Genomic DNA, 57,671 nt, shown 5'->3' with positions numbered 1-57,671 from the left:
TGGAATAATTTGTCGTTTCCTATTACAGAAAAAATTCATAGAGAAGTTTTGAGTTTGCCCATAAGTCCAGTTTTGACTGACTTGGAAGTCGATTTTATTATTGAAATTTTAAATCAATACTAATTGAATTTCTATAGAAAAATAATTCAAACGAGTTTGTTTAAGATCACTTCTTTAAACAGTTTAAGTGTTGCTTTAAAAATTGGAATCGGATTAATTACTTCAAAAATATTAGCGGTTTTTGTTGGTCCCAGCGGAATGGCTTTGGTTGGAAACCTTCGGAATTTCTTGACTTCATTAGAGAATATTTCTTCTTTAGGTTTTCAAAACGGAATTGTAAAATATACAGCTGAAAATGAAAAAAATAAAATTGAAATTCAAAAAATAGTTTCTACTGTTTTTATCAGTTTATTGTTTGTTGCGTTTCTGCTAAGCGGAATTTTATTCTTTACAGCTTCTTACTGGAATCAGAAAATCTTTGGAAATAACATCGAATATTTAATTTTTTTTAAAGTTCTAGCATTGGTTTTACCAACTTACGGACTTTCTATTTTTTTAATTGCTGTAATTAATGGTTTAGGCAAATTTCAAAAAGTAATTCGGATCAATATTATTGGAAATATAATCGGATTAATGACTTCCATTTTTCTGATTCTACAATTCAAAACCTCTGGAGCTTTATTTGCAATTGTAATTGCACCAGCGTTGCTATTTTTTGCTACTTTTTATTTGGTTCAGCGAGAGATTCAGTTTCTTCAAATTATAAAATTAGATTCTTTCGATATTAAAATTTTAAAGAGCCTTTCTTCTTATTCTTTAATGGCGCTTGTTTCGTCTGTTTTTGGACCTTTTGTATTTCTTGCAATTCGAAATCATATTATTCAGCACTTAGGAATTGAGCAAGCAGGATATTGGGAATCAATGACGAGAATTTCGTCCTATTATCTAATGTTTGTAAGTACTATTGTGAGCGTTTATTTTCTGCCGAAATTATCAAAAGCAAAAAATAATTCCGAAACTAAAAGTATATTTTGGCAGTATTATAAATTTATACTCCCCGTATTTGTTTTCGGATTGACTGTAATTTACTTTACCAGATTTTTTATCGTTCAGTTGCTTTTTACAAAAGAATTTTTGCCAGTTACCAATTTGTTTTTCTGGCAGCTTTTGGGAGATATTTTTAAAGTTTGTGCTCTTATTTTAGGATATCAGTTTTTTGCGAAAAAAAAGACTTCTGCATTTATTTTAACCGAATTATTTTCGTTTGCAGTTCTGTATTTTTTCAGTTTGTATTTTATTAAAATTTATGGAATTGAAGGTGTTGTAATTGGATATGCGCTAGAAAATTTTATTTATTTGTTTGTGTTGTGTGTTTATTTTAAGAAGAGTTTGTTTTAATTGACCAGTTAGTTATGCTTTTTTCTTTTTAGATTCTCGTTTTTATAATGATGATTTTTACGATGCAGATCATTTACATAATTTGGGCGCAGAGAAATGTTCAATGATTGTAAGCGATTTTTTAAAACAGAAATTAGCTAAAACGTAATTTTAATTCCAAAGGAATATATTTTATAAAAAGCAAGATATCTAAAGTTCTATACGCTTTTTCCATTTCAAAATGCAGTCTTTTTAAAAGTGCTTTATTTTCTTCTTTAGTTTTGTTTAATGCAATTGCCTTTTTTATAATTAAATAAGTCGATCGATTTATCTTTTTTGTTCTTGAATTAAATCTTTTATAAAACATATTTCCTAAAGAGTTGGGAAGTTCTCTTTTCTGAACTAAAATAGAATCTATAAATTCGAAGTTGTAATTTCTTGAAGTTCTAATCCAGATGTCTAAATCTTCATAAGATAAATTTTCATCGTAACCGTTTAGCTCTAATAATACTTCTTTTTTTATCATTGAACTGATAGAACATATCATACTGCTTTGGCTTAAAATCGCTTTGTAAATATCTCCAGAAGCAGGTTTTAGTATTGCTTTTTTATCAGCACCAACTTTGTAATAATAGTTGAGGTGTGCTTTGTCTTCAGAAATAATTTCAGCATTTCCATAAACTATAGCCAAACGCTCAGTTTTAGATTTGAAAAAAGTGGAAATCTGTTCTTCGACACAGTTTGGTAATAAAATATCATCTGCAGCTAAATCAATAATATAATCTCCATTTGATAATTTTAGAGCTTTGTTAAAGGTTTTGGTATTGCCTAAATTACTGTCATTAATTACAAGTTTAGCGTGAGAATACTTCTTTTGCCATTCTTTAATTTCTTTTACAGAAGAATCATTACTAAAGTCATCAGCAACTATAATTTCAATATTTTTGTAAGTTTGATTTACAATAGAATTTAAAGCCTCAATTACAAACTTATCATGATTGTAGCACAAACAAATGACAGTTACTAAAGGAAGATTGTGCATATTGAAATTGAGTTGTTAAAATAAATTTACAAAATTCAAAAATAAGAATATTATAGTGTTTATGGTTGTTTAATAGAATTGAAAAATGAATATTTTGTTTGAAGAAAAAGACTTAGAGATATTAATTTCGACAATGAACAGAGATTCGTTGGAGTTTTTAGTTCCTATGTTTTCATCTTTAGACTATTCGAAAATTTCAATATTAATTATCAATCAGGTTCAAAATGAAATAAATCTTAGTTCGAATTGTCCAAACATAAGAGTTATAAACTCATTTGAAAAAGGGCTTTCTAAAAGTCGCAACTTAGCTTTAGAGAATGCAATTGGAAAAATTCTTTTAATTTCGGATGATGATGTGGTGTTTGAGAAAGAATTTATTGCAAAAATAATCGACGCTTATCATAAATATCCGAATGCGGCGGTTATAAAGTTTAGTGCTCTAAAATCAGATAAAAAACCTCTGAATAAATATTCAGCCAATTCTAAAAGCCATTTAAATGCTTTTGATATCTTGAATACAAGTTCTATCGAATTAACATTAAATAAATTTCAAATTGATTTTAGAAAATATAGATTTGATGAAAATTTCGGATTGGGAGGAATTTTTGAGATGGGAGAAGAAGCTGTTTTTTTATCAGATTTAAAGAAAGATAACAAACAGCTCGTTTTTGAGCCGCAAATAATTGTTGAACATAAAAACTCAACTTCTTCAGAGAAAAGAGATATATTAGACAGGTATTTTATTAGCGGCGCATTGTTTATTAGAATCTTTAAAGAAAAGTATCTTTTTTGGATTTTTGTAAAGATGTTTTTTGATTTAAAACACAAGAAAATAAAAATGAATAATCTGAATGCTATTTTCAGAAGTGCAATAAAAGGGCATAAAACGTTTCAACAAAACAAGTAAAATGATAATGAATGATAAAGCACAAATAATACCTATTCCTAAAATAGAAGAGCGAAGAGGCAATCTTTCAGTTATTGAAAATGGCACTGTTCCTTTTGATATAAAAAGGGTGTATTATTTGTATGATGTTCCGGCTGGAGCCGAACGAGGAGGACATGCTCATAAAAAGCTTCGACAATTTTTGGTTGCCTTAAGCGGTAGTTTTGATGTGGTTTTGAAAGATGGAGAAAAAGAGCAAATCATTACCTTAAATCGACCTTATGAAGGATTATTGATTAATCCTGGAATTTGGAGGGAATTGCAAAATTTCTCTTCAGGATCTCTTTGTCTTGTAATAGCTTCAGAAGTTTATATAGAAGAAGATTATATTAGAAATTTTGACGATTTTATTAAATATGCTACTTGTAAATAGAAAAATCAATTCCGCCTTGTTTTAATTTTCTTTTTAATTTTAGAAGAAGCTGCAAAAAGGAAGACGGAACTTTTAATAAAAATTGAACTTTAAAGGGGATATTTTCCTTATCAACATCTTTTAAATAAAAATTGAATTTGGTTTTATTCCCAAAAATATAGTAGTGTAATCCATATTCAATTCGATATAAATCGAGAAACTTTTTAAGAGATCGATTATCTTTTTCGAAGGTTTTGAATTGTTCAAAATCCATTAAACTCATCGAATTTATTTCGCGTTTACTCAAACTTTTTCCAATATCATAATTATAAACTGCAGTAGTTTTATTGGTAATTGCTACAGAGAAATTAATCCCAATTTTTGTCCATAACTCTAAATCTTGACCATTTGTTACGCCAGGAGTAAAACCTCCTGTGTTTTCTAGAATTTCTTTTGAAATAGCTAGACATGAAGTCCAAGTAATGCGGGATGGTTGATTAGAATAAAAATAATCATTGATAATTCCGCTAAAAGAATTTGTTATTCCTTGAAATACTGGGATTTTAAAATGATTTGTACTGATTTTAGTTTTGTATCTAGAACAATAAATACCGCAATTTGGAAAATCAAGAATTAATTTGTTCAATTCTTCTAAATGATTTGGAAACCAATAATCATCAGCATCAAGAAAGGCTATAAATTTTCCAGAAGACTTCCCTATTCCAAAATTTCTTGCAACAGAAACTCCTTGATTTTTTTGATTAAAGATTTTAATTCTTTTATCATTAAAATTTCTAACAATAATTTCACTTGCGTCGGTAGATCCATCATTTATTATAATGATTTCGTAATCAATAAAAGTTTGACCGAGAATACTTTTGACAGTGTTTTCGATATGATCAACTTTATTGTATAACGGAATAACTACCGAAAAAAAGACCATAGCTGATTATTTTTTTAAATCGCAATAAAAACCTAATTTATAAAAATCTAAAAGATATAAATTTGGTTTTTCTGAAGTTAAGTTGGCTAATATTCTCTTTTTTGTTATGCTATAAATAGCTTTTGTAATTCCAGTTAAATATAGCCTATTTAAAAGTGAATGAAACTTTGTTAATCTAGTGCTTTCAGGATCAATTTTATGAAATTGGACTAAGTTGTGTAAGTTTTGAACAGCTTTTTCAGCTTTTTCAATAAAATCGATACTGTTTTCATTGTTGTAATGAATCAGCAGATTTTCGGTATGTGAAACAGGAATCGAATTTAAGCGCAGATTATTTATAAAAATCAGGTCTTCATATCCATAATCTTTTATGAATTCTGGAAATGGAAATTGTAAGATAATTTCTTTTTTTAAAATTAAATTCCACGTAAATACAAAATCATAATTATTTTGAAGTCGTTGATTTAAAGATTTACTTTCTCTTTTTAAGCCATATTTCCATCGAAGTATTTTTTCTTTAGAAGGAACAATATCGGGGTATTTTACACCGCCAAAAATTACTGATGTTGAATTTGAAAGTAATTCAATATAATTTTTAAGATAAAATTCATTCTCTGGCAAAGCATCTGCCTCCATAATCAAGATAAAATTATACTTTGATTTGGAACACAATAAATTAATATTTCTTCCTCTGCCTAAGTTTCCAGTATTGATCGAAAAAGAACAATTTTCGAGTGTATTTATCTGCGTGTTTTCATTTGCGAAATTTTGGCTGAAATCATCTTGTGCCAAAATCTCATATTCAATTCCTAAATTATCGGCTTGTCGCTTAAGTTCTAAAACCAGCGGTAAAACATTATAATTATAAACCGGAATTAAAATGGAAAGCATTACACGCTTCTTTGCACCACTTCGAAGATTCTTTCATCTTCGCATTTTAAGGTTTTAGAAGGGAATTTCATTAATAAAGCATAATCGTGCGTTGCCATAATAACGGTTTTACCTGCGGCATTAATTGCTTTTAAAACTTCTAAAACTTCAGAACTTGTTTGTGGATCAAGATTTCCTGTAGGTTCGTCAGCAAGGATAAATTCTGGGTCGTTCAATAGCGCTCTAGCGATTGCAACACGCTGCTGTTCTCCTCCAGAAAGCTGATGCGGCATTTTGTTTACAAAGTCTTTCATTCCAACTTTGTCCAAAACTTCATCAATTTTATGTTGCATGGCTTCTTTTTCAACCCACCCCGTAGCTCTTAAAACAAAAAGCATATTGTCTTTTATAGAACGGTCTGGAAGTAATTTAAAGTCTTGAAACACGATTCCGATTTTACGTCTTAAATACGGAATTTCACTTTCTTTTAAAGTTGCCAAATCAAATTCAACAATATGTCCTTCACCTTCAACTAACGGTAAATCAGCATATAAAGTTTTTAGAAAACTACTTTTTCCAGAACCAGTTTTCCCGATAATGTAGATGAACTCACCATGGTTAACATCTAAGTTAATGTGAGAGATAATTTTTCTTCCTTCTTGATATATAGTGACTTCTTTAAGAGACAGTACGGTTTGTGACATAATAAAATTGGTTTGAATGGTAAAAGTAATAAGATAACGCTTGGATTCAAAATAAATTTAAATGAATTCTTATGAAAAAGTTTAAATGTAATTAAACCATATAAGCCATATAAGTTCATTTAATAAAATTGGAGCAAATTTATTTTTGGAATGGCTTAAATTAAACCATATAAAGGATAAAAGCTTATTTTATAAAACGCAGAAAAGTTTTAGAATATTATATTTACTTATATCGCTTATGTGGTTTTAAAAATGCTTTGAGAACCAATAATTTGAGATTGAATTGTTAAAAAAAATGCGGAAGTTTAATTTTTTAGAGATAATAAAAGCTTGAAACGTTTCGTTATAAACCGTATAAAAATGATACATTTGAATACTAAATATTATTAAAATGCGTAAACTTTCCAGGTTCTTTTTATTCCAAATTTTCCTTGCTTCGACTATAGCTTCCGCACAAAAATCAGCTATTTACACTTACGAATTAAAGGATTTTGACAAAGCACTGGCTTTATATAACGACAAACAATATGCCTCGGCTCAACTTATTTTTGAGCACGTAAAGAACAATGAAAACACAGCTATTACCGAGGAAGTGAAATCGGATTGTGCTTTTTATATCGCTAATTGCGCTATAAGAACGAATAAGGCAAATGCTGATGCTTTGGTAGAACAGTTTGTTAATGATTATCCAACAAGCACTAAGCAAAATCAGGCTTATATAGAAGCGGCGCAATTTTTCTTCGAACAGGGAAATTACCCAAAAGCTTTAATGTGGTTTGATAAAGTTGATGAAAGCTACATGAGTAAAACTGAGTCTGATAAGTTTAATTTTATGAAAGGCTACAGCTATTTTAGTGCTAAAAAGAAAAAAGAAGCGACGAACTATTTTAATAAAGTAGTGAATTCTAAAGAATACGGTTCTCAAGCCAAATATTACTTAGGTTTTATGGCGTATGAAGGAGATGATTATAAAGAAGCTACAAAATATTTTGATGAGGTTTCCGGAGAAGAAAAATACAAAGAAAAGCTGTCGTACTATCAGGCTGATATGAATTTCAAACTTGGAAATTTCCAAAAAGCAATTGATTTAGGTCAGCAAGCGATGGGGAAATCTAATGAAATTGAAAAATCGGAACTGAATAAAATTATTGGAGAAAGTTATTTTAATTTGAAACAATACGGAAAAGCAATTCCATATTTAGAGCAATATGCTGGTAAAAAAGGGAAGTGGAATAATACCGATTTTTATCAGTTAGGTTATGCGTATTACGAGCAGAAAAACTACGAAAAAGCAATTTCTCAATTTAATAAAATTATTGAAGGAAAAGATTTTGTGGCTCAAAATGCGTACTATCATTTAGGTTTAAGCTATTTGAATATTGGTAAAAAGCAAGAAGCTTTAAATGCTTTTAAAAATGCTTCAGAAATGGATTTTAATGCACAGATTCAAGAAGATGCAGCTTTGAATTACGCTAAATTAAGTTACGATATTGGAAACGCATATCAGGCTGTCCCTGGAATTTTATTAGATTTCCTTAAAAAATATCCGAATAATTCAAGCCGTGCTGAGGTAGAGAAATTATTGGTCGATTCTTATATTTCTTCTAAAAACTACAAAGAAGCACTGGCTTTATTAGAAAAAAATAGAAGTGCTGAAAATAAAGCAGCATATCAAAAAGTGCTTTTTTATAGAGGTTTAGAATTGTACAACGAGAATAATTATCAGGAAGCGGGTAAATTGTTCAAAAGCGCTATAAGCGAACAAAAAACTCCTGAATTTACAGCACGTGCCACTTTCTGGAAAGCAGAAACCGAATACTTGAACGATGATATGCAAAACGCATTATTAACGTACAAACAATTTGCCGGAATGGCAGCGGCAAAGTCGACTGACGAATATAAAAATATCAACTACAATATTGGTTACACGTACTTCAAACTGAAAGAATACGATCAGGCTGCGAATTCTTTTCAAGCTCAAATTGATCAATCGCCTTCAGATAAAGTTCGTTTAAACGATTCTTATTTACGTTTGGGAGATTGCCGATTTGTAACGTCTAAATACAGCGCTGCAAACGAAGCTTACGCAAAAGCAATCGCTGCAAAAGGTGTAGATGCCGATTATGCGCAGTTTCAAAAAGCACTTTCTTATGGATTTATGTCAAATAACGCTAAGAAAGTTGACGAGCTGAATAATTTCCTTCAGATGTACAAAAAATCATCGTACAGAGATGATGCTTTGTTTGAGCTTGGAAATACATACGTGGCTGAAAAGAAAAACGATCAGGCAATTAAAACGTACGATCAGTTGATTTCTGAATTTGGTAACGGAACATTTACTTCAAAAGCCATTTTGAAACAAGGTTTGATTTATTACAACTCTGATCGTGATACACAAGCTTTAACGAAATTTAAAAAAGTAGCAGCAGAATTCCCAAAAACTCCAGAAGCTCTAGAAGCAGTTTCGACAGCAAGATTAATTTATGTTGATTCTGGAAAAGTAGACGAATATGCAACTTGGGTTCGTACTTTAGACTTTGTGGAGGTTACAGATGCGGAATTGGATAATGATACTTATGATGCGGCTTTCAAACAATACAGTCAAAACAATGCGAAACAAGCGATGCCTGGTTTTGCTGGATATATTGCAAAATTCCCGAACGGAATGCATGCGCTTGAAGCTAATTTCTATTTGGCGCAATTGACTTATGCAGAAGGTTCTGAAACAAAATCTATTGCCAATTATCAATATGTAATTGATCAGCCGAGAAACGAATTTACAGAGCAGGCTTTAAACAGATTGGCTCAGATTTATCTAAAAGCAAAAGATTGCGACAAAGCGATTCCGGTTTTAGTTCGTTTAGAAAAAGAAGCTGATTATCCGCAGAATAAAACTTTTGCGCAAGCCAATTTGATGAAATGCTATTACGACAAAAAAGATTATGACAATTCGGTTGTTGCGGCAGATAAAGTTTTAGAAAATCCAAAATCTGACGCAGGCGTAAAAGCCGATGCGCAAATTATCGTGGCACGTGCCGCAATGCAAACTGGAAATGAAGACAAAGCAAAAGTGGCTTATGCAAAACTGGCTACGACTTCTAAAGGAGAATTGGCTGCTGAAGCTTTGTATTATGATGCTTATTTTAAAACGAAAGAAGGAAAATTTGAAGCTTCAAATACTGCGGTTCAGAAACTGGCAAAAAGTTATTCGGCTTACAAATATTACGGAGCTAAAGGTTTGGTCTTAATGGCAAAAAATTTCTACGGATTGAAAGACAGTTATCAGGCGACTTATATTCTAGATAACGTAATCAACAATTTTACTGATTATCCAGATGTGGTGGAAGAAGCAAAAAGAGAATTAAGCGCTATTAAATCAGAAGAGTCAAAAACGAATTCTTCAATTAATAAATAGTTTTTAGTCCTTAGTCTTTTAGCCCCTAGTCCTTAATAATAGGAAAAACGCTAAGGACTAAAAACTAAGGACTAAAAACAAAATACAAGAAAAACAATGGGTTTACCTTTTTATATAGTTGATGTTTTTACAGATAAAAAATATGCTGGAAATCAGCTGGCGGTTTTTTTAGATGCTGGAAATTTAAGTTCGAAAGAAATGCAGCAGATTGCATGCGAAATTAATTTTGCAGAAAGCACTTTTGTTACCAAACTGGATATTGCTAACAATAAAGCAGAGATTAGAATTTTTACTCCGTCTCAAGAAATGCAGTTTGCAGGTCATCCAATTATTGGGACTTCATGGGTTTTGATGAACAAAGTTTTTGAAAATTCGCCTGAAAATATAACAGTAGAAGTTCCGATTGGGCCAATTCAAATTAAGCAATCAGAAGATTTGATTTGGCTAAAAGCAGCACAGCCAAAATTCTGGGATGTTTTCGGGAAAGAAGATTTTCCGTCTTTCAGCAATTTGACAATTGATGATTTTGACAATCAATATTTGATTCAGGAAGTGACAACAGGAAGTGCTTTTGTAATTGTGCCTTTAAATAGTAAAAGAGCTTTAGAAAATCTGACTTTAGATAAAGATAAAACAGATAAATGGCTGAAACAGCATTGCAAAACCGATCACCAAGGATTGTATTTCTATAGTTTTGAAGATGGTAAACTGGCAAGCAGACTTTTATATATTGAACACAATCAGCTGAAAGAGGATGCAGCGACAGGAAGCGCAAGTACTTGTCTGCAAGCGTATCTTTTAAAATACCATTCGCCAGAAATTGAAGTGACCAATTATCAAGGAGATTATATGGGGCGTCCTTCTCAAATTCATTTTAAAGGAAAATTAGCCAACGATCAATACGATATTACAATAGGAGGAAAAACTCAGTTTGTGGCTAAGGGGGAGTGGGAAGCTTAGATTTTGAAAGAAGCAAGAGCCAAGAAGCAAGAGCTAGGCTAGGAATAAAGAATTTAGATTTTAGAAAAGAAAAGAAAATATAGAGAAGTGAATAAAGAGTTTGCGGAGAAGAAATTAAGATAGAGTATATGTCTTTTTTCTTGCGTCTTTTTTCTACCACTCTAAAAAGAAAGAAATATGAAATTAAACTGCCGACATAAAATTATCATTTTGTTAGTGTTATTTGCTGCTCAGTTTTCGTTTGCACAGAAGAAAAACGAAAGTATCGGAACCGAGACAGTAAATGTTGTAAAACCGTATTCGCCAACTATTTCAGATGCTTTTAAAGTAAAAGAAACACCTTCGCTTGACGACAGCGGAAATCAGCCAAAAGAAGTTATTAAGTACAGTATTTTGTCTGTTCCCGTGGCATCAACTTTTACTCCTTCTAAAGGAAAAGCTGAAGGTGTGGAGAAAGCAAAAAAAGAAAGATTGTTTAATAATTATGCTACTTTAGGTTTGGGTAATTATAGTACTTTAAACGCTGAATTGTTTGTAAATCAGGATTTAGGGAATAATGATTATGTGGCAGGAATGTTTCGTCATCATTCGTCTCAAGGCGGAATTAAAGATGTGGAATTGAACGATGAATTTTACGATACGGCAATTAATGTAGGTTACGGACAGAATAATAGAGATGTAACTTGGGGCGTTGATTTAGGCTACCAAAACCAGATTTATAACTGGTACGGACTTCCTTCAGATTTTGGTTCTACAATTCCAGATCAGCGTTATGATTTGGTAAACAGCATTAATCCGGATCATTCTTATAATACCATTTCGCTTGGCGGAAATGCAGAATTTAACGAAAGTATTTTTAGTAAGCTTTCAGCAAGATTTACACATTTTTCAGACAGTTATTCTTCATCAGAAAATCGTTTTTATGTAAAGCCAACTTTTACAGTTGATGTAATGGATCAGGCGATTAAAACAAACGTTATTGTAGATCACGTAAGCGGTTCTTTTAAGAATAATTATTTCCAAGACAATACAGAAGCATTAGAATATAGTTTTACAAATGTTGGAATCGAACCAAGTTTTGTAATCAATGAAAATGAATGGACTCTTGAATTAGGTGCGGGAGTTTATTATAGCGCAGATTCTGAAAACAGCGGAAATAAATTTTATTTCTATCCAAAAGTAAACGCTTCTTACAGACTGGTTGGCGATTTGATGATTTTCTACACAGGGGTAAATGGAGCTTTGAACCAGAATTCTTATGCAGATTTTGTAACTGATAATCCGTTTTTGTCTCCAACTTTAAATATGCGTCCGTCAAGCACGCAGTATAATGTATTTGCTGGATTAAAAGGAAAATTGGCTAATAATGTTAATTATAACTTGACTGCTTCTTATTTAAATGAAAAAGATAAAGCCTTATTTAAAGCCAATGATTATACTGAAGTTATTACAAACGAAGATTACGCTTTCGGAAACTCATTTGGGGTAGTTTATGAAGATATTAGAACTTTTCGTTTCTACGGAGAATTAAAAGCCGATTTTTCTCAGAATGTAACTTTCGGAATCAACGGAACTTTTAATAGTTATAGTACAGATAATAATGTCGAAGCATGGAATTTGCCGTCAATGAAATTAAGTTCAACTTTAGACGTTAGTATTACTAAGCAATGGTACGCAGGATTGAATGTGTTTTATGTGGGCGAAAGAAAAGATATGCAATCGAATTTAAATTTAACAGTTGATCCAGTCATTACAACGCTTAAAAGCTACTTTGATGCGAATGCTCATGTTGGTTATAAATTCAGCGAGCGTTTAACGTTTTTCTTGAAAGCAAATAATATTGGAAATCAAGCTTATCAAAAATGGTTAAATTATCCGGTGCAAGGATTCCAGATTCTTGGAGGAGCTAATTATAAATTTGATTTTTAAGAACGTTGAGCCACAAAGACACTAAGGCACAAAGAGTATATTAATATAGAAGTGCCTTTTTTTTAAGCCACGGATTCATGGATTTTTTGGAGTAAATTCGTGAATTTGTGGCTTTTTAAATTTTTGTAATTGTAAAAATAGAAATTCTTTAGGCAGTAAGATATTTAAATGCTTTTTAACGATCTTTGTGTCTTAGCACCTTCGTGGCAAAATTAACTATGGACTTCAAAGAAAAAATATACTCTCATTATACTCAAATGGTTCAAGATAGAATCGATGTTTTTAAAGACATGATTTCGAACTTAACCGAAGATTCTAAAAACGATGCCAAAGGTTCTGCCGGCGATAAGCACGAAACGGCTTTGTCGATGATGCATATCGAACAGGAAAAGCTTACGAATAAATTGAAGGAAGCAATTGCTCAAATCTCAATCTTAGAAAAAATTGACCCTTCAAAAATTACAGAAAATATCAGTTTAGGGAGTTTGGTAAAAGCCAACGGCATTTATTTATATGTAAGTGTTGCACTTCCAAAAATCGCTATTGACGGAATTAATGTTATTGCGCTGTCTCCGCAATCTCCGCTTGGAGCACATTTGATGGGGAATAAAGCTGGTTTTCAATTTGAAATTAATAAGACGCATTATACTATAGAAAGTGTAGAGTAAGTTTCACTTCGTCATCACCTTTGTCAAAGTTTCAAACTTTGACAAAGGTTACGTAATTTAAATCCGACCATTCCTTCAATTAAGAAACTTTGCGTCTTAGCGACTTTGCGAGATTATTACTTTAGATCTTCACTCGGAATTAGGAAATGACAAATACTATGTTCTTGCATAAACTATAATTCCAAAACAACTTTTCTTCTTCTCTTTACGAATCTTTCATTCATAAAGAAATAACTCAAAAATTAATTTAAAAATTTGATTAAAACTTTCAGTTTTAAAGCAATTTTCTGTTCGAAATTGAAATTTTCAAGTTTCAAGCTTTTTTTGATATCAAAATTTTACATTTTATATGTAAATGCTTAATTATGGTTTTAAATTGAAATTAAAATCAAGGTTTGTGTTTTTCAATTGTAACTAATACTCCATCTTTGCCCTATCAAATTAAAATTTAAAAAATAAAAATATAGAATTATGTGTGGAATTGTATGTGCCTTTGATCTTAAACAAAAAGCCGAAGCGTTAAGACCTCAAGTATTAGAAATGTCAAAAATCATTCGTCACCGCGGACCAGACTGGAGCGGAATTTACAGCAATGATAAAGCAATTCTTTCTCACGAGCGTTTGGCTATTGTAGATCCAGCGTCTGGAAAACAACCTTTATTTACAGAAGATAAAAAATTGGTTTTGGCAGCAAATGGGGAAATCTACAACCACAGAGAGCTGCGTAAACAATTTGCAGGCAAATACAACTTTCAAACAGAAAGTGACTGTGAAGTTATTTTGGCTTTATACAAAGAAAAAGGAGTAAGCTTCGTTGATGAATTAAACGGAATCTTCGGATTCGCAATCTACGATGTTGATAAAGATGAATATTTTGTGGCTCGTGACCATATGGGAATCATTCCATTGTATATTGGATGGGATCAGCACGGAACTTTTTATGTAGCTTCTGAATTAAAAGCTTTAGAAGGATATTGTACAAAAATCGAATTATTCCCTCCAGGACACTACTTGTCAAGCAAAGACGGAGAATTTGTACAATGGTACAAAAGAGACTGGACAGAATATGATGCAGTAAAAGACAACGAAACAAGCATTCCTGCAATTAAAGAAGCGCTAGAAGCTGCGGTTCACAGACAATTAATGAGTGATGTTCCTTACGGGGTTTTACTTTCTGGAGGTTTAGATTCTTCTATTACTTCAGCTGTAGCTAAAAAATTCGCTCAAAAAAGAATTGAGTCAGATGATACTACAGATGCTTGGTATCCGCAATTGCACTCTTTCTCAGTTGGATTAGAAGGTTCGCCAGATTTAGCGGCAGCGAGAAAAGTAGCAGATCATATTGGAACTATTCACCACGAAATTAAATTTACAATCCAAGAAGGTTTAGATGCAGTTCGTGATGTAATTTACAACTTAGAAACGTATGACGTAACTACGGTTAGAGCTTCGACTCCAATGTGGTTAATGGCGAGAGTTATTAAATCTATGGGAATCAAAATGGTTCTTTCAGGAGAAGGGGCAGATGAGCTTTTCGGAGGATATTTATATTTCCACAAAGCGCCAAACGCAAGAGAATTCCACGAAGAAAACGTTCGTAAATTAGGAAAACTTCACATGTACGACTGTTTACGTGCAAACAAAAGTTTAGCAGCTTGGGGAATTGAAGGTCGTGTTCCATTCTTAGATAAAGAATTTATGGATGTTGCCATGCGCATCAACCCACAAGATAAAATGATCAACAAAGAGCACCCAATGGAAAAATGGGTTGTTCGTAAAGCTTTTGAAGATATGCTTCCAGAAAGTGTGGCTTGGAGACAAAAAGAGCAATTTTCTGATGGAGTAGGGTACAGCTGGATTGATACTTTGAAAGAAGTAGTGGCAAGAGAAGTTTCAGACGAGCAATTGGCAAACGCAAGATTCAAATTCCCATTGCAGACACCAACTTCAAAAGAAGAGTATTATTACCGTTCTATTTTCACAGAACATTTCCCAAGCGATGCAGCAGCATTATGCGTTCCTCAAGAAGCAAGTGTGGCTTGTAGTACAAAAATTGCTTTGGAGTGGGATGAAGCTTTCAAAAACCTAAACGATCCATCAGGAAGAGCAGTTGCCAATGTTCACGATGATGCTTACGTTAAAGCATAAAAAAGAGTTTAATTTTTAGAATTAGTATATATTTTTTAGGAAAAACGTTCTCTAGCCGAGAGCGTTTTTCTTGTCTAAAGATGTTAAATAATAGGATTTGAAAAAGTTTGCACACTTTCAAATACAGTTGTTTGACTTTCTTTTAATATATTTGAAATCTGCTGAATTGATACTGAATTCTAAATATTTTAATCAATTTAATAGCTGAAAGCAAAAATTAATACATAGTTTTGCTTTCGCTGAAAAATTTTAATGATTTTTTAATGTTCAATTTATATTTTGAACACTAGAGGAAATAGAATAATAAAATAAAAGATTATGTCTGGATTATTAGCTGTAATTGGTAAAGGAAAAGACCCCAAACTAGTAAAAGAACTTTCTGAAAGAATGTCGCACCGCGGCCCTGATGAAAGCGATATTCACATTATGGAAAATGGCAGTATATTATGCCATGAAAGTTTGTCGATTATTGATCTTACTTCTGGGAAACAGCCAATTCAAGGTACTGATAAAGCTTGGATGATTCATGATGGTGAAATTTATAACTATCAGGAACTTAAAAATACGGTTTTAAAAAATCATACTTTCAGAACTGAATCAGATTCGGAAGTGATTGTTCATCTTTATGAAGAATTCGGATACGATTTCTGTAATAAATTAGACGGAGATTTTGCTTTTGTGGTTGTTGACGGTGATAAATATATTGCAGGTCGCGATCCGATTGGAGTGAAACCTTTATATTATGGTTTAGACGAAAGAGGAAGAATTTATTTTTCTTCAGAAATGAAATCTATTGCCGACCAGTGCAAATCGTTTTCTACTTTTCCTCCAGGACATTATTATACTGCAAAAACAGGTTTTGTAAAATATTATCATCCAGAATACGAAGATCATAAAAAAGCAACTCAAGCGTTAGATTTAGAATTGATTCGCGAAAGTCTGATTCAGGCTACTCGCAAACGTCTATTGGCAGAAGTGCCTCTAGGAGTTGTGCTGTCAGGAGGTTTGGATACATCTTTGATTTCGGCAATCACTTCGAGATTGCTAAAAGAAAAGGGAGAAAAACTGCATTCTTTTTCTATCGGATTAGATGCTGACGCGCCAGACAATATTTCGGCCAGAAAGGCGGCAGCATTTTTAGGAACAGAACATCACGAAATTCATTTCTCTGTTGAAGAAGGAGTTAAAGTTTTGGAGAACGTCATTTATCATATTGAAACATACGATATCATTTCTGTGCGTTCAGGTGTTCCAATGTATTTGCTTTCTAAAGCAATTGCAGATCAAGGCATAAAAGTAATCTTGTCGGGCGAAGGGGCAGATGAAGTTTTTGGAGGGCATTTATATTTTAGAAATGCGCCTTCTGAAGAAGAATTTCAAGATGAAACTATCGAAAGAGTGCAGAAGCTGTTTACAGCCGATTTACTGCGTGCAGATAAAACGACAATGGCAAATGGATTAGAAGTTCGTATTCCGTTTTTGGATACCGAATTTTTAGATGTGGCCATTCGAATTAAAACAGAAGAAAAACAGCCAAAAAATTATGATGGAGTTGAAAAATATATTTTAAGAAAAGCTTTCGATACTCCAGAAGATCCTTATTTGCCTTCAGAAGTTTTATGGCGCCAGAAAGAACAGTTTTCTGATGGGGTAGGATACAATTGGGTTGATGAATTGATTAAATACTGTTCTTCGCAAGTTACAGATGAGCAATTGGCGGGAGCAAGTGCGGAATTTCCATATAACTCTCCAACGACTAAAGAAGCGTATCTGTACAGATCGATTTTTCATAAATTCTATCCGCAGGTCAGTGCGGCGCAAACTGTTCGTAAATGGATTCCGAAATGGCAAGAAAACCTTGATCCAAGCGGAAGAGCAAATGCAGCGCACTTAAAAGGGAATTTTGAAGGTGTGAAGGCTAATGTTATTGCTTAAAATGAAATTCCAATAAAATAAATTCCAAATTCCAATTGTGTTGAAATCTCAATAATAATTCCAAAGTCCAATTTGGGAAATAGTATAAAATCCGAAACAGTTTCTGTTTCGGATTTTTAGTTTTTTTACAGTATCTTTATTATTTAAGCGTTGGAATTTGGAATTTTTAGCGCAAAAGTTTGAGATTGGAATTTAAATTGAAGTTTCTGTTGATAACTTGCATGCTTTAACGTTTAATTTACTGGTTATATAGCCTGCATTTTTATATATTTGCGTGTTAGACATAAATACATTTATTAGAATAAATTATATGAGCGAAGAAATCAAGAAGAACAATTATTCAGCAGATAGTATTCAGGCATTAGAAGGGATGGAGCACGTAAGAATGCGTCCGTCGATGTATATTGGTGATGTAGGGGTTCGAGGACTACACCATTTAGTTTACGAGGTTGTTGATAACTCTATTGATGAGGCGATGGGAGGGCATTGTGATACTATTAGTGTCTCAATAAACGAGGATGGTTCTGTTACTGTTGAAGATAATGGTCGTGGTATTCCAGTTGACTTGCATAAAAAAGAAGGAGTTTCTGCACTTGAGGTTGTAATGACTAAAATTGGTGCGGGAGGTAAATTCGACAAAGATTCATATAAAGTTTCTGGAGGTCTTCACGGAGTTGGGGTTTCTGTAGTAAACGCCCTTTCTGTTCACATGAAATCTACTGTATTTAGAGAAGGTAAGATTTATGAGCAGGAATACGAAAGAGGAAAATCTTTATATCCAGTAAAACAAATTGGAGAAACGGATAAAAGAGGTACTCGTCAGACTTTCTTTCCAGATGATACAATCTTTACTCAGACAACTGAGTTTTCTTATGATACACTTTCTGCACGTATGCGTGAGCTTTCTTTCCTTAATAAAGGAATCACAATTACGTTTACAGATAAAAGAGAAGTTGATGAAAAAGGCGAATTCAGAAGCGAAGTATTTCATTCTGATGAAGGTCTAAAAGAATATATTCGTTATTTAGATGGTAACCGTGAGCCAATTGTTTCGCACGTTATTAGTATGGATAATGATAAAGGCGAAATTCCAGTTGAGGTTGCCTTAATCTACAATACAAGCTATACAGAGAATATTTTCTCTTACGTAAATAATATCAATACACACGAAGGAGGTACGCACTTGCAAGGTTTTAGAAGTGGTTTGACAAGAACGCTTAAAAAATATGCAGATGCTTCTGGTTTATTAGATAAATTAAAATTCGAAATTGCTGGAGATGACTTCCGTGAAGGATTAACAGCGATTATTTCGGTTAAAGTTTCAGAACCTCAATTTGAAGGGCAAACAAAAACCAAGCTTGGAAACAGAGAGGTTGTTTCTCCAGTTTCTCAGGCGGTTGGAGAAATGTTAGAGAATTATTTGGAAGAAAATCCAAATGATGCAAAATTGATTATCCAAAAAGTAATCTTAGCAGCTCAGGCACGTCACGCAGCGAAAAAAGCGCGTGAGATGGTACAGCGTAAAACTGTTATGGGCGGTGGAGGATTGCCAGGGAAATTATCTGATTGTTCTGAGCAAGATCCTGCAAGATGTGAGGTTTACCTTGTCGAGGGAGATTCGGCTGGTGGAACAGCAAAACAAGGGCGTGATCGTAACTTTCAAGCAATTTTGCCATTACGTGGTAAGATTTTGAATGTTGAAAAAGCGATGCATCATAAAGTATTCGAAAATGAAGAGATTAGAAATATCTTTACCGCTTTAGGAGTTACAGTAGGAACTGCAGAAGACAGTAAAGCGCTTAATCTTGAAAAACTAAGATATCACAAGGTAATCATCATGTGTGATGCCGATGTCGATGGTAGCCACATTTCTACCTTAATATTAACGTTCTTCTTCCGTTTCATGAAAGAACTAATCGAAGAAGGTCACGTATATATAGCAGCACCACCTTTATACTTAGTTAAAAAAGGAAATAAAAAAGAATATGCTTGGAATGATGTTCAGCGTGATCAGGCTAACGAAAGAATGGGTGGAAGTGCCAATATTCAACGTTATAAAGGTCTTGGAGAGATGAACGCAGAGCAATTGTGGGAAACTACAATGGATCCAAACTTTAGAACTTTACGTCAGGTAAATATCGACAGCCTTGCAGAAGCAGATCAAGTTTTCTCTATGCTAATGGGTGATGAAGTACCGCCACGTAGAGAGTTTATCGAGAAAAATGCAGTTTATGCAAATATTGACGCATAAAATGAAAAATTAATAATTTCAATTCGTTTAATTGTTTAAATTTACTAGACAATTAAACGAATTGTCTTTTTAAGGAAGAGACAAAAAATAAATTAATAACCGATAAAGTAAAAAATATGAAAGTTACCATTGTAGGAGCAGGAAATGTTGGAGCTACATGTGCAGATGTTATTTCTTATAGAGGAATTGCAAGTGAAGTAGTATTGTTGGATATTAAAGAAGGTTTTGCCGAAGGTAAAGCGTTGGATATTACCCAGTGTGCTACAAACACAGGTTTTAATACCAAAGTTTCTGGAGTTACCAATGATTATTCTAAAACTGCTGGAAGTGATGTAGTTGTAATTACATCAGGAATTCCGAGAAAACCAGGAATGACAAGAGAAGAATTAATCGGCATCAATGCAGGAATTGTAAAAACAGTTGCTGAGAATGTGTTGAAGTATTCTCCAGATACCATTATTGTTGTAGTTTCCAATCCAATGGATACTATGACTTATTTGGCTTTAAAAGCTACAGGTCTTCCAAAAAATAGAATTATAGGTATGGGTGGTGCTTTGGATAGTTCTCGTTTTAGAACGTATCTTTCATTGGCATTAGATAAACCTGCAAATGATATTTCGGCAATGGTAATAGGAGGTCATGGTGATACAACTATGATTCCGTTAACGCGTCTGGCATCTTACAACGGGATTCCAGTAACAGAATTTCTTTCAGAAGAAGTCTTGCAAAAAGTTGCAGCAGATACGATGGTAGGAGGAGCAACTCTTACTGGTCTTTTAGGAACTTCGGCATGGTATGCTCCTGGAGCTTCTGTGGCGTATCTAGTTGATAGTATTTTAAACGATCAAAAGAAAATGATTGCTTGTTCTGTTTTTGTTGAAGGTGAATATGGACAGAATGATATTTGCATAGGTGTACCGTGTATAATTGGTAAAAATGGAGTCGAAGAAATTTTAGATATAAATTTAAATGATCAGGAAAAAGCATTATTTGCCAAAAGTGCAGATGCAGTTCGAAGTATGAATGATGCCTTGAAATCCATATTAGTATAATAAAAACCGCAAAAAAGAAAAGAAGCTGCACTTTTGCAGCTTTTTTTTTGAGATTAATTAATAAATAAATTGGTTAATATTTTCGTAAATAATATATTTGCTCGGTTTAAAAAAAAATTGGTAATTCGTGATCTCGTATTTTTGTTTTAAAAAATCATGTCAGGGCTTATTTTATGGGACTTTAAAACAAAAACAAAAATAAAACATAATTAATTTTTAGTAATAATGCAGAATAAAGGACTTATTAAATTTTTCGCAATTCTATTTGCATTGGTAAGTATTTACCAACTATCATTCACTTTTGTGGCAAATAGTGTCAAAAGTGAAGCTAAAGCTTTTGCAGGAGATAATCCTGATAAAGAGCTGAAATACTTAGATTCTATTGGTAAAGAAAAAGTATTAAATCTTGGTTTTACTGATTTCACTTATAACGAAGTGAAAAACAAACAGCTAAACAAAGGTCTTGACTTAGAAGGAGGAATCAACGTGATTCTTCAAATTTCTATTAAAGATGTTTTAAAAGGTTTAGCTAACAACTCTAAAAACCCAGTATTTAATAAATCGTTAGCTGATGCTTCTGCAAATTTAGAAGGAAACAAAACGTATTTAAATAAGTTTTTTGAAGCTTTTGAAGCAAACTCAAAAGGTTCTGTAAAATTAGCATCTCCAGATATCTTCGCAAACAGAAGTCTTCAAGGAGAAGGTGGTGTAGATTTTCAAATGTCTGACGCGCAGGTTCAAAAAGTTATCAAAAGAAAAGTTGATGAGTCTGTAGAAAGTGCTTTTAAAGTATTAAGAGAGCGTATCGACAAATTTGGTGTTACACAGCCAAACATTCAAAAATTAGGAGAAACAGGAAGAATCTTAGTAGAGCTTCCAGGTGCTAAAGATGTTGATAGAATTAAAAAATTATTAGGTGGAAAAGCTCAATTAGAGTTCTGGGAAACTTATAAAGTTGAAGAAATTGGTAATTTCTTAGTATCAGCAAACGAAGCTTTAAAGAAAACTGAAGTTAAAAAGACTGAAACTAAAACAGTTGCTAAAGATTCATTGAATGCATTATTAACTGATGCTAAAGATTCTTCAGAAGTTAAAAAAGGAAACAATCCTTTATTTGATAAAATGATCGTTCAAGGTGGCGGACCAGTTTTAGGTTACTTCGCTCCTAAAGATACTGCTGCTATCAATGATTATTTCAAAAGACCAGAAATTAGAGTTTTATTAGCTGCTGACCAACACTATGCAAAATTTGTATGGAGTAAGCCAACAACTATTAAAGATCCTAAAGCAAAAGATATTAAAAACGCAGCAGATATCGAAGCTGTTGAATTATACGCTTTAAAAGGTAACAGAGACAATAACCCAGCAATGAGCGGTGGTGTTGTAACTGATGCAAAAGATACTTTTGACCAAATGGGTAAACCTGCAGTTTCTATGCAAATGAACAGCCAAGGTGCTAAAGTTTGGGAAGAACTTACAGGAAGAGCATTCGCTCAAAAAAGCTACATTGCTATTGTATTAGATGATATCGTATATTCTGCTCCAGGTGTTACAAGCGGTCCTATTGCTGGAGGAAGATCTGAGATTACAGGTTCATTTGATGTAGCTGAAACTAAAGATTTAGCTAACGTATTAAATGCAGGTAAATTACCAGCTTCTGCAGATATTATCCAATCAACTGTTGTTGGTCCATCTTTAGGACAAGCAGCTATTGATGCAGGTACAATTTCTTCTGTATTAGGTTTCTTATTAGTTTGTGTTTGGATGGTATTCTATTATGGTAAAGCTGGTTGGTATGCTAACCTTGCATTATTATTAAACTTACTATTCTTATTCGGAATTATGGCAAGTTTTGGTTTTGTATTAACATTACCAGGTATTGCAGGTATCGTATTAACATTGGGTACTGCGGTAGATGCGAACATTATTATCTACGAAAGAGCAAAAGAAGAATTGCGTGAAGGTAAATCACTTTCAGAAGCAGTTCAAGCTTCTTACGGATGGCATGGTGCAATGCGTTCTATTATTGATGCTAACGTTACTCACGTTTTAACTGGAGCGATCTTATTTATTTTCGGTACAGGTCCAATTAAAGGTTTCGCATTAACATTATTAATTGGTATCGTAACTTCATTGTTTACATCAATCTTTATTGCTAGAATCTTTATTGACAGAAACATTGCAGGAAAAGCAGATTTAACTTTCTCTACAAATATTACTAAAAACTGGTTTACAAACTTCCACTTTGACTTTATTAAAGTTAAAAAATTCACTTATATCTTCTCTACTATTGTAACAGTAGTAAGTTTAGTTTCTATCTTCTTCGTTAACGGATTAGATGAAGGTGTTGATTTTGTTGGAGGAAGAACATTTCAAGTTAAATTTGAAAAACCAGTTGATGCAACTGCAGTTTCAGATGAATTGTCTGCTGCTTTTGGTACTCCGGTTGAAGCTAAAATTTTAGGTGATGATGATCAGTTGAAAATCACAACCAAATATAAAATTAAAGAAGATGGTGTAGCTATCGATGAGGAAGTGAACCAAAAATTATATGCTGCTTTACAGAAATATTTCCCAAATACTTCTTACGATAAATTTACCAACTCTTATAATGGTAAAACAGTAGGTGTATTACAAGCGTCTAAAGTTGGAGCTTCTATTTCTGAAGATATCAAAACTAACTCTTACTGGGCAGTTCTTGGTGCGATGGCGGTTATTTTCTTATACTTAATGGTATCTTTCCGTAAATGGCAATATTCATTAGGTGCGATTGCAGCTGTTGCTCACGACGTTATCTTTGTATTAGGAATCTACTCTTTATGCTACAAATTCATGCCATTCCACATGGAAATGGATCAGCACTTTATCGCTGCGATCTTAACTGTAATTGGTTATTCTATGAACGATACGGTAATTGTATTTGACAGGGTGAGAGAGTTTATCATCGGAAACCGTAAAGGTAGCTTCGAAGATATCGTAAACGCTTCTATTAATACTACATTATCAAGAACATTGAATACTTCATTAATGATGATCATCGTATTATTAACGATGTTTATCTTCGGTGGAGAGTCTATCAGAGGATTTATCTTCGCAATGTTAATTGGTATTATCGTTGGTACTTATTCTTCATTATTCATCGCAACTCCAGTATTGGTTGATACGATTTCTAATGATGAGAAACATACAATCGAAGACAAACACAATAAAGCATAATTACTGTTTTGATTATATAAAAAGATCCAGCGCGAGCTGGATCTTTTTTTTGTGCTATATTTAAATAGAATTTCAAAACAATTTATGACAAGAAAATTACTTTTAAGCTTACTGTTTCTTCTTGCTTTAAAAATGACGGCACAGCAGAATAATTCGCATTTCTCCCTCGGATTTAATTATGGCTTTGGAAGTGAATTTAACAATAGAAACTATACGTTTACAAATCACTTTTATAAACTTCAGATATGTTATAATTTAAAAGAAACAAAACATTTTCAGTATCAAATATTGGTTCAGCCTGAGATTAACTTTGGGAAGCATCAATTGTTGAATTTCTATTTTGTTAAACCTGAAACGCCAAATTATCAGCAAAAAAGAGATGAGTATGCGCAATTAAAAGACGTTCGAGAATATGTGCTTAATTGTGGTTTTTTAATTCGTAAACCTATGGGTAAAGTATGCTCGTTTTATGCTTTAGGAAGTATTGGGCCGATGATTACAGATACAGAAACAGAACGAATGTCTAAAGGTTTTGCTTTTGCAGATGTTTTTGCATTAGGTTTTACAGCAAATTATCAGAAATTGCAATTTGATGTTCGCCCGAGCGTAAGGCATGTTTCTAATGCAGGTTTAGGAAGCAGTAATGCAGGTTATAATACAAAGAATATTGAATTTGGTATTGCGTATCAATTGTAAATAGAAAATGTCTAATGCGTGAGATATTGGATATTTTCTTTGTTGAATGTTTTTTTGCATCAGAATCCGATGGATTCAAATGTTTGTAGATATCGTTTGTTAAGGTAGCATACGACCCCTTCGGGGTCGTAAAACAATCCACGATTAATTCGCTATAAACATTTGAACCTTTCAGGTTCGATTACAAGCATCAGAATCCGAAGGATTCAAATGTTTATAGATATCGTTTGTTAAGGTAGCATTCGACCCTGAAGGGGTCGAATAGAATGCTGTGTAATTACTAGCTATAAATATTTGAACTTTCCAAGTTCAATAAAATACTTTATAAAAAAAATCCTAAATTCTATTTTGAATAAATTAGAATTTAGGATTTTTGTGTTTTATTTTTTTAAATAATTTATGCTTCTGCCAATGGATTTCTCTGTGCTCTTATTATAAAGAAAAGTCCAATAATAATAAATGGAATACTTAACCATTGACCTGTTGAGAATAAGCCTAATTCGTTTTCAAAACCGCCCTGGCTTTCTTTTACAAATTCTACAATAAAACGAACAACAAATAAAAGCACTAAAAATAATCCGAATAGAAGTCCAGATTTAAGTCTTGCATTTGTTCTCCAGTATAAAAAGAATAAGATAGCGAAAACAAAAACATAACAAATTGCTTCGTACAATTGAGTAGGATGTCTCGATGGCACTTCTGCAAGTAGAGTTGCAAATTTCGGATCTGTTGCTATTGCATTATATGCTTGTTTTGGATCCGCAATTCCTGTTTTTTGAACTGCTTCGGCTTTGCTGAATGTATCGTGTAAAAATCGTATTCCGAATGCAGATGAAGTCTCGTGACCAATAATTTCAGAATTAAAGAAATTCCCCAAACGAACAAAAATAGCACCGCTTGCAACTGGAATAACCACACGATCTAAAATCCATAATAATGAACGTTTTAAGATTCTTTTGCTGTAATAATACATGGCAATAATAATTGCAATGGCAGCTCCGTGACTTGCTAATCCTTGGAAACCTGTAAATTGGAATTCTGGTTCAAATTTAAAAGGAAGGAAAATCTCTAATAAATGATTTCTGAAATATTCCCAATCGTAAAAGAAAACATGACCTAAACGTGCTCCAATTAAAGTTGCTAGAACCGTCCAAACAAATAAAGAATCTAGTTTTTCAATCGACTCGTTTTCTCTTTCGAAAATCTTTTTCATTAGGAACCATCCTAAACCAAAAGCAATTACAAACATTAAGCTGTAATAGCGAATCATAAAAAATCCTAAGTTGATTCCCTCAGAAGGATTCCAAACTAAATTTAAGGCGTGTGTCATGTATGAATGTTTTTGTATCTGTAAAAATAAATATTTAATGTAAAGTTCCGTTTTCTAAAAAGTTAATGTTTGTGACTGCATTTCTTTTCTGGCACAGGATCGTATCCGCTTCTTCCCCAAGGATGACAACTTAAAATACGTTTAATGCCTAGATATCCGCCATAAAACAATCCGTGAATTTGCAGCGCCTGAATCATATAAGTCGAACATGTCGGCTCAAATCTGCAGGAAGCAGGTGTAAACGGTGAAATGGCAGTTTGATAAAAACGAACCAGCAGTACAAACGGATAGATTAGAAATTTCATAATTTAGTGTTCAGTGTTCAGTTTTTTTAGTGTTCAGTAAAAAAATATAAAATGATAAATCATTTAGATAATCAATTCTTAGTATCTTCTGTTTTAGTTGTTAATCTATAGCTGATCACTAAAAAAAAACTGAACACTGAATACTTTTTTTACTGAATACTAAACGTAGTTCCTTCTTTTCCGTCTTTCAGCTGAATTCCTAATGCAATTAACTGATCGCGAATTTGGTCAGAAAGAGCAAAGTTTTTATCGGCTCTAGCTTGATTTCTCATTCCGATAAGCATATTTACTACACCGTCTAGTTTATCGCTATCTGCATCAGCGGCTTTATCGTCATTAAGACCTAAAACATCAAATACAAAAGCATTTACTGCTGTTTGGAAATCAGCTAAATCAGTAGCAGAAATAGTTTCTTTGCCATCTTTTAATAAATTGATATAACGAACCGCTTCAAACAACTGCGCAATTAAAATTGGCGTATTGAAATCGTCATTCATTGCATCGTAGCAAAGCTGTTTCCATGCAGCAAAATCTATAGAACTAGAAGCTCCTGCAGTAAGATTTGGTAAAGCATCAAGTGCTTCCATTAATCTTTTGTATCCTTTTTCAGCGGCAACAATTGCATCATCAGAAAAATCTAAAATACTTCTGTAATGTGCTTGAAGCATGAAAAAACGAGTTACCGAAGCAGAAAAGGGTTTGCTTAGAATAGTGTTGTCACCACTAAGAATTTCACCTGGAAGAATATTATTTCCAGTCGATTTTGCCATTTTTTTTCCGTTTAAAGTAAGCATATTAGCATGCATCCAGTAATTTACCGGAGCCTGACCCGTGCAAGCTTCATTTTGAGCGATTTCGCATTCGTGGTGAGGGAATTTTAAATCCATTCCGCCTCCGTGAATATCAAAATGATTTCCAAGATATTTAGTACTCATTGCAGTACATTCTAAGTGCCATCCTGGGAAACCATCGCTCCAAGGAGAAGGCCATCTCATGATATGTTCTGGCTCAGCTTTTTTCCAAAGCGCAAAATCCTGCGGATTTCTTTTATCGGACTGTCCGTCAAGATCACGAGTATTTGCCAGCATATCGTCGATATTTCTACCGCTTAAGATACCGTAATTATTGGTTTCGTTATATTTTACAACGTCAAAATATACAGATCCGTTGGCAACATAAGCAATACCTTTATCGATAATTTTTTTGATAATTTCAATCTGCTCAATAATATGTCCAGTTGCTGTAGGTTCGATACTTGGAGGCAAAAAATTGAATGCTTTTAGAATATTATGAAAATCTACAGTATAGCGCTGTACCACTTCCATTGGTTCCAATTGCTCCAAACGTGCTTTTTTAGCAATTTTATCTTCACCTTCATCCACATCATCTACGATATGTCCAACATCGGTAATATTTCTAACATAACGAACTTTATAATCCAAATGCAGAAAATATCTGAAGATTACATCAAAAGACATAAAAGTTCTCACGTTACCTAAGTGAACATTGCTATATACCGTAGGTCCACAAACATACATTCCAACGTTTCCATCATGGATGGGTTTGAAATCTTCTTTTTCACCCGAAAGCGAATTGTATATTTTTAAAGGCTGACTTGTATATAGAGGCATAGTTTTGCTTGTTGTAATTTGTTTAAATTTTGATTTTAAAAAACATTAATCTATTTAATGATTAATCAAATTTTAAAATTGAGTATCTAATTTTATGTAGTCAAGAAATTCTCTTTTCGTTTGTGCGTCTTTGAATTTTCCTCCGAATTCAGAAGTTACAGTGCTGCTTTCGATATCTTTAATTCCGCGAGAATTTACGCAAAGGTGTTTCGCATCGATAACGCAGGCAACATCTTCTGTTCCTAAAGCTTTTTGCAGTTCTTGAACAATCTGCATAGTAAGACGCTCTTGAACTTGAGGTCTTTTTGCATAATATTCAACGATACGATTCATTTTTGATAAACCGATAACGCGTCCGCTTGAGATATACGCTACGTGAGCACGTCCGATAATTGGCAGTAAATGGTGTTCGCAAGTAGAATAAACCGTAATGTTTTTTTCTACAAGCATTTCGCCATATTTATAATTATTGTCAAAAGTAGAAGCTTTTGGCTGTTTTGCTGGGTTAAGACCACCAAAAATTTCCTTTACAAACATCTTAGCAACTCGGTTTGGAGTTCCTTTAATGCTGTCATCAGTCAAATCCATTCCTAAAGTTTGCAGAATGCTTTCAACATCTTTTTTAATTTTTTCTATTTTTTCTTCGTCAGTTATATCAAAAGCATCTTCTCTTAGAGGATTTTTTGCATTACTGCTAAAGTGATTGTCTCCTATTTCGTCTAAAAATTCTTCGTTGTTTATCATTAAAAACTACTATTAGTATGTGTATTCCTTTTTTAAGGCGGTAAAGATAATTAATAAATGGGAAACCTTTTCTATGGTTTTTAGGATTTAATTGATCGTTTTTGATTATAATTCAATTTACATTTTAAATAACAGGATTTAAAACACAAAAGACAATAACGAAATGGCTATTGTCTTTTGAAAATTTTATTATAACGAACTGATTATCTGTTGTTGTAAACCTGTAAAGCTTCCTTTAAAATATTTACGGCCGTAACCAAATCTTTTTTATTTAAAACATAAGCAATACGAACCTGATTAAGTCCCATTCCTGGTGTAGAATAAAAACCTTTGGCAGGCGCAATCATTACCGTTTCGCCATTTAAATCATAACTTTCTAAAAGCCATTGTGCAAAATCGTCTGAATTTGCTATCGGAAGTTCTGCAATACAATAAAAAGCACCTTTTGGTTTTGTTACGATAACACCGTCAATCTTGTTTAATTCGGCAATTAAAGTGTCGCGGCGTTCTTTGTATTCACCAATAACTTCGTCAAAATAACTCTGAGGCGTGTCAATTGCAGCTTCGCAAGCAATCTGTTCAATAGTTGGCGGACTCAAACGTGCTTGGGCAAACTTCATTACTGTTGCCAAAACATCTTTATTTTTAGTTACCAAACAGCCAATTCTTGCTCCGCACATGCTGTAACGTTTCGAAACAGAGTCGACCATGATTACATTTTGCTGTACATCTTCTAGATTCATTACAGAAAAATGCACATCGTCTCCGTCGTATAAAAATTCACGATATACTTCATCGGCGATTAAATATAAATCGTGTTTTTTAATTAAACCGGCAAGCTGTTTAATTTCGGCTTCAGAATATAAATATCCAGTCGGATTTCCAGGATTGCAAATCAGAATGGCTTTTGTTTTAGGTGTTATTAGCTTTTCGACTTCATCAATGCTTGGCAAAGCAAATGCCGTTTCAATAGTAGAAACAAGAGGCACTACAGTTGCGCTTGTAGAAGAAGCAAACGCGTGATAATTAGCATAAAAAGGTTCTGGAATAATAATTTCGTCTCCAGGATCTGTAATTGTGGCCAGTGCAAAAAGTAAGGCTTCAGAACCACCAGTTGTAACAATGATGTCTTCTGTGTTAACGTTTACATTTTGGCGCTGGTAAAATTGAGCTAATTTTTTTCTATAGCTTTCATATCCGGCAGACGGACTGTATTCTATAAGAGTCAAATCAATACTTTTTACCGCCTCGATGGCCACTTCCGGTGTCTTGATATCCGGTTGACCAATGTTTAAGTGATACACCTTGTGTCCTTTTTTCTTTGCTAAATCTGCAAAAGGAGCCAGCTTGCGTATCGGAGATTCGGGCATGTTTTTTCCCTTGTGTGAAATTGTCGGCATGAGTATAAATTATTGAAGTGCAAATTTGCATTTTTTTTTCGAATTTAACGTAAACAATAAGGGTACTTCCAAAAATGTAACAATAATAAATATATTTACTAATTTTATAATAAAATATTGTCAATGAAAAAATATAAAGTATTGTTTTTTGGGTTATTCTTACCTTTTTTGCTTTTTGGACAAGGCGATTTTTTATTGGAAAACAATGCGACTAGGGCTACAATTCCTTTTAAATTGATTAATAACCTTGTTTTTATTCCTATAAAAGTAAATGGAGTAGAGCTGAATTTCCTTCTGGATTCTGGTGTCGAAGAAACCATTCTATTTAGTATGGAAGAAAAACAGGAGGTCAGCTTTAATAATGTGGCCAAAATAAAACTCCGCGGATTGGGAAGCGAGGAAGAAATTGAAGGTTTAAAATCGACGAAAAACATTTTAGAAACACATGGTCTGAAATCCGATGACCATATGGTTTTTATTATTCTGGATCAAAGTTTCAACCTTTCGTCTCATATCGGAATTCCGGTCAACGGAATTATTGGGCATAAATTCTTTCGAAATAATTTTGTCGAAGTGAATTATCAGAAAAAGAAAATCATAGTTCATGCTAAGAGCAATAAGTTTCAGGAAAAACTAGACAAAAAGTTTAAAATGGTTCCGATAACTGTAGAAAGGGCAAAACCTTATATTATGACAACCGCTACAGTTAATAATGAAGAGATTCCAGCAAAACTTTTAATTGATATTGGAAATAGTGATGCCTTCTGGATTTTTGAAAACGATAAAATAAAACTCCCAAATAAAAATTTTCCTGATTTCTTAGGAAAAGGATTTAGCGGCGACATTGAAGGGCATCGCGCAAAAATTGATAAAATTTCGATCGATGAATTTGATTTTAAAAAACCAATTGTCTCTTTTCCTGATTCTATTTCGGTTCGAAACGTTAAGATGGTTCCAGGACGTATTGGTTCTGTTGGAGGTGAAGTGTTGAAACGATTTACCTTGGTTTTGGATTATAAAGGGAAAAAACTGTACTTAAAAAGAAACAGCAAGTTTGGAGAGCCATTTACCTATAATAAAAGCGGAATTACAGTTCAGCATAACGGACTGCAATGGGTGCAGGAAACGGTGCATTTAGAAACCGTTCAAGTTGCTTCGACGATGGATGAGCTGCAGGAAAAAAATAAGAACGACAATAATTTTAAATATAAATTTGCTCTTAAACCGGTTTACGAAATTGTAAATGTGCGCAAGAATTCGGCAGCTGAGAAATGCGGTTTGCGTAAAGGAGATGTTATTGTCAGCATTAATAGTACCCAGCCTTATAGATATAGTTTGCAGCAAATAAATAATCTCCTAAAATCAGAAGATGATATTTGGATTAATATGGAGGTAGAGCGAAATAGTCTGGTAATTAAATTTAGATTTAAGCTTGAAGATGAATTGTAAAAAGTAGTAAATCACATTTTTTTAAATTTATCGTAAAAGCGTGTTTTATAATGCTGTAATGTAGATTTGTGCTCTTTTTGTGAAAATAAGTTTGTTAAAAATTAGTTTTTTAGTTAAATATTTTCTTATGTTTAGCAAAAATTTAATCTATGGCAAAAAACTACATTAGCTACCTACATTTTGTATTGTTTTTTATTTTTTTTACTGTATTTCCTTCAAAACTAACCGCACAATGCGCTGGTGATGACAACGTAAACGAATTAATTTGCGATGTCACCAATCCGATTTATCAGGCGGTAAACTTATTTTCTTTATTAGGAGGTTCGCCAGTTCCAGGTGGGACATGGACAGATAATAATAATTTGAAAGGACTTAATCCTGCTACTGGTATTTTGAATGCGCAGTATATCCTTGGAGGCGGAACTTATCGTTATACATACACCGCTCCGGCAACTTCGGGTTGTACAGATAACAAAGCTGTAGTTACAATTACAATTGGTGCATACGTTGGAGTAGGATCTGAAGCAACGATTTGCAACGAAGACAAAAAATTTAATCTTTTTACCGCTTTTGACAGTAAAGTAATGCCGCCGCACGTAAATGGATGGTGGACAACCGACACGGGCGCACCTGTAAATGCGATAATAGATGTTGAAAATATAGACGAAAAAACCACGCTTCACTTTATCTACACCGTACCAGCTGTATTGGCATGTTCTCCAGATGAAAAATCGACTAATGTACAAGTGACCATTTTGAGAGGTCCAAAAGCAGGAGAACCATCGCATTTAGAATTATGCGGAACTACCGATTTGGCTGGATATACCGATTTGGATTTGTTTGACCAATTGGAAAAAGAGGACAAAGGAGGTACTTGGGAAGGTATAGGATTAACTTCTCCAACAGATCATAATATTAATCTTCAAGAAGTGTTTGATAATTATGGGCCGGGAGAATATAGTTATAAATATACCGTTTTGGCTCAGCCTAACAGTAATATATGCGAAAACAAAGATGCTACTGTAAAAATTTTGCTTGAAAAAAGACTTGATTTCACGGGATCAAAAATTGTGGTTAGTAAAGATATCTGCGAATCTGAAATTGCAACAGCAACTTATTCGGCACAAATTACGCAAGGATCCGATCCTATTCCGAATGGAGAATATAATGTTAGTTTTACTGTTGTTGGGCCAGGAGCATCAGGATCTGAAATTGCAAAGGCTAATTTTGTAAATGGAGTATTCAACTTTCCCATACGATCGTCTTATTTTAAACAAGTTGGAGAATATACTATTACTGTTACCCGCATAGTTTCTACAACAAGCAAAGGATTATGTGCAGATATTTTTAGTCCGTTTTCAGCAATTTTAACCATTTATCCATTGCCGCGTTTAACTAATGCTACATTGGCATCGCTTCCAGTTTGTCAAAATGATGATGCGACAATTCAAGTTACAGCGCCTCAGCTACTTGACGGTCGTTATCGTATTTCTTATAATATAAATGGAGACAATCTGGCTCTAGGTGAAACAGCAGAAATGCAGTCGGTTGGCGGAAAAGCTTCTTTCGTAGTTCCAGGAATCCTCAATGCAAGAAGCGGATTATCAGTAATTACCATTTATAGTATAACCAATATTACAAATCCTGCGCCTCAGTGTACCAATACGGCCAATGTTGCTGGGAATCTAAATATAAATCCGTTGCCAAATGCAGTAACGGTAACAGCTGCGGTTAAAGATTTCTGTTTGAATGCTCCAGTTACGGTAGCAGTTTCTGGTTTAGGAAATTTAACCGATGCCAGTATTTCGTATATATTGTCAGAAAGTAATTCTTCTGCTGTTCAAACTGTCAGCAAGGCTGTGACAAATGGAAAGTTAGATTTTGTTATTCCAGCAGAATTACTTTTAAATACAGGTTCAACAAAAATTACATTATTGAATTTAACCAACACAGTTACCAATTGTGATGTCAATTTAATTAATGTTACAGACGATTTTTTAATAAATCCAATTCCGCCTGCACCAATTGTTATAGATCAGCAGTTTTGTAAAGTTGATGGAGCCGTAATTGCCAACTTAGAACCAAAAGGCACTCAATACAAATGGTATAATGCAGCCATGGCAACAACGCCGCTTGCCGCTGATTATGTTTTAAAAACAGAAGATTATTACGTAAGAGAAACCTCTGCAGAAGGCTGTACTTCAGAACCAGCAAAAGTTACCGTACTTATAAATGATACGCCAGCGCCAGAAATGAACGAAACATCAGATTTTTGCGGATTGGCAAATCCGAGAATAAGTGATCTGTCTGCTAAAACAAATGTTCCTTCAACGGTTGCCTGGTACGATGCTGTAGATGGAAATTTATTGCCTTCAGCTACATTACTAGTTCATAATGCAACGTATTATGGTTACGATTTAAATGAAACCACAAGATGTCTTTCAGAAAATTATAAAGAAGTAAAAGTTTCACTGCAGGATTGCGAGGTCGAGCAGTATGATTTCTTTGTTCCAGACGGATTTTCGCCAAACGGAGACGGTGTAAATGATTCGTTTGTGATAAAAGATATTGAATTTTTATATCCAAATTATACACTAGAAATATATAACAGATATGGAAATGGAATGTATAAAGGAGATAATAATAAACCAGCTTGGGACGGCAAAAATTACGAAAAGAGCGGTATCGCTGGAGGTATCGCGCCCAACGGAGTTTATTTTTATGTGCTGCATTTCAATAAAGAAAATAAACCGCCCAAACAAGGCCGTCTTTATTTGAATCGATAAATCTCTTTTTTACATTTTTAATATAGTTTTCGAATGAAAAAAATAATACTCCTTATAAATTTCCTTTTCTGTTTATCCGTTTCGGCGCAGCAAGATCCAGAATATACGCACTATATGTACAATATGAGCGTCATCAATCCTGCGTATGCCACTGGAGTTCCCGCCATGATGAATTTTGGAGGATTGTACAGAACACAATGGGTTGGTGCTTATGGCGCTCCAAAAACATTTACTTTTTTTGGTCACACTGCCATTACAGACAAAATAGAAGCCGGAATCTCATTTGTTTCAGATGATATCGGAGACGGCGCTAAAAAAGAAAATAATGTCTATGCCGATTTTGCGTATGTTTTAAAATTAAGCAAAAAGGATAAATTGTCTTTGGGTGTAAAAGCAGGATTTTCATCCATGCAAAGCAATTTTAACGGTTTTCGATTTACAGATCCTGATACAGATTTTGCTTTTGCACAAAATATAAATGCAACAAAACCCAATATTGGAGTGGGAGCTTACTACTTCAGAGATAATCTCTATGTGGGATTATCTGTTCCGAATTTGCTGAAATCAGATTATATAGAAGAAAAATCAGGAGTTAACGCTTTTGGATCTGAAGAAATGCACACTTTTTTGACGGCTGGATATGTTTTTCAGCTGAATGATAAGCTGAAATTGAAACCAGCATTTTTGTCCAAATTTGTAAAAGGAGCGCCTATAACTTTAGATGTTACTGCGAATGTTTTGTATAACGAAAAATTTGAATTTGGAGCGGCCTACAGAATTGATGATTCAGTAAGTGCGCTATTCAATATCAATGTCACGCCGACACTGCGAGTAGGTTATGCCTATGATTATACGCTTACAAACTTTGGCCAGTTTAATTCGGGAACGCACGAAATTATGCTGTTGTTTGATTTGGACTTGTTAGGAAAAGGATTTGATAAATCTCCAAGATTCTTTTAAAATGAAAAATATGAAAAAATTATTCGTTATTATATTCGTATTTTCAATACAGTTTATAAGTGCCCAAGATCAGGAATTGGCGAGAGCAAAACGTTTTTTTGATAAAACCTATTACAGTGAAGCGATTATTTTATATCAAAAATTGGCAGACGAAAGACCTTCGCAAGAAGTCATTAAAAATCTAGCGGACTCTTATTTTTATACCAATGATTTGGTCAAAGCCCAACGTTATTATCGTCTTTTAGTCAATAATTACAATAATAATCTGGACAGGGAATATTATTTCAGATACGCGCAGACATTAAAAGCAACAAATGCTGTTGACGATGCCAATGCCAATTTAAAAGAATATTATGCTAAATCGGATAATTCAGAAGACATTCTCAATTTCGAAAGAGAGCTTAAAACCTTAGAAAATGTTACCGCAATCGGTAAGCGTTTTGAAATTAAAAACCTTGCGATCAACACACCAAATTCTGAATTTGGAGCCGTTACATACAAACAAGATCTAGTTTTTGCAGGAGTAAAATTGAAGCCCGGTTTATTTGATAAAAAATACAAATGGGACAACGAAACCTATTTAAATCTGGTTACGATTCCGCTAAAAAATATAAATTTGGCAGATTCTATCGTTCATTATTTTGCTAAAGAATTAAAAACGGGAATGCATGAATCGAATGCTGTTTTTACAAAAGATGGCAAAACCATGTATTTCACCAGAAATAATTCTAAAGGAAGCAGAAAAAAGAAAGACGATAAGAAAATCTCCAATCTTCAGATTTTTAAAGCAGAATTGGTTGAAGGAAAATGGACAAATGTAACATCGCTTCCATTCAATAGCGCTAATTATTCTGTAGAACATCCAGCTTTGAGTGCAGATGAAAAAGTATTGTATTTTGCTTCAGACATGCCTGGAACTTTAGGCTCTTTTGATATTTATTCGGTTAATATAAATAAAGGAGCATTTGACACTCCGAAAAATTTAGGACCAGAAATTAATACCAATAAAAGAGAGCAGTTTCCTTTTGCCTCGGCAGACCATAAATTATATTTTTCATCAGACGGACATTTAGGTTACGGATCTTTAGATGTTTTTGTGTCTGAAATTAATGGAAACGAATATTCAAAACCTATAAATGTGGGGCTTCCGCTGAATTCTAATTTAGATGATTTTGCTTTCTACATAGATTCAAATACAAAGGAAGGTTTTTTTGCATCGAATAGAGAAGGAGGAAAAGGAAGCGACGATATCTATCAATTTAAAGAAATAAAAGATCTTATTGTTGAAGATTGCAAGCAGTTTATTGCAGGAACCATTACGGATATTGATACGCAATTGGCTCTAGAAAACGCTACCGTATTATTGCAGGATTCAGAAAATAAAACTTTAAATACGATTACGACTTCTGCCGATGGAAAATTCAGTTTTACAGTTGCTTGCGAGACTTCATATAAAATTAGCGCTTTCAAAGAAAATTATACCAACGCTTCAAAAACATTGACTTTAGACAAAACTCGAGACAAAGTAAATGATGGTTCGCTGGCATTGAAATCTTTAGAAGTTATTAAACAGGAAGAAAAACTAATTGCTGAAAATAAGAGAAAGCAGGAAATTATTATAGAAGAAGAAAACAAGAAAAAAGAGGCTTTGGCTGCGGTTGAATTAAAACAAAAGGAGAAAAAAGCCAAGGAAGCTGCAATCGTAGCAGCTGAAATTAGAAAGAATGAAAAAGTAAAAGAGATTTTAGAGAAGGAAAAAGATGTTGTAAAAGACAAAGACCGCTTAATCATTAAAACAGATCCGATTTACTTTGATTACGATTTGTGGTATATTCGAAAAGAATCAAAAGTAATTTTAGGAAGAGTGGTAGAACTGATGAAAAAATATCCTGGAATGGTAATCGAAATTGGCTCGCATACCGATTCACGAGGAAGCGTAAAATACAACGCTGATTTATCTCAGAAAAGAGCAGATTCAACAAGAGAATTTATCATCCAATCTGGAATTGATGCCAAAAGAGTTTCTGCAAAAGGTTATGGCGAATCGGTGCCAATTGTAAAATGCAAAACAGACGAATCGTGCTCAGAAGAAGAACACGAGTTGAACAGAAGATCTGAATTTGTAATTAAAAATTTATAAAATTATGGTAAGAAGAAAATCTTTTTTCTTTAATTTTATAAGATCAACGAAATAAAAGAAATTATGAAAAATCTAACCTTGTCTTGTTTGCTTTTATCCGTTATCGGATTGCAAAGTTGTAAAAATGAAGAAAAACAAAAAGCCGCCGAAGCTGTAAAAGCAGAAGGCGAAGCAGTAGTAAGCACTGCATGCTATAAAGCAATTTATGAAAAGGATACGATAGATTTAAAACTGAATACGCTGAAAAACGGAAAACTAGCTGGAGATATGGTGATGAAAGTCGCGCCTTCAACTGTTAGAACAGGAGAAGTTGCGGGTGAGTTTCATGGTGATACTTTATTTGTAGACTATACTTTCAAGGACAATGTGAATGGAGATAAGACTTTCAAAAATCCGATGGCGCTTTTAAAACGTGATAAGCAGCTGATTTTAGGAAATGGAGTTATGCAAACCACAATGGGAGTAACTTATTTAGTAAAAGATCAGCCAATTGATTTTGAAAGCGTGAAATATAAGTTTGACGAAACAGAGTGTAAATAAATCCTTAGTCTCTAGTCCTTAGTTTTTTAGTCTTTTTTCTAAGCGCTATTTCTAAGGACTAGGGACTAAAAAACTAAGGACTAAAAGAACAAAAAAGCCGTTTCTAAATCTAGAAACGGCTTTTGTTATTATAAAATTTTAATTCTTATAGCACTTCACCCTTAATTTTAAGAGCTACTCTTCCGTCAGGATAGTTTACTGCGTTGGTTTCAACAGTAATTGTTTTACGAATAGGTCCTGCAACCATATTATATTTTACATCGATTTTTCCTTTTTTGCCCGGCATAATTGCTGCCGCAGGTTTTGTAACAATGATTGAACTTACTGTAGATTCTGCGCCTGTAATTAATAAAGGAGCATCTCCGGTGTTGGTAAATTCAAAGGAACGAAGCCCGTTGTCACTTTTAGAAATTTTTCCATAATCAATTGTATTATCAGGGGCTGCAAATTCAATTTTTGGGCCGTTTTGTGCATAACTTATCGCGCTAAACAATAAGACTGCAATAAAAGAGGCTGCATTTTTCATATGAAATTAGTTTTTAATTGTAAGTAAATATACATTCTTTTAATTAACACACAAATTATTAATTCGCTTTTTATAGTCTACTTAATTATTTACTTTTGCTGTCAGTTATAAATACAAAAACTGAACCAAAGTTTCGTTTATTTGTTTAACTTGTCTAATCCTTATAATTACCGATTAAACAAATTACTGATAAAACGAATCAATAAAAATTAAACGATTAAACATATATAAATGACAATTCCAGCACAATTTGACGCTAAGACGATTGAGAGTAAATGGTATGATTACTGGATGAAAAATAATTATTTTCATTCAGAACCAGATCATAGAACGCCGTACACCATTGTAATCCCACCGCCAAACGTCACTGGAGTCCTTCACATGGGACATATGCTGAATAATACAATTCAAGATGTTTTAATTCGTAGAGCACGTTTGAAAGGATTCAACGCTTGTTGGGTTCCAGGAACAGATCACGCTTCTATTGCAACTGAAGCAAAAGTTGTAGCAAAATTAAAAGCAGAAGGAATCAATAAAAATGATTTGACCCGTGAAGAATTCCTAAAACATGCTTGGGAATGGACCGATAAATATGGCGGAACAATCTTAGAACAGCTTAAAAAATTAGGTGCTTCTTGCGATTGGGAACGCACTAAATTTACAATGGATCCAGATATGTCTGCTTCTGTAATTAAATCTTTTGTTGATTTATACAACAAAGGATTAATTTACCGTGGCTACCGAATGGTAAACTGGGATCCTGAAGCGAAAACTACTCTTTCTGACGAAGAAGTAATTTACGAAGAACAGCAAGGAAAATTATTTTTCTTAAAATATAAAATCGAAGGTTCAGAAGATTTCTTGACGATTGCAACAACACGTCCTGAGACTATCTTTGGAGATACTGCTATTTGTATCAATCCGAATGATGAGCGTTTTACACATTTAAAAGGTAAAAAAGCGATTGTTCCGATTTGCGGAAGAGTGATTCCGATTATCGAAGACGAATATGTTGATGTTGAATTCGGAACAGGGTGTTTGAAAGTTACGCCTGCACACGATATGAACGATAAGACTTTGGGTGAAAAACATAATCTTGAAATCGTTGATATTTTTAATGAAGATGCAACTTTAAACAGTTTTGGATTACACTATCAAGGAAAAGACCGTTTTGTAGTTCGTACTGAAATTGCAAAAGAATTAGAAGAAATTGGAGCTTTGGCAAAAACAGAAATCCACTTAAATAAAGTTGGAACTTCTGAAAGAACAAAAGCGGTAATCGAACCAAGATTATCTGACCAATGGTTCTTGAAAATGGAAGAATTGGTAAAACCTGCTATAAAATCAGTTTTAGAAACGGGGGATATTAAATTGCATCCAAAACGTTTTGAAAACACTTATGCGCATTGGTTAAACAACATCCGCGATTGGAATATTTCTCGTCAATTATGGTGGGGACAGCAAATTCCTGCTTATTATTATGGTGACGGAAAAGAAGATTTCGTAGTTGCAGAAAACATCGAAGATGCTTTAGCTTTAGCAAAAGAAAAAACTAAGAACTCAGGACTAACGACTCAGGACTTAAAACAAGATGTTGATGCCCTAGATACTTGGTTCTCATCATGGTTATGGCCAATGTCTGTTTTTGGTGGAATTATGGATCCGGAAAGTCCAGATTTTAAATACTATTATCCAACAAACGACTTGGTTACAGGTCCAGATATTTTGTTTTTCTGGGTTGCCAGAATGATTATCGCAGGTTACGAATATGCGGGTGAAAAACCATTTACCAATGTTTATTTGACCGGATTAGTTCGTGATAAACAACGTCGTAAAATGTCTAAATCATTAGGAAACTCTCCTGATCCTTTAGACTTGATCGATAAGTTTAGTGCAGACGGTGTTCGTGTTGGATTGCTTTTAAGTGCTTCTGCAGGAAACGATATCATGTTTGATGAAGAATTATGCAGCCAAGGAAAAGCGTTTTCTAACAAAATCTGGAATGCTTTCAAACTGATTAAAGGTTGGGAAGTTTCAGATTCTATTCCGCAGCCAGAATCTTCAAAAGTAGCAATCGAATGGTACGAAGCGAAATTGCAGCAGACTCTTGTTGATATTGAAGATAATTTTGAGAAATACAGAATTTCAGATTCATTAATGGCGATCTACAAATTGGTTTGGGATGATTTCTGTTCTTGGTTCCTTGAAATGATCAAACCGGCATACCAACAGCCAATTGACAGCGTAACTTTCGCGAAAGCGATCGAAATGTTAGAAAGCAATTTGAAGTTATTACATCCGTTCATGCCTTTCTTGACAGAAGAAATCTGGCAGTTAATTGCAGAAAGAACTCCAGAAGAAGCTTTAATTGTTTCAACTTGGCCTGAAGTAAAATCTTTTGATGCTAAATTGATCGCTGATTTTGAAAACTCAATTGAAGTAATTTCTGGAATTAGAACAATTCGTAAAGACAAAAATATTCCGTTTAAAGATGCAATCGAATTAAAAGGAATCAATAGCGAAAATGTTTCTACTTATTTTGATTCAATCATTACGAAATTAGGAAACGTTTCTGCTTTCGAATATGTTTCTGAAAAAGTAGACGGTGCATTGTCTTTCCGTGTAAAATCAAATGAATATTTCATTCCGATTACAGGAAACATCGACGTTGAAGCTGAAATCGCAAAACTGACAGAAGAATTAAATTATACAAAAGGTTTCTTGAAATCGGTGGAAGCAAAACTTTCTAACGAGAAATTCGTAAACGGAGCTCCAGAGAAAGTATTAAATCTTGAAAAGCAAAAACAAGCCGATGCTTTAGCAAAAATTGCTACAATTGAGCAGAGTTTGGCTGGTTTGAAGTAATACGCTTGATAGCCACGAATTCACGAATTTTTTTATTGTGAGCGTACTAAAAAAAGCGTTTGAAAAAGTTAACCCGACACGTTTTTAAAACCTGTCGGGTTTTTAGTTTTTTTTCGCCACGAATTCACGAATTTATTTTTTATAATCTTTGAGCAAAACAAATAATTTGTGATTTGCTAAACACATCGATTATAAAAAATAAATTCGTGAATTCGTGGCTATCTTTTTTTCTTCAAAACCAAAAACAAAGGATAAGAAACCACAGCAATCGCGACAATAATAAGAAAACTAATAGGATCACTGTAAATAAATCCTCCAAGTAATGCGATTGAAAATATAATAGCAAGTATGGTTGTCCACGGATACCAAAAAGAACGGTAAGGTCTTGGTAAATTAGGTTCTTTGGTTCTTAATTTTAGAAGAGAATAATAAGCCAATCCCCAAACGATTATCGAGATAAAAGCAGCGAAAGAAAATAATACTTCGAATGAGCCGATGCAAATTAAAAATAAGCTGAAAAATGAAGAAACTAACAGCGCGACAATTGGTGTTCCGCCTTTGTTAACTTTTGTTCCTTGTTTAATGAAAAATCCGTCACGACTTAATCCGTAGAGAATTCTTGGCGGAATCATCATAAAAGCATTCAGAATACTGATTAAAGAAAAAATCGAAATTACCGTTACGATTTTGGCTCCGTTTTCACCAAACAGAATTTTAGCAACATCGGCTGCAGCCAAATTGGATTTTGCTAAAGTTTCGATTGGCAGAACATGAAAAAATGCTGCATTTACCAAAATATAAATGGCCACAACCAATAAAACGCCACTGTATAAGGATTTAGGAATATTTTTGCTTGGATCATCATTTTCTTCTGCAAAAAAACAAACGGCATTCCAACCATTATAAGTTCCAATGATAAGCTGAAGTGATTTAAAAAATCCAAAAATAAGTCCGATTTGAAAGATGGAATTATCTGTTTTTATTGGCGGAACTTCAACGCCAGAATACATAAAACAAGCTACGACCAAAGCCACAAAGCAAATAACTTTCAATAAGCTGGTAATTTGCTGAATCACGCTTCCGTTTTTGACACCGCTTAAATGCAGCAATACAAATGCAACCAATAAGGAAATGGATAAAACTGTAGAATAATTGGCTAGTTGCGGAAATAGAATAATCGTGTATTCACTAATTACGATACAATAAAAAGCAGGCGGAATAGCATTTACAATATAATCGTACCAGCCAGAAAGAAATCCAGCATATTCGCCCAAAGCTCTTTTGATGTAGTTGTAAGATCCTCCGGCTTTTGGCAACATTGTAGCCAATTCAGAATAGGAATTAGCTCCCAATAAAACATACAAACCGCCAAAAAGCCAAGAAGCCAGAATAAGCCAATAGTTATTGAGCATTTCTGCAATTGTTCCAGGTGTTCTTAAAATTCCGACACCGATTGTTCCTCCAATCAAAACGGCAATATTAAAACTTAGGCCTAAACTTTTTTGCAATTGGTTTTTCTTGGAATCTGACATTTCGAGTTAGTTTTTAGGGATATAATTTCAAACAAAAATAGTGTTAATTGAATTAGTATCGGACTTAAAATAAAAATCCCAAGACTTTTCTGTTTTCAGGAAAATCTTGGGACAAAAAAATCTAATTCAATGTTTTTTAGAACTTGTAACGCAAGCTTGTCATAACCTGACGTGGAGCGATTGGGTTCACACTATAGTTCTCGTGAACCGTATAATTTAATGTGTTTGTAATGTTTGATAACTTGCACAGAATAGAGAATTTTTGCCAAGTATATCCAAGAGAGGCATCAATAGTAACATAGCCTTCTAACGGAATATCACGATCTCTAATGGTTACGGTATACGTTTTCGGATTTGTTGCAGGTTTGTTTTCTGTCCAAACATAATCATCATTCCATCCGCCTAAACGGTCTCCGACATAATTTCCAATTGCACCAAAAGAAACATTTTTAAAGAATCCCGACTGCAAAGTATAAAAGAAACTTAAGTTAGCCGTATTTAAAGGTGTTCTTGCTACGCGATCTCCTTGTACAAAACTTCCGTTTAATCCAGAAGTTTTAGTGTAGCGCATATCATTATAGCTGTATCCTGCAATAATATTTAACCCATCTGCTGGTCTTGCTGTCACATCAATTTCAACACCTTTACTTTTTGTTTCTCCACTTAGCATTTTAATGTTGGCATCTAAATTATCTGTTCCATCAGCTTTGTAAGGTGCCATTTGTGCCAAGTTGCTGTTTGTAATTTGGTAAACCGTAACATTTGTGCTTAATAAACCTTTAAAGAAATCTGTTTTTACACCAGCTTCATATTGATCGATAATGGAAGCTTCGATAGGCTGTAAATCGACAGTTGTTCCAGTATTTGGCGTAAAAGAGGTTGAGTAACTTCCGAATATCGAAACATCTTTTGTTGGCTGATACACTAATCCAGCTTTTGGAGAAAACGCATTGTCTAAACGTTTTGGCGTAATTGTCGGGACTGCATCTTGCGGATTTCCTGCGCCTGTTTTTGTTTCTTTGTAAGTACTAACTTCTGCTTCCTGCCAAGACCATCTGATACCTGCTAAGACTTTAAATTTGTCTGTAATTGAGATAAAATCCTGAAAATATATTCCAAAACGATTGGTGTCTGTTTTTGTGATTTGAGTCGCTCTATCAGTTGTCGGAATATCCATTCTTTGATTTGCTGGATCAAAAGTAAATAGATTTATAGTATCATAAAGAGTTGGTCCGTAAACTGGTTTGCCATCTTTTGTTCCAGTAATAACATATTTCTCGTCAAATGTAAAAGTATAAGCGGTCGCAAATGAGTTTTCCCAATCTACACCTGTAAAAATCTGATGTTTTACAGATCCCGTATTAAAATTTCCTTGCAAACTTAATTGGTCTCCAAAGATCTGCTCTAAGTTTTTATTCTTTGTTAAACCTCTATTCCAATCACCAGGAGTTGGATAAGTATCTAAACCTGATAATTGAGCGGTAGAATAGCTTCCTCTATCAAAATTTTGGAAAGAAGAGTTGAAGTTTAATCTCCAGTTTTTGTTGAAATCATGGTTTAATAATACCGATGCACTAGCAGATTTTGTATTACCATTTGACCAAAGAGATCCGTAGAAAGCATTGCGTGGAAGATCAAGAATTTCTTTCCCTATAATTCCAGTTCCAAAATCGGGTGTCCAGTCTGCGCTTAGATAATCTCCTTGAACCGTAATTTGAGTTTTTGGATTCACAATAAAAAGTAAAGACGGATTAATGTAGAAACGTTTATTTTTTACAACATCTCTAAAGCTTTCTGAATTTTCGTAAGAACCGTTAATTCTAAATGCAATTGATTTATTAAGACCTCCATAAAAATCAAATGCAGGTTTGTAATACTCGTAACTTCCTATTTGCATAGAGATTTCTCCACCGCTTTTAAACTGAGGAGTTTTGGTAACTAAGTTTAAAATTCCCCCTGGAGCGACATTTCCAAACAATAGGGCAGAGCTACCTTTTAAGAATTCAACTTTATCTAGACCCGAAACATCAGGAATTGATCCTGAATTGTAACGGAATCCGTTTTTAAACATATTATTGGCAGACATATCATAGCCTCTTGAGAAGAAAGATTCCTGTGCGCCACCACGTGCAGAGCCCACATAAACTCCATTGGCATTTTTAAGTACTTCGCTTAATCTAATAGCTTGTTGTTGTTCGATAATTTCAGAACCAATAACTTGTATAGATTGCGGATTGTCCATTGGTTTTAATCCAGAGCGAACTGCTGTTACTGGTTTTGGTTCTTTGGTTTTAGTAACGACTACTTCATTTAAAATTTCTCCTTTTTTATTCTTAACGGTATCGTTTACAGATGAAGCAGATTCAGAGTTTGAATAGTCTTGACCATAAGAGACAAAACTTAATAATCCTAATGCAAATAGTAAATTGTATTTCATGGTATTTATTTAGATTCAATAAAAATAGATCGCCGCAAATATACAATTGCATGAATGTGTTAAGGAAATTTAGAGGGCGTTTTCTTACTTAAACCTTGCTTATTATTGTCTTAAGATTTGCTTAAGAATTTTTCAATGTTATTTTAATTTTGTAGTTAAAGCAAAAAAAACCTTGCCGTGAAGCAAGGTTTTTTAAATTGAAAAAAAATCTAAGAATGAGTTTCTTCTAAATTATTTTACTGCAATTTGGTAAGTAGCCATTTTCCAGATTTCGTCGTATTTTTTTCCGTTGTGTTCACCAGAAGCTTTGTCTGTGTGAGCGTATTCAACCATATAATTTCCAGACCAGATCGGAGTAAAAGAGAACTCTCCTTTATCATTTGTCCATAATTCTTTTTCCCATCCGTTTGGAGCGATAACTTTGATTTTTGCCTCTTTAGCGATAGCACCATCATAAGAAGCAACTCCAGTTACTTTTGTATCTTTTTTTGCAACATCGGCATTTTCTGAGAAAACAGCAATTTTGTTTGAATTTGCTGTGATATTGTTTCCAGCATTTTTGTTTCCAACCACAACATTTGCGCTAGAATTATAATCTAATTTCATAGTTCCGTAAACATCTCCTACAGTGTGCTGCATTACAATCGTGTAAACGCCATCTTCTGTTGGAGTAAAGAATGCTTGATATTTATTTTCTAAAGCTTTTGCAGTTAGTTTCGTTTCTTTTTTTGATGGACTTACTACAATTAAGCTGAAATTTTTCAAATCAGAAAACCATTTGTCTGCTTTTGTAATGTCATTGTCAGAGAATTCTCCAAAGTAAACAGAAATTTCCTGAGCTTTACCTTTTGTTCCTGTAGCTTTAGTTTCGATCCAAAGTGCGTGTGCAAATGTTGGAGCCGATACAAGCATTAAAAAGAAAAAAGCTATGATTTTAAAAGTATTTGATTTCATACGATCAAGTTTAAATTATTAGAATGATATTTTTTACAAACATAAGTCTTATTTAGAACAATTAAAAATAAAACTTAAAAAAGTCTCAAAAATCCTGTTTTTAGGAACTTTGAGACTTTCATTATATTTTTAAATAATATTAAAATTTATAAGCAAAACTCGCGACAACATTTCTAGGTTTTTGCGGGTTTAATGTAGACCAGCCTCCATTAAAATAATCTTTATTGGCAATGTTGTTTACGTTTAAAGCAACGCGAAATTTATTCGAATTATAAAAAACAGATCCGTTGATTACAGTATATTCTGGAAGCACAAATTTTCCTGTTACCGAACTGTCTAAAATAGCATTATCACTCGCATAGTTTCCGCCAAAGCCAAGACCAAAGTTTTCTAGTGTTCCTTCTTCAAACTTATAAGTTGCCCAAAGGTTTACCAAGTTTTTTGGACCAGACCAAAAAGGTCTTTTTCCTTGTTCCAACCAAACATTTCCTTCATCGCCTTTTGTAATTTTACTGTCATTATAACTGTATCCGGCAATAATGCTTAAGCCTTTAATTGGATTTGCATTTAGGTCAAATTCAAAACCGTTGCTTCTTGCTTCTCCGCCTTGAGCGCTAAACATTGGGTTGCTCGTTACCAGATTGGCAACATTAATAGTATAGTAACTAATAGTTCCTGTCAGTTTATCCGAAAAAAGATTGGCCTTTATACCCGTTTCAAACTGATTAGCATGTTCTGGCTCAAAAGTTTGAGAGCCTATTAAGTTTCCGTCATCATCATAAGTTGCTCCTGGAGCAATATTTCTGAAACCGTTCATGTAATTGGCAAAAACAGATAATTTATCTTCAATTGGCTGATAAATCAATCCAAATTTTGGAGAAAGAGCGGTTTGCGTGTATTCGTCACCGCTTGCATTGGCATTTCCGTCATTGTCAAAATAATCGATTCTTAAACTCGCCATAGCCAATAAAGTTGGCGTAATATTTAATACGTCTGAAGCGTAAGCACTGTAAGTAGCATCTTTCGGATTATAGTTTCCTGCCGCTTCGTTTGCCAAAAGTCTATCTACAGATGTTGTAGTTAGAAAATTAGGATTGTCAGCATCAAGCTGTCTCACTTCGCCTTGAGCGGTAAGATTGTATAAATGGCCATAGCCAGAACCACCATACATTATATTTCTTTCAAAATAATCTAAACCTACAACAAGTCGATTACGCATATTGCCAATTTTAAAATCACCAATAAAATTTTGCTGAATATCTGTTGTTGCTGTCTGAGATTGTTCTTTAGTTATCCATAAGGCAAAATCTTTGTTTCCGTCTTCATTATCGTAGATATACGTGTAATATCCTTGAGATTTGGAAGAACCTCTTGATAATACCGTTTGTGAAGTCCATTGATCTGAAATTTTATACAGCATTTGTGCCTGTAAACTAAATCTCGGATTTTTCATTGACAAATCATTACTGTAAAACGATAGATTGGTATTGTAATTCAGTTCTGCTAAATTTGCCCATTGCAGTGGAGTATCTCTACCCAGAAACAACATAGAAGGCGTTGTTTTTTCTTCCTGCATAAATTCTGTATTAATTAAAAAAGACAGTTTTTCATTTACTTTAAAAGATAGAGAAGGCGCAACAAAAAGAGAAGTGCGGAATCCAGCATCCTGAAAACTATTTTCTGTCTGATAAGCTGCGTTTACTCTAAAAGCAATATTGTCATTATCGTCAAGCGGAGTATTTACATCTGCCGTCACTCTGTTAAGACCAAAACTTCCTGTAAGATAAGAGAACTCGCCGCCAAAACCGCTGTAAGGTTTTTTGGTTACGGTATTAATAAGACCGCCGTAGCTTACTAAACTGCTTCCAAACAAAGTTCCAGAAGGCCCTTTTATAACCTCAATACGCTCTACATTTGCAGGATCAAGACTTCCGTTGGTAAGGCCAGGCAAACCATTTACAATATTGGCTTGAACTTCAAAACCACGTAAAGAATAATAAGATCCTCCATCGCCGCCACGGCCTGTAGATTCCCAAAGTTTTTGAATTCCAGGTACATTTTTTAAAGCATCTTCATAATTAGTAATCGCTTGTTCTTTTAGCAATTCTGAAGAAACAATATTGTAAACCTGAGCATTTTCAAGATTTTTCAGGGGCATTTTTGAAACGTAGTTACTTTGTTTCGGGAATTTTTTTCCTCGGTTATTAGTAACAATCACCTCTTTCAATTGTTTGTCAGAAACCGTTAATTGCAGATCAAGAACAGAAGTTTCATTTGCCGTTACGGTTACTTGCTGTTCTAAAGTTTCATATGCAGTTAAGGAAACTTGCACGGTGTATGTATTTGGTTTTACTCTGTTAAATTCGAAAGTTCCGTCTTCGTTACTGATTGTTCCGTATTTTGAACTTTTAAGAATAATGTTTACTCCAACAGCAAGTTCTCCATCAGATGTTTTAATAGTTCCTTTAATTTTTCCTGAATTCTGCTGAGCGAATACATTTACACTTAGCAGAAATACTAAACAGATAATAGTCGCTATCTGCTTTAGGGGATTTAAATAATTCATGGTTTTTCTTTTTTTGGTTTAGTTTTTATTTAAAATGAAAAAATCCTTATTTACTTAGAAATAAGGATTTTTGAAATTGAAATATTATAGTCTAACGGTAAGATTTACTGCAAAATTTGAGATTGCCTGACCCATTCCGTAAGAATCCCAATATTTTTTATCTGTCAGGTTATTCCATTTAACGCCCAATCTCCACATTGGTCTGTCATAAAATACTGTTGCATTGTAAACAGAATAAGATGGGCTGTAGAATCCTTCATCTTCAAATTTATATTGTTTGTCAACGTAGTTTCCTCCAAAACCAAGTCCGAAATCTTTTAGCACATTCTGAAATTTATAAGAAACCCAGAAGTTAACCACATCTTTTGGTGCACCGCTTACTGTATTGCCTTCAATTGCAGCATTGTCTGATTTTACGATACGATTATCATTATGAGCATAACCAGCCATAATATTTAAACCTGTTAAAGGATTTGCAATTAATTCAAAATCAAAACCTTTACTTACTTGTTTACCGTCTTGATGCGCAAAACCATCAGCATCAGTTCTTAAAGCATTGTCAATTGTAATATTATAATAACTAAGAGTAGTGCTTAGTTTTTTGTCAAAAGCTTCAGCTTTTACACCACCTTCAAACTGATTGGCGTAAACTGGTTTTGCAATAAATAAAGTTCCGTCTGGCTGTTGTGGTGATTGCGTATTCTGAAAACCATTCATGTAATTTCCAAATAAAGAAACCTGATCTTTAACAACCTCATAAACCACACCTAACTTTGGAGACAAAGCCGTTTGGTTATATCCTTCTGAATCTTCCAATTTTTTCTGAACATAATTGTCTAAACGCAAACTCAACATAACCGACAAACGATCTGTAAAGTTTACAACATCTGAAGCATAAGCACTAAAAGTCTCTTCACTAGGAACTCCAAATGCCATTGGAGTCAAATTGGCATCGACTTGTGCTCTTCTGATAGGCTCAAAAGGCTGTGTAACATCGATAACATCAAGAACATTTGTAGTGGCATAATTAAAAGATGCTTTTGTAAACCTATAATTTAATCCAACTAATAGTTTGTGTTTAATGCTTCCTGTAGAAAATTCACCATTAATATTTTCCTGTATATTGGTGAATTTATTGCGGATTGGTCCAAATTTCGACACCATTCTTTCTACTTCTGTAGCAGAATTCCATTTCGTATAATATTGGTAACTATAATCTACCTGTTCGTCTACAAGAGAAAAAAGTGTAGTCGATTTCCAGTTGTCTGCCAATTTATATTCTGCCTGAGCAAAGATTTTTGGCGATGTCGTTTTAGCATCTAGATCATCCGCAAACAAACTAGTTCTGTAATCCAATTTCAAATCGTTCGGATTCGTAAGTCCTGCTGCGTAAGAGCGTCCGTAAGTTGGACGCGTATTGTTGGTGTTGTAAATTTCTGTATCTACAGTAAACGTTAATTTGTCTGTTGCTTTGTAAATAACACTTGGGGCAAATAAAAATGTTTTATTGAAACCATAATTTAGAAAACTGTTTTCTGTATTTCCAGAAGCATTAAGTCTAAACAAAACTTTATTATCTTTCGTTAAGGGCATATTAAAATCTACAGCCACACGATTTAACCCAAAGCTTCCGCCAGTATAAGAGATTTCCGTTTTTCTAGTCTCAAAAGGTTTTTTCGTAACCAGATTGACAACACCACCAAAAGAAGAAACAGAAGAGCCGAATAAAGTTCCCGATGGCCCTTTTAATACTTCAATGCGTTCCACATTGTCGACAGAAATAGAACTTCTTCCCGTAAGCGTTTCCATACCGTTTCTGGCATTTACTCCGGTACTGAAACCTCTAAAAGAAATTTCGAGTCCACCAGAAGGATAGATTTTAGTCACAATACCGGGCGCATTTTGCACCGCACTTCTAATGTCGACTGCAACTTGCTCTTTAAAAAGTTCTTTGGTTATAACGTTATAAACCTGCGGATTTTCCAGATTGCTGATAGGCATTCTTGCCACATAATCTGTTTTTTTGGTAATCATTTTATTATTGTTAATGATAACTTCCTGTAGTTCTTTATTAGAAAAATTTAATTGTAAATTAAGTGAAGTCGTCTCATTTTCTGTAACCGTAATTTCTTTTTCTAAAGTTTCATAACCTGTTAAAGAAATTTGCAAAGTGTAAGTGTTGGCTTTTACTTTACTAAATTCAAATGCGCCGTATTCATTTGCTGTGGTGCCATATTTTGAATTTTTTAGAATGACATTTACGTCAGATGCTGGTTTTCCGTCAGAAGTTGTAATAACTCCTTTTATTTTACCATTGTTTTGCTGTGCTGATAAATTAGAAATAACAAAAAACAAAAAGGCAGATAGAAATTTTAAATGCTTAAATTTTATAATATTCATGGTTTGAAATTTGGTTGGTAATTCATTTTCTTATTTAGACTGAATAAAAACAGCGCAAATGTAGCCATAAAAGTGATGTATGCAACTCTTTTGAAGGTTATTTTTTAATGTTATTTTAATGTTGGATGGATTTATAAAATGTTAAAAGAACATTTAAAAGAATCTTCTTTTAACTATTTCCATAAGTTAAAGTTTTAAATGTTTTACTTTTGCAGTCAGAAAAAACGACTTCATGATTTTACCCTTTTTTAAAAAGATTCAAAATACGCCTAGAGGATATCGTATTGCCAACACTGTCTTTTTCTTCCTTTCAGGTTTTGGCTATTCTTCTTGGGTTTCGAGAATTCCACATATACAAGCACAATTGCATTTGTCTGAAGCCGAATTTGGAGCAGTTTTATTCGCTTTTCCGATAGGTTTAATGCTAACAATGCCTTTTACAGGAAAACTGTTAAATAAATACAGCAGCCGTTATATTATGCTTCTAGGAGCAGTTATGTTTAATGTGGCGTTGTCTTTGCCTGGTTTGGCGGCATTTGTTTGGCAGCTGGTTATTATACTTTTATTCTTTGGCGCTTCTCGAAATATTTTCAATTTATCTATAAATGCGCAGTCTCTCGAAGTGCAGAAACTCTATCCAAAATCGATTATAACGCGTTTTCATGCCGTTTGGAGTATTGCCGTTTTTTCGGGAGCGGGTTTAGGCTATGTTATGGTTACGCAGAAAATTGCACCATCACATCATTTATTGGGAGTGAGTATTTTTATGCTGGCGCTAACGGCTTGTTTTTATCCGATGAGTATTCATAATGAACCTGTTCCGGTAAAAAAGAAATTCTTCTCGATGCCAGAAAAGAATCTGATAAAATTTGCTATGATTTGTTTCGTCTCTATGGCGTGCGAAAACACGATGTACGACTGGAGCGGAATTTACTTCGAAAATATTCTAAAAGCTTCTCCAAAATTGACCAGTGCCGCATTTGTCTTTTTTGCATCGGCAGTAACGTTAGGGCGTATTTTTGGTGATTATGGAGTAATGAAATTTGGAACTAAAAAAATCCTGCTTTACAGCGGAATATTAATAACAGCTGGTTTTGGCCTTTGCTTTATTTTGCCGTATGCGTATCCAACTATTTTTGGTTATGTTTTGATTGGTTTTGGAGTTTCTTGTGTTGTTCCGCTAGTATTTAGTATTGCTGGAAGATCTTCAAAATTGAGCAGTGGTTCTGCTTTGACTTCGATATCCACAATTGGTTATTTGGGGTTTTTATTGGTTCCGCCAATGGTGGGTTTTATCTCCGAATATTTAAGCATGAAATGGGCTTTCCTAATTATGGCACTTCTAGGAATCCTGATGATTTTTATGGTGAATAAGATCGGGGAGAATGAGTGATTTTTTTAAGCTTCTAAGGTGATGCTGAGGTTCTAAGGTTTTTTGTAGCGAAGACGATAAGGCAGGAAGTTTTTAATTTTTTAATCTCGCAAAGTCGCGGAGTCGCAAAGTTTAGAATTCCGTAGGAATGAACCATTTTGTAGCCACGGATTTTAATCCGTGGGGTTTATGAAACGAAACCAATTCGAAAATTCCGTAGGAATGAATTATTTTGTAGCCACGGATTTTAATCCGTGAGGATATGGAATAATACCAATCAAAAGTTCCGTAGGAACGACACATTTATTGCCGTGCTAATTTATCTTTTCTTCATTAGAAACTTTTCAGAAGCAGTTTTCCCTTTTTTCATTCCGAAAATCTCTGCGACTAGAGAATCATTTCCAACTTTATTGTACACAATTTTAGATGGATAATCGTGTTTTGGGTTTTCAAAAACAATTTGATTGTCGGTAGACGAAGTCATTTCAAAAGTTACGGGAAGTTCGTCATTTTGTCCTGGAACAGTTACGATAAAAGATAATTTACCATTTTTATCTTCAAGATTTACATGTTCTCCAAAAACGGTATCTTTTCCTCCAACAACAAAATACGATTCACCAAAATAAACCGAATCATTTACTTTTTTCCAGCGCTCTGTTAGTTCGCCTTCTTCAGATTTATTACCCCATTCGCCAATAAACCACGAAGCTTTTTCGATAGTATAAGACTTCACAGGAGTTTCTGTTTTGATTTCTTTTTTACAAGAAGTGATAGATGTTAATCCAAGTACTAAGAATAAAGAAAACGGTAGTTTCATGATGATTTTTTTTAGTTAAAATAATGTAACGATGGCTTTGTAAGTCCTTCGACTTCGCTCAGGAGGACACAAAATGTGGGCAAAATCTTCGTGCCTTCGTGGCAAAGCAAAAAAATTACTTCTTAGTCAAAACAAACTTCTCAGAAGAAGGCTTTCCATTCAGATTCCCAGAAATTTCAGCTGTTAAAGTATTATTGGCACCTTTTGTATAGGTAATCTTTTGCGGATAATCATGTTTTTGATTTTCAAAAACCAATTGATTTTCAGATTCAGTAGTAGAAGGGAAGAAAACAGGTTTGTCTTCATTCTGGCCTTTTACTGTCGCTTTGTAAGTTAGCGTTTCACCCAGTTGCGCTAGAATGATAGTTTCAAAATGCAACGTATCTTTTCCTTTAATAAAATAAGATGAAGCACTGAAAGTACTGTCGTTTAGTTTTTGCCAATTCTCAGATAGAACTCCTTCAGGAGAAGTATTTTCCCAGTTTCCGATTAACCAGTCGGCTTTTTTGATTTTATCTTTTTCGATAGTTTCTTTCTTCTGGCAAGAAACAAAAGCTATAATAAAGGCTATAAGAGTAATTTTCTGAAACATATTTACGAGATTTTGGGTTTATTATGAAGTACTAAAGTATGAATTTTTTTTCAGCCACGAATTCACGAATTTTCATTGATAAACTGAATGATTAGTTTGCTTTTAATTTTACGAATTAATTTTTTACTGTTAGCCACAGATTATAAAGATTAAAATGATTTTTTTGTTTCACGCAGATTCTGCAGATTGAGCAGATTTATTTTGATTTTAAAAATTTAAAAAATCTGCTTAAATCTTTTAAATCTGCGAGAGAAAAAAATTATGATTCTAAAAAAATAAATTCGTGAATTCGTGGCGGAAAAAAACTTTAAACGCTAGCACTCAAAATCTCGTAAACCAATTCTTTTGTTGGTTTTTGGTCGCCAAGTTTTGCTCGAACATCGTCGAAAGTCACTTTAAAATCGCAACCCGACTTATACTCAGCGCAGCCGTAAGCCGTTTTGCCTTTTAGGATAGTTCCTTTTTTACATTTCGGACAAACCAATGCGTCTGAGCTTTCTTTTGTTTCTGCTTTTTTATCTGTTTTCTTTGGCTCTAATTTCAATTTGTAATTTTCTTCAAACCGAATCAAACCTTCAACCGTTCCAGCATCGGTTTTAAAACCTTTTATGTTAACCGTCGAACCCTTCTGAACCAATCTTAAATACTGGCTTTCTGTGATTTTTTTTTCATGGAAAACAAAAGGCAAAACAAAATCGCAACCCGATTTGTATTCGCTACATCCAAAAGCCGATCTGCCTTTTAGAATATTCCCTTTCTGGCATTTCGGACACGTTTCTGCGGAAATTCCAGATGCTTTCTTTTTTTCTTTTTCTGCTTTTACAGTAGGCTTTTGAACCATTGCGGCATGCGAAATATTGGCATGTTTCGTTTCCATTCGCACCTCATAAACCAAAGCTTCAACCATGCGTTTCATGTTTCTTATGAATGCCGCAGCGGTGAAAGTACCTTTCTCGATATCTTTCAGCTGTTTTTCCCAAGTTCCCGTAAGTTCGGCCGATTTCACCAATTCATTCTGAATCGTATCAATCAGCTGAATTCCAGTTAAAGTGGGTAAAACTTGTTTTTTATTTCGAACAATATACTGGCGTTTAAAAAGCGTCTCAATGATATTCGCGCGCGTTGACGGACGGCCAATTCCGTTTTCTTTCATCAATTCGCGTAAATCTTCGTCGTCGACTTGTTTTCCAGCCGTTTCCATCGCACGTAGTAAAGTTGCTTCGGTAAACTGATTAGGCGGTTTGGTTTCTTTTTGAAGAAACGAAGGTTCATGCGGACCTTTTTCGCCAACCACAAAACTCGGCAGCAAATCAGGTTCTTTTTCCTTCGCGTTCGGATCTTCAAACACAACACGAAAACCTTTTTTGAGGATTTCTTTTCCCGTTGCCTTAAAAGTCACATCGGCAGCTTTTCCAATAACTGTCGTATTGGCGACTAAACAATCATCATAAAAAACAGCAATAAAACGTCTTGTAATAATATCATAAACCTGCTGCTGATTGAAAGGCAGATTATTTTGAACACCAGTTGGAATAATCGCGTGGTGATCGGTTACCTTTTTATCATTGAAAACCTTTGGAGATTTCTTGATTTTCTTTCCTAAAAGCGGTTGGGTCAATTCAGCATAATTGGTTAATTTTTGCAGAATTCCCGTTACTTTCGGATAAATATCTCCAGGAAGAAAAGTCGTATCAACTCTGGGATATGTGATTACTTTTTGCTCGTATAATGTCTGTGCAATTTTCAGTGTTTCTTCTGCCGAAAATCCAAATTTCTGATTGCAATAAACTTGTAAACCAGTCAAATCGAAAAGCTTTGGAGCGTATTCGTTTCCGTTCTTTTTGTCAACAGAAACAATTTCGAAATCACTTTCTTTGACTTTTTCGGCTAGAATTTCTCCGTCTTCTTTCTTCAGAAAACGTCCTTCTTCATAACTAAAAAGTGTTTCTCTGTACAAAGTCTGCAATTCCCAATACGGTTGCGGTTTAAAGTTTTCGATTTCTCTAAAACGGTCTACAACCATCGCCAGTGTTGGGGTTTGCACACGCCCGATAGACAAGACTTGTTTGTAACCGCCATGTTTTACGGTATACAAACGCGTAGCATTCATTCCTAAAAGCCAATCGCCAATGGCTCTCGAAAATCCGGCGTAGAATAAATTATCGTAGTTTGCAGATGGTTTTAAGTTTTCAAAACCTTCTTTTATCGCTTCAGTTGTAAGTGACGAAATCCATAAACGTTGAATTTCGCCTTTGTAATGCGCTTCGTTCATGACCCAGCGCTGAATCAGTTCTCCTTCTTGTCCAGCATCCCCGCAGTTTATCACCACTTCGGCTTTGTCAAAAAGACTTTTTATGATTTTAAATTGTTTCTGAATTCCAGAATTTTGAACGACTTTGGTTTCGAACTTTTCTGGAAGCATCGGCAGATTATTCAAATCCCAGCTTTTCCAGTGCGGTTTGTAATCGTTGGGCTCTTTTAAGGTGCATAAATGCCCGAAAGTGTAGGTTACCGCATAACCGTTGCCTTCATAATAACCATCGTGTTTGGTATTGGCACCCAAAACGGCTGCTATTTCTCGTGCGACACTTGGTTTCTCGGCAATACAGACCTTCATTCTTTCCTTTCTTGATTAAGGAGCGAAAATAAGGATTTTTGGAGAAAGGGACAAAGGTTCTTTTGGTTTTGCCACTAAGACGCTAAGGCACTAAGTTTTTAATTATTGAATAATTTCAATTAAAATTTGTTAGAAATTTTTGTTTAAAATTATCTTAAAATAACAGAAAAACTCTTCTGAATGTGTAATTAAATTTCCTATTTTTGACCGTAACCAAAAACAAAATAATTACCCAAATGACTAACTCTACTCCAAAAACAAGCTTGCCTAAAATTTACAGTACGACCGCATTAGTTGCTTATATTTATGCCGTTTTTACAATTGTTTTTTTAGTCTACAAAGAATTTTTCTATGTAGATCAAACTTGGTTTCATGGATTAATGGCAAATGGTTTGGCTGTTATAAGTACTTTTGTCTGGTTCGGAATATTGATCGTTTTTAAACTTTTTCTAAATCAAATACTTCATTATAAAAAAGCAGATTCTTTAATAATTGCATATTTAGTTTTCTTGGGTATATCAATTTATTCAGTTGGTAAAGTCCTGCTAGATTCTATATTACTATTTATGTCTTTAGGAAGCGGAGATGAATTAAATGCTTCAATGGCTTTCGCTGCGACATCTTTTTCTGGTGTAATCTGGCTCATACTTTCTACTGTTGTAATGATTTTGATTACTATTTTATTAGGAAACCGAATTCGAAAAATTACTATTGTCCACAAAAATCTTTTCAAAATTTTAGGTTTTTCATTGATCGTATTAGGCGTCTGTTCAGCGCTTGAGTTATTTCGTGTTGTCGAAAGCGAAATTATCGTGTTTTTGCCAAAAGCATTTGTGGTTGCTGTATTAGGTTATATTTTAAATGAGACCAGCAAAATGGAGATAGCCGATTTGCCATCTTTACCAGAACCAGTAATAAACAATGTAAATCATTCTAAAGCTAATGTTGCGCCTCAAAACGAATCTGTAAAAGCAGAGAAAGCAGCTGTTTTAAAGAAAAGCAACGAAGCTGTTCCAGAACAGATCATAATTCCAAATGTTGATCTTAACGAACTTGAAAATAAAGAAGCGGTTCTTTCGTACTTTGAAAACCTTTCAAGAGACGAAATAAACAGATTGGAGATTGTGGTTTCTAAAAAATACGATCATATTCCAACAGGCGAACAATTGAAAAATCTGATTATTTACCATATTGCCGAAAAACG

At 33.9% G+C, this 57,671-nt stretch carries 40 protein-coding genes (2 of these 40 running past the window's edge); 22 read left to right on the top strand and 18 right to left on the bottom strand.

The window, feature by feature from the left end; genetic code table 11:
• Both ACWA1F_RS09830 and ACWA1F_RS09825 read left to right on the top strand, forming a co-directional pair.
• A protein-coding gene (locus ACWA1F_RS09830) for a DegT/DnrJ/EryC1/StrS family aminotransferase (RefSeq protein ID WP_456893602.1) crosses the window boundary here: on the top strand, positions 1-123 show its 3' portion. It extends 1,029 nt beyond the left edge of the window; 123 of the gene's 1,152 nt are visible here — the last part of the coding sequence; the start codon falls outside the window, past its left edge; its stop codon occupies positions 121-123.
• On the top strand, positions 124-1,398 hold the full coding sequence (locus ACWA1F_RS09825) for an O-antigen translocase (RefSeq protein ID WP_456893601.1): 1,275 nt from the start codon (positions 124-126) through the stop codon (positions 1,396-1,398).
• Positions 1,399-1,531: 133 nt separating this feature from the next.
• On the opposite strand, the gene ACWA1F_RS09820 is transcribed toward ACWA1F_RS09825, so the two are convergent.
• The gene (locus ACWA1F_RS09820; protein ID WP_456893600.1) at positions 1,532-2,419 is read right to left on the bottom strand and encodes a glycosyltransferase family 2 protein; all 888 of its coding nucleotides are present in this window, start codon (positions 2,417-2,419) and stop codon (positions 1,532-1,534) included.
• 85 nt (positions 2,420-2,504) lie between these two features.
• Here ACWA1F_RS09820 and ACWA1F_RS09815 point away from each other — a divergent pair, with 85 nt between their 5' ends.
• Together ACWA1F_RS09815 and ACWA1F_RS09810 are read left to right on the top strand one after the other, a co-directional pair.
• The gene (locus ACWA1F_RS09815) at positions 2,505-3,326 is read left to right on the top strand and encodes a glycosyltransferase family 2 protein (protein ID WP_456893599.1); all 822 of its coding nucleotides are present in this window, start codon (positions 2,505-2,507) and stop codon (positions 3,324-3,326) included.
• Between the two features lie 7 nt (positions 3,327-3,333).
• Positions 3,334-3,738 (top strand): sugar 3,4-ketoisomerase, encoded by a 405-nt coding sequence (locus ACWA1F_RS09810; RefSeq protein WP_306156922.1) that lies wholly within the window; start codon positions 3,334-3,336, stop codon positions 3,736-3,738.
• Here ACWA1F_RS09810 and ACWA1F_RS09805 read toward each other — a convergent pair.
• The 3 genes from ACWA1F_RS09805 to ACWA1F_RS09795 are packed head-to-tail and all read right to left on the bottom strand — an operon-like array spanning position 3,725 to position 6,234.
• Positions 3,725-4,660, bottom strand: a complete 936-nt coding sequence (locus ACWA1F_RS09805; RefSeq protein WP_456893598.1) for a glycosyltransferase family 2 protein — start codon at positions 4,658-4,660, stop codon at positions 3,725-3,727. The genes ACWA1F_RS09810 and ACWA1F_RS09805 overlap by 14 nt on opposite strands.
• A gap of 6 nt (positions 4,661-4,666) precedes the next feature.
• Positions 4,667-5,551, bottom strand: a complete 885-nt coding sequence (locus ACWA1F_RS09800) for a glycosyltransferase (RefSeq protein WP_456893597.1) — start codon at positions 5,549-5,551, stop codon at positions 4,667-4,669.
• Positions 5,551-6,234 (bottom strand): cell division ATP-binding protein FtsE, encoded by a 684-nt coding sequence (locus tag ACWA1F_RS09795; protein ID WP_306156918.1) that lies wholly within the window; start codon positions 6,232-6,234, stop codon positions 5,551-5,553. The genes ACWA1F_RS09800 and ACWA1F_RS09795 overlap by 1 nt, the downstream gene beginning before the upstream one ends.
• Positions 6,235-6,625: 391 nt before the next feature.
• Between ACWA1F_RS09795 and ACWA1F_RS09790 the strand changes: the two genes are divergently transcribed.
• The 10 genes from ACWA1F_RS09790 to ACWA1F_RS09745 all read left to right on the top strand — a co-directional run bounded on the left by ACWA1F_RS09790 (position 6,626) and on the right by ACWA1F_RS09745 (position 24,504).
• Positions 6,626-9,649 carry a tetratricopeptide repeat protein gene (locus tag ACWA1F_RS09790; protein WP_456893596.1) on the top strand — a complete coding sequence of 1,008 codons (3,024 nt, stop codon included), beginning with the start codon at positions 6,626-6,628 and terminating at the stop codon, positions 9,647-9,649.
• A gap of 96 nt (positions 9,650-9,745) precedes the next feature.
• The gene (locus ACWA1F_RS09785; RefSeq protein WP_456893595.1) at positions 9,746-10,609 is read left to right on the top strand and encodes a PhzF family phenazine biosynthesis protein; all 864 of its coding nucleotides are present in this window, start codon (positions 9,746-9,748) and stop codon (positions 10,607-10,609) included.
• A gap of 177 nt (positions 10,610-10,786) precedes the next feature.
• Positions 10,787-12,538, top strand: coding sequence for a TonB-dependent receptor (locus ACWA1F_RS09780; RefSeq protein WP_456893594.1), 1,752 nt, complete (start codon positions 10,787-10,789; stop codon positions 12,536-12,538).
• 218 nt (positions 12,539-12,756) lie between these two features.
• Positions 12,757-13,206, top strand: a complete 450-nt coding sequence (locus tag ACWA1F_RS09775; protein WP_456893593.1) for a hypothetical protein — start codon at positions 12,757-12,759, stop codon at positions 13,204-13,206.
• Between the two features lie 471 nt (positions 13,207-13,677).
• The gene (asnB, locus tag ACWA1F_RS09770) at positions 13,678-15,354 is read left to right on the top strand and encodes an asparagine synthase B (RefSeq protein ID WP_306156908.1); all 1,677 of its coding nucleotides are present in this window, start codon (positions 13,678-13,680) and stop codon (positions 15,352-15,354) included.
• Positions 15,355-15,672: 318 nt separating this feature from the next.
• Positions 15,673-17,289 (top strand): asparagine synthase B, encoded by a 1,617-nt coding sequence (gene asnB / locus ACWA1F_RS09765; protein ID WP_456893592.1) that lies wholly within the window; start codon positions 15,673-15,675, stop codon positions 17,287-17,289.
• A gap of 310 nt (positions 17,290-17,599) precedes the next feature.
• Positions 17,600-19,540 (top strand): DNA topoisomerase (ATP-hydrolyzing) subunit B, encoded by a 1,941-nt coding sequence (gyrB, locus tag ACWA1F_RS09760; protein WP_456893591.1) that lies wholly within the window; start codon positions 17,600-17,602, stop codon positions 19,538-19,540.
• Between the two features lie 116 nt (positions 19,541-19,656).
• Entirely contained in the window at positions 19,657-20,592 is a 936-nt protein-coding gene (mdh, locus tag ACWA1F_RS09755; RefSeq protein WP_306156903.1) for a malate dehydrogenase, read from the top strand.
• Between the two features lie 225 nt (positions 20,593-20,817).
• Complete coding sequence (gene secDF, locus ACWA1F_RS09750) at positions 20,818-23,808, top strand: protein translocase subunit SecDF (RefSeq protein ID WP_456893590.1); 2,991 nt, start codon at positions 20,818-20,820, stop codon at positions 23,806-23,808.
• Between the two features lie 84 nt (positions 23,809-23,892).
• A complete protein-coding gene (locus tag ACWA1F_RS09745) occupies positions 23,893-24,504 on the top strand; it encodes an acyloxyacyl hydrolase (RefSeq protein ID WP_456893589.1) in 612 nt (203 codons plus the stop codon).
• A gap of 397 nt (positions 24,505-24,901) precedes the next feature.
• Here the strand turns inward: ACWA1F_RS09745 and lgt are convergent, their stop codons facing one another.
• The 5 genes from lgt to ACWA1F_RS09720 all read right to left on the bottom strand — a co-directional run bounded on the left by lgt (position 24,902) and on the right by ACWA1F_RS09720 (position 29,914).
• The gene (lgt, locus tag ACWA1F_RS09740; protein WP_306156897.1) at positions 24,902-25,834 is read right to left on the bottom strand and encodes a prolipoprotein diacylglyceryl transferase; all 933 of its coding nucleotides are present in this window, start codon (positions 25,832-25,834) and stop codon (positions 24,902-24,904) included.
• Between the two features lie 62 nt (positions 25,835-25,896).
• Positions 25,897-26,139 carry a membrane protein insertion efficiency factor YidD gene (gene yidD / locus ACWA1F_RS09735; RefSeq protein WP_456893588.1) on the bottom strand — a complete coding sequence of 81 codons (243 nt, stop codon included), beginning with the start codon at positions 26,137-26,139 and terminating at the stop codon, positions 25,897-25,899.
• Between the two features lie 149 nt (positions 26,140-26,288).
• Positions 26,289-27,770, bottom strand: a complete 1,482-nt coding sequence (gene cysS, locus ACWA1F_RS09730; RefSeq protein ID WP_456893587.1) for a cysteine--tRNA ligase — start codon at positions 27,768-27,770, stop codon at positions 26,289-26,291.
• A gap of 72 nt (positions 27,771-27,842) precedes the next feature.
• Positions 27,843-28,514, bottom strand: a complete 672-nt coding sequence (gene folE, locus ACWA1F_RS09725) for a GTP cyclohydrolase I FolE (RefSeq protein WP_125721400.1) — start codon at positions 28,512-28,514, stop codon at positions 27,843-27,845.
• 203 nt (positions 28,515-28,717) lie between these two features.
• Positions 28,718-29,914, bottom strand: coding sequence for a pyridoxal phosphate-dependent aminotransferase (locus tag ACWA1F_RS09720; RefSeq protein WP_456893586.1), 1,197 nt, complete (start codon positions 29,912-29,914; stop codon positions 28,718-28,720).
• Between the two features lie 123 nt (positions 29,915-30,037).
• Between ACWA1F_RS09720 and ACWA1F_RS09715 the strand changes: the two genes are divergently transcribed.
• The 5 genes from ACWA1F_RS09715 (at position 30,038) to ACWA1F_RS09695 (ending at position 37,789) form a co-directional block, all read left to right on the top strand.
• Positions 30,038-31,363, top strand: a complete 1,326-nt coding sequence (locus ACWA1F_RS09715; protein WP_456893585.1) for a PDZ domain-containing protein — start codon at positions 30,038-30,040, stop codon at positions 31,361-31,363.
• A 149-nt stretch (positions 31,364-31,512) separates the two neighbouring features.
• Entirely contained in the window at positions 31,513-34,149 is a 2,637-nt protein-coding gene (locus ACWA1F_RS09710; protein WP_456893584.1) for a gliding motility-associated C-terminal domain-containing protein, read from the top strand.
• 33 nt (positions 34,150-34,182) lie between these two features.
• Positions 34,183-35,109 carry a PorP/SprF family type IX secretion system membrane protein gene (locus ACWA1F_RS09705; RefSeq protein ID WP_456893583.1) on the top strand — a complete coding sequence of 309 codons (927 nt, stop codon included), beginning with the start codon at positions 34,183-34,185 and terminating at the stop codon, positions 35,107-35,109.
• A 10-nt stretch (positions 35,110-35,119) separates the two neighbouring features.
• Positions 35,120-37,249: an OmpA family protein gene (locus ACWA1F_RS09700; RefSeq protein ID WP_456893582.1), complete on the top strand. Its 2,130-nt coding sequence runs from the start codon at positions 35,120-35,122 to the stop codon at positions 37,247-37,249.
• Positions 37,250-37,312: 63 nt separating this feature from the next.
• Positions 37,313-37,789: a hypothetical protein gene (locus tag ACWA1F_RS09695; protein WP_456893581.1), complete on the top strand. Its 477-nt coding sequence runs from the start codon at positions 37,313-37,315 to the stop codon at positions 37,787-37,789.
• A gap of 145 nt (positions 37,790-37,934) precedes the next feature.
• Here the strand turns inward: ACWA1F_RS09695 and ACWA1F_RS09690 are convergent, their stop codons facing one another.
• Positions 37,935-38,315: a DUF1573 domain-containing protein gene (locus ACWA1F_RS09690; protein ID WP_456893580.1), complete on the bottom strand. Its 381-nt coding sequence runs from the start codon at positions 38,313-38,315 to the stop codon at positions 37,935-37,937.
• Between the two features lie 231 nt (positions 38,316-38,546).
• On the opposite strand from ACWA1F_RS09690, the gene ACWA1F_RS09685 reads away from it, so the two are divergent.
• Entirely contained in the window at positions 38,547-41,180 is a 2,634-nt protein-coding gene (locus ACWA1F_RS09685; protein ID WP_456893579.1) for a valine--tRNA ligase, read from the top strand.
• A gap of 218 nt (positions 41,181-41,398) precedes the next feature.
• Here the strand turns inward: ACWA1F_RS09685 and ACWA1F_RS09680 are convergent, their stop codons facing one another.
• The 5 genes from ACWA1F_RS09680 to ACWA1F_RS09660 all read right to left on the bottom strand — a co-directional run bounded on the left by ACWA1F_RS09680 (position 41,399) and on the right by ACWA1F_RS09660 (position 51,069).
• Positions 41,399-42,712 carry an APC family permease gene (locus tag ACWA1F_RS09680; protein ID WP_456893578.1) on the bottom strand — a complete coding sequence of 438 codons (1,314 nt, stop codon included), beginning with the start codon at positions 42,710-42,712 and terminating at the stop codon, positions 41,399-41,401.
• A 136-nt stretch (positions 42,713-42,848) separates the two neighbouring features.
• The gene (locus tag ACWA1F_RS09675) at positions 42,849-45,149 is read right to left on the bottom strand and encodes a TonB-dependent siderophore receptor (RefSeq protein WP_456893577.1); all 2,301 of its coding nucleotides are present in this window, start codon (positions 45,147-45,149) and stop codon (positions 42,849-42,851) included.
• Positions 45,150-45,380: 231 nt separating this feature from the next.
• The gene (locus tag ACWA1F_RS09670; protein ID WP_456893576.1) at positions 45,381-46,103 is read right to left on the bottom strand and encodes a DUF4198 domain-containing protein; all 723 of its coding nucleotides are present in this window, start codon (positions 46,101-46,103) and stop codon (positions 45,381-45,383) included.
• A gap of 139 nt (positions 46,104-46,242) precedes the next feature.
• Positions 46,243-48,669 (bottom strand): TonB-dependent siderophore receptor, encoded by a 2,427-nt coding sequence (locus ACWA1F_RS09665; RefSeq protein ID WP_456893575.1) that lies wholly within the window; start codon positions 48,667-48,669, stop codon positions 46,243-46,245.
• Positions 48,670-48,753: 84 nt separating this feature from the next.
• Complete coding sequence (locus ACWA1F_RS09660) at positions 48,754-51,069, bottom strand: TonB-dependent siderophore receptor (protein ID WP_456893574.1); 2,316 nt, start codon at positions 51,067-51,069, stop codon at positions 48,754-48,756.
• Between the two features lie 232 nt (positions 51,070-51,301).
• Here ACWA1F_RS09660 and ACWA1F_RS09655 point away from each other — a divergent pair, with 232 nt between their 5' ends.
• Positions 51,302-52,462 carry an MFS transporter gene (locus ACWA1F_RS09655; protein WP_456893573.1) on the top strand — a complete coding sequence of 387 codons (1,161 nt, stop codon included), beginning with the start codon at positions 51,302-51,304 and terminating at the stop codon, positions 52,460-52,462.
• Positions 52,463-52,760: 298 nt separating this feature from the next.
• On the opposite strand, the gene ACWA1F_RS09650 is transcribed toward ACWA1F_RS09655, so the two are convergent.
• From ACWA1F_RS09650 to ACWA1F_RS09640, 3 genes are all read right to left on the bottom strand, one after another.
• A complete protein-coding gene (locus tag ACWA1F_RS09650; RefSeq protein WP_456893572.1) occupies positions 52,761-53,258 on the bottom strand; it encodes a DUF6265 family protein in 498 nt (165 codons plus the stop codon).
• A 115-nt stretch (positions 53,259-53,373) separates the two neighbouring features.
• A complete protein-coding gene (locus tag ACWA1F_RS09645) occupies positions 53,374-53,850 on the bottom strand; it encodes a DUF6265 family protein (protein WP_456893571.1) in 477 nt (158 codons plus the stop codon).
• A gap of 307 nt (positions 53,851-54,157) precedes the next feature.
• Positions 54,158-56,467, bottom strand: a complete 2,310-nt coding sequence (locus ACWA1F_RS09640; protein WP_456893570.1) for a type IA DNA topoisomerase — start codon at positions 56,465-56,467, stop codon at positions 54,158-54,160.
• Positions 56,468-56,703: 236 nt separating this feature from the next.
• On the opposite strand from ACWA1F_RS09640, the gene ACWA1F_RS09635 reads away from it, so the two are divergent.
• Positions 56,704-57,671: the 5' portion of a hypothetical protein gene (locus ACWA1F_RS09635; protein WP_456893569.1), read on the top strand. Its footprint extends 34 nt past the window's final position; 968 of the gene's 1,002 nt are visible here — the first part of the coding sequence; its start codon is at positions 56,704-56,706; its stop codon lies off the right edge, out of view.

This window comes from Flavobacterium erigeronis, from assembly GCF_054075165.1.
Note: the sequence above shows the minus strand (reverse complement) of the source record. Positions and strands in the feature narration are given on the sequence as shown.

Bases quoted from the DNA above. Each gene is read 5' to 3' on its own strand.
- ACWA1F_RS09820 (WP_456893600.1), bottom strand. From the start codon at position 2,419: ATGCACAATCTTCCTTTAGTAACTGTCATTTGTTTGTGCTACAATCAT.
- ACWA1F_RS09815 (WP_456893599.1), top strand. From the start codon at position 2,505: ATGAATATTTTGTTTGAAGAAAAAGACTTAGAGATATTAATTTCGACA.
- ACWA1F_RS09810 (WP_306156922.1), top strand. From the start codon at position 3,334: ATGAATGATAAAGCACAAATAATACCTATTCCTAAAATAGAAGAGCGA.
- ACWA1F_RS09805 (WP_456893598.1), bottom strand. From the start codon at position 4,660: ATGGTCTTTTTTTCGGTAGTTATTCCGTTATACAATAAAGTTGATCAT.
- ACWA1F_RS09800 (WP_456893597.1), bottom strand. From the start codon at position 5,551: ATGCTTTCCATTTTAATTCCGGTTTATAATTATAATGTTTTACCGCTG.
- ACWA1F_RS09795 (WP_306156918.1), bottom strand. From the start codon at position 6,234: ATGTCACAAACCGTACTGTCTCTTAAAGAAGTCACTATATATCAAGAA.
- ACWA1F_RS09790 (WP_456893596.1), top strand. From the start codon at position 6,626: ATGCGTAAACTTTCCAGGTTCTTTTTATTCCAAATTTTCCTTGCTTCG.
- ACWA1F_RS09785 (WP_456893595.1), top strand. From the start codon at position 9,746: ATGGGTTTACCTTTTTATATAGTTGATGTTTTTACAGATAAAAAATAT.
- ACWA1F_RS09780 (WP_456893594.1), top strand. From the start codon at position 10,787: ATGAAATTAAACTGCCGACATAAAATTATCATTTTGTTAGTGTTATTT.
- ACWA1F_RS09775 (WP_456893593.1), top strand. From the start codon at position 12,757: ATGGACTTCAAAGAAAAAATATACTCTCATTATACTCAAATGGTTCAA.
- asnB (WP_306156908.1), top strand. From the start codon at position 13,678: ATGTGTGGAATTGTATGTGCCTTTGATCTTAAACAAAAAGCCGAAGCG.
- asnB (WP_456893592.1), top strand. From the start codon at position 15,673: ATGTCTGGATTATTAGCTGTAATTGGTAAAGGAAAAGACCCCAAACTA.
- gyrB (WP_456893591.1), top strand. From the start codon at position 17,600: ATGAGCGAAGAAATCAAGAAGAACAATTATTCAGCAGATAGTATTCAG.
- mdh (WP_306156903.1), top strand. From the start codon at position 19,657: ATGAAAGTTACCATTGTAGGAGCAGGAAATGTTGGAGCTACATGTGCA.
- secDF (WP_456893590.1), top strand. From the start codon at position 20,818: ATGCAGAATAAAGGACTTATTAAATTTTTCGCAATTCTATTTGCATTG.
- ACWA1F_RS09745 (WP_456893589.1), top strand. From the start codon at position 23,893: ATGACAAGAAAATTACTTTTAAGCTTACTGTTTCTTCTTGCTTTAAAA.
- lgt (WP_306156897.1), bottom strand. From the start codon at position 25,834: ATGACACACGCCTTAAATTTAGTTTGGAATCCTTCTGAGGGAATCAAC.
- yidD (WP_456893588.1), bottom strand. From the start codon at position 26,139: ATGAAATTTCTAATCTATCCGTTTGTACTGCTGGTTCGTTTTTATCAA.
- cysS (WP_456893587.1), bottom strand. From the start codon at position 27,770: ATGCCTCTATATACAAGTCAGCCTTTAAAAATATACAATTCGCTTTCG.
- folE (WP_125721400.1), bottom strand. From the start codon at position 28,514: ATGATAAACAACGAAGAATTTTTAGACGAAATAGGAGACAATCACTTT.
- ACWA1F_RS09720 (WP_456893586.1), bottom strand. From the start codon at position 29,914: ATGCCGACAATTTCACACAAGGGAAAAAACATGCCCGAATCTCCGATA.
- ACWA1F_RS09715 (WP_456893585.1), top strand. From the start codon at position 30,038: ATGAAAAAATATAAAGTATTGTTTTTTGGGTTATTCTTACCTTTTTTG.
- ACWA1F_RS09710 (WP_456893584.1), top strand. From the start codon at position 31,513: ATGGCAAAAAACTACATTAGCTACCTACATTTTGTATTGTTTTTTATT.
- ACWA1F_RS09705 (WP_456893583.1), top strand. From the start codon at position 34,183: ATGAAAAAAATAATACTCCTTATAAATTTCCTTTTCTGTTTATCCGTT.
- ACWA1F_RS09700 (WP_456893582.1), top strand. From the start codon at position 35,120: ATGAAAAAATTATTCGTTATTATATTCGTATTTTCAATACAGTTTATA.
- ACWA1F_RS09695 (WP_456893581.1), top strand. From the start codon at position 37,313: ATGAAAAATCTAACCTTGTCTTGTTTGCTTTTATCCGTTATCGGATTG.
- ACWA1F_RS09690 (WP_456893580.1), bottom strand. From the start codon at position 38,315: ATGAAAAATGCAGCCTCTTTTATTGCAGTCTTATTGTTTAGCGCGATA.
- ACWA1F_RS09685 (WP_456893579.1), top strand. From the start codon at position 38,547: ATGACAATTCCAGCACAATTTGACGCTAAGACGATTGAGAGTAAATGG.
- ACWA1F_RS09680 (WP_456893578.1), bottom strand. From the start codon at position 42,712: ATGTCAGATTCCAAGAAAAACCAATTGCAAAAAAGTTTAGGCCTAAGT.
- ACWA1F_RS09675 (WP_456893577.1), bottom strand. From the start codon at position 45,149: ATGAAATACAATTTACTATTTGCATTAGGATTATTAAGTTTTGTCTCT.
- ACWA1F_RS09670 (WP_456893576.1), bottom strand. From the start codon at position 46,103: ATGAAATCAAATACTTTTAAAATCATAGCTTTTTTCTTTTTAATGCTT.
- ACWA1F_RS09665 (WP_456893575.1), bottom strand. From the start codon at position 48,669: ATGAATTATTTAAATCCCCTAAAGCAGATAGCGACTATTATCTGTTTA.
- ACWA1F_RS09660 (WP_456893574.1), bottom strand. From the start codon at position 51,069: ATGAATATTATAAAATTTAAGCATTTAAAATTTCTATCTGCCTTTTTG.
- ACWA1F_RS09655 (WP_456893573.1), top strand. From the start codon at position 51,302: ATGATTTTACCCTTTTTTAAAAAGATTCAAAATACGCCTAGAGGATAT.
- ACWA1F_RS09650 (WP_456893572.1), bottom strand. From the start codon at position 53,258: ATGAAACTACCGTTTTCTTTATTCTTAGTACTTGGATTAACATCTATC.
- ACWA1F_RS09645 (WP_456893571.1), bottom strand. From the start codon at position 53,850: ATGTTTCAGAAAATTACTCTTATAGCCTTTATTATAGCTTTTGTTTCT.
- ACWA1F_RS09640 (WP_456893570.1), bottom strand. From the start codon at position 56,467: ATGAAGGTCTGTATTGCCGAGAAACCAAGTGTCGCACGAGAAATAGCA.